At 59.7% G+C, this 56874-nt stretch carries 57 protein-coding genes and 1 pseudogene (2 of these 58 running past the window's edge); 33 read left to right on the top strand and 25 right to left on the bottom strand.

Features of this window, described 5'->3' with window-relative positions:
- The 3 genes from R3C19_22490 to R3C19_22480 all read right to left on the bottom strand — a co-directional run.
- Positions 1–667: the 5' portion of a GIY-YIG nuclease family protein gene (locus R3C19_22490; protein MEZ6063123.1), read on the bottom strand. Its footprint begins 194 nt before the window's first position; only the first 667 of its 861 coding nucleotides appear in the window; its start codon is at positions 665–667; its stop codon lies off the left edge, out of view.
- A gap of 116 nt (positions 668–783) precedes the next feature.
- Positions 784–1329: a PspA/IM30 family protein gene (locus tag R3C19_22485; GenBank protein MEZ6063122.1), complete on the bottom strand. Its 546-nt coding sequence runs from the start codon at positions 1327–1329 to the stop codon at positions 784–786.
- A gap of 26 nt (positions 1330–1355) precedes the next feature.
- Complete coding sequence (locus R3C19_22480; protein MEZ6063121.1) at positions 1356–1940, bottom strand: sigma-70 family RNA polymerase sigma factor; 585 nt, start codon at positions 1938–1940, stop codon at positions 1356–1358.
- Positions 1941–2270: 330 nt separating this feature from the next.
- Between R3C19_22480 and R3C19_22475 the strand changes: the two genes are divergently transcribed.
- From R3C19_22475 to R3C19_22440, 8 genes are all read left to right on the top strand, one after another.
- The gene (locus tag R3C19_22475; GenBank protein ID MEZ6063120.1) at positions 2271–2987 is read left to right on the top strand and encodes an acylneuraminate cytidylyltransferase family protein; all 717 of its coding nucleotides are present in this window, start codon (positions 2271–2273) and stop codon (positions 2985–2987) included.
- Positions 2988–3083: 96 nt separating this feature from the next.
- A complete protein-coding gene (locus tag R3C19_22470) occupies positions 3084–3944 on the top strand; it encodes an N-acetylneuraminate synthase family protein (GenBank protein MEZ6063119.1) in 861 nt (286 codons plus the stop codon).
- Positions 3916–4140: a hypothetical protein gene (locus tag R3C19_22465; protein MEZ6063118.1), complete on the top strand. Its 225-nt coding sequence runs from the start codon at positions 3916–3918 to the stop codon at positions 4138–4140. Before R3C19_22470 ends, R3C19_22465 begins: the two co-directional genes overlap by 29 nt.
- Positions 4137–5339 (top strand): UDP-N-acetylglucosamine 2-epimerase, encoded by a 1203-nt coding sequence (gene neuC / locus R3C19_22460; GenBank protein MEZ6063117.1) that lies wholly within the window; start codon positions 4137–4139, stop codon positions 5337–5339. The genes R3C19_22465 and neuC overlap by 4 nt, the downstream gene beginning before the upstream one ends.
- A gap of 216 nt (positions 5340–5555) precedes the next feature.
- The gene (locus tag R3C19_22455; GenBank protein ID MEZ6063116.1) at positions 5556–6227 is read left to right on the top strand and encodes an acetyltransferase; all 672 of its coding nucleotides are present in this window, start codon (positions 5556–5558) and stop codon (positions 6225–6227) included.
- On the top strand, positions 6224–7285 hold the full coding sequence (locus R3C19_22450) for a nucleotidyltransferase family protein (GenBank protein ID MEZ6063115.1): 1062 nt from the start codon (positions 6224–6226) through the stop codon (positions 7283–7285). The genes R3C19_22455 and R3C19_22450 overlap by 4 nt, the downstream gene beginning before the upstream one ends.
- Positions 7286–7659: 374 nt before the next feature.
- A complete protein-coding gene (locus R3C19_22445; GenBank protein MEZ6063114.1) occupies positions 7660–9315 on the top strand; it encodes a sulfatase in 1656 nt (551 codons plus the stop codon).
- Between the two features lie 5 nt (positions 9316–9320).
- Positions 9321–10835 carry a M48 family metalloprotease gene (locus R3C19_22440; protein ID MEZ6063113.1) on the top strand — a complete coding sequence of 505 codons (1515 nt, stop codon included), beginning with the start codon at positions 9321–9323 and terminating at the stop codon, positions 10833–10835.
- Positions 10836–10850: 15 nt separating this feature from the next.
- Here the strand turns inward: R3C19_22440 and R3C19_22435 are convergent, their stop codons facing one another.
- Positions 10851–11690: an amidohydrolase family protein gene (locus R3C19_22435; GenBank protein ID MEZ6063112.1), complete on the bottom strand. Its 840-nt coding sequence runs from the start codon at positions 11688–11690 to the stop codon at positions 10851–10853.
- 272 nt (positions 11691–11962) lie between these two features.
- On the opposite strand from R3C19_22435, the gene R3C19_22430 reads away from it, so the two are divergent.
- The 9 genes and pseudogenes from R3C19_22430 to acpS all read left to right on the top strand — a co-directional run bounded on the left by R3C19_22430 (position 11963) and on the right by acpS (position 19579).
- Positions 11963–12835 (top strand): hypothetical protein, encoded by an 873-nt coding sequence (locus tag R3C19_22430; protein MEZ6063111.1) that lies wholly within the window; start codon positions 11963–11965, stop codon positions 12833–12835.
- Positions 12778–13404: a hypothetical protein gene (locus tag R3C19_22425; protein MEZ6063110.1), complete on the top strand. Its 627-nt coding sequence runs from the start codon at positions 12778–12780 to the stop codon at positions 13402–13404. Before R3C19_22430 ends, R3C19_22425 begins: the two co-directional genes overlap by 58 nt.
- Positions 13405–13952: 548 nt before the next feature.
- Complete coding sequence (locus R3C19_22420) at positions 13953–14792, top strand: hypothetical protein (protein ID MEZ6063109.1); 840 nt, start codon at positions 13953–13955, stop codon at positions 14790–14792.
- Positions 14793–14848: 56 nt separating this feature from the next.
- On the top strand, positions 14849–15547 hold the full coding sequence (locus R3C19_22415) for a hypothetical protein (GenBank protein MEZ6063108.1): 699 nt from the start codon (positions 14849–14851) through the stop codon (positions 15545–15547).
- A gap of 467 nt (positions 15548–16014) precedes the next feature.
- Positions 16015–16854 (top strand): hypothetical protein, encoded by an 840-nt coding sequence (locus R3C19_22410; protein ID MEZ6063107.1) that lies wholly within the window; start codon positions 16015–16017, stop codon positions 16852–16854.
- Between the two features lie 55 nt (positions 16855–16909).
- Positions 16910–17536, top strand: a complete 627-nt coding sequence (locus tag R3C19_22405; GenBank protein ID MEZ6063106.1) for a hypothetical protein — start codon at positions 16910–16912, stop codon at positions 17534–17536.
- A gap of 216 nt (positions 17537–17752) precedes the next feature.
- Positions 17753–18916, top strand: a pseudogene (locus R3C19_22400) (hypothetical protein).
- A gap of 103 nt (positions 18917–19019) precedes the next feature.
- Entirely contained in the window at positions 19020–19202 is a 183-nt protein-coding gene (locus tag R3C19_22395) for a hypothetical protein (GenBank protein ID MEZ6063105.1), read from the top strand.
- Positions 19202–19579 (top strand): holo-ACP synthase, encoded by a 378-nt coding sequence (acpS, locus tag R3C19_22390; protein ID MEZ6063104.1) that lies wholly within the window; start codon positions 19202–19204, stop codon positions 19577–19579. Before R3C19_22395 ends, acpS begins: the two co-directional genes overlap by 1 nt.
- 58 nt (positions 19580–19637) lie before the next feature.
- On the opposite strand, the gene R3C19_22385 is transcribed toward acpS, so the two are convergent.
- Entirely contained in the window at positions 19638–20390 is a 753-nt protein-coding gene (locus R3C19_22385) for an NIPSNAP family protein (GenBank protein ID MEZ6063103.1), read from the bottom strand.
- Between the two features lie 518 nt (positions 20391–20908).
- On the opposite strand from R3C19_22385, the gene R3C19_22380 reads away from it, so the two are divergent.
- Complete coding sequence (locus R3C19_22380; GenBank protein MEZ6063102.1) at positions 20909–21385, top strand: hypothetical protein; 477 nt, start codon at positions 20909–20911, stop codon at positions 21383–21385.
- 340 nt (positions 21386–21725) lie between these two features.
- Here the strand turns inward: R3C19_22380 and R3C19_22375 are convergent, their stop codons facing one another.
- The 3 genes from R3C19_22375 to R3C19_22365 all read right to left on the bottom strand — a co-directional run bounded on the left by R3C19_22375 (position 21726) and on the right by R3C19_22365 (position 24003).
- Entirely contained in the window at positions 21726–22274 is a 549-nt protein-coding gene (locus tag R3C19_22375; GenBank protein ID MEZ6063101.1) for a peroxiredoxin, read from the bottom strand.
- 248 nt (positions 22275–22522) lie between these two features.
- Positions 22523–23134 carry a hypothetical protein gene (locus tag R3C19_22370; protein ID MEZ6063100.1) on the bottom strand — a complete coding sequence of 204 codons (612 nt, stop codon included), beginning with the start codon at positions 23132–23134 and terminating at the stop codon, positions 22523–22525.
- Positions 23135–23295: 161 nt separating this feature from the next.
- A complete protein-coding gene (locus R3C19_22365; protein ID MEZ6063099.1) occupies positions 23296–24003 on the bottom strand; it encodes a BON domain-containing protein in 708 nt (235 codons plus the stop codon).
- 535 nt (positions 24004–24538) lie between these two features.
- On the opposite strand from R3C19_22365, the gene R3C19_22360 reads away from it, so the two are divergent.
- Positions 24539–25456 (top strand): pseudouridine synthase, encoded by a 918-nt coding sequence (locus R3C19_22360; protein MEZ6063098.1) that lies wholly within the window; start codon positions 24539–24541, stop codon positions 25454–25456.
- Positions 25457–25505: 49 nt separating this feature from the next.
- On the opposite strand, the gene R3C19_22355 is transcribed toward R3C19_22360, so the two are convergent.
- Positions 25506–26195 carry a response regulator transcription factor gene (locus R3C19_22355; GenBank protein MEZ6063097.1) on the bottom strand — a complete coding sequence of 230 codons (690 nt, stop codon included), beginning with the start codon at positions 26193–26195 and terminating at the stop codon, positions 25506–25508.
- A 238-nt stretch (positions 26196–26433) separates the two neighbouring features.
- Complete coding sequence (locus tag R3C19_22350; protein MEZ6063096.1) at positions 26434–26745, bottom strand: hypothetical protein; 312 nt, start codon at positions 26743–26745, stop codon at positions 26434–26436.
- On the opposite strand from R3C19_22350, the gene R3C19_22345 reads away from it, so the two are divergent.
- The gene (locus R3C19_22345; protein ID MEZ6063095.1) at positions 26744–26869 is read left to right on the top strand and encodes a hypothetical protein; all 126 of its coding nucleotides are present in this window, start codon (positions 26744–26746) and stop codon (positions 26867–26869) included. The two genes, R3C19_22350 and R3C19_22345, sit on opposite strands and share 2 nt — an antisense overlap.
- Positions 26870–27016: 147 nt before the next feature.
- Complete coding sequence (locus R3C19_22340) at positions 27017–28384, top strand: Gfo/Idh/MocA family oxidoreductase (GenBank protein ID MEZ6063094.1); 1368 nt, start codon at positions 27017–27019, stop codon at positions 28382–28384.
- A gap of 23 nt (positions 28385–28407) precedes the next feature.
- On the opposite strand, the gene R3C19_22335 is transcribed toward R3C19_22340, so the two are convergent.
- The 4 genes from R3C19_22335 to R3C19_22320 form a co-directional block, all read right to left on the bottom strand.
- Positions 28408–29871, bottom strand: coding sequence for an alkaline phosphatase family protein (locus tag R3C19_22335; protein MEZ6063093.1), 1464 nt, complete (start codon positions 29869–29871; stop codon positions 28408–28410).
- 238 nt (positions 29872–30109) lie between these two features.
- Positions 30110–30736, bottom strand: coding sequence for an acyltransferase (locus R3C19_22330; GenBank protein ID MEZ6063092.1), 627 nt, complete (start codon positions 30734–30736; stop codon positions 30110–30112).
- Positions 30737–30805: 69 nt separating this feature from the next.
- Positions 30806–32326: a lipopolysaccharide biosynthesis protein gene (locus R3C19_22325; GenBank protein MEZ6063091.1), complete on the bottom strand. Its 1521-nt coding sequence runs from the start codon at positions 32324–32326 to the stop codon at positions 30806–30808.
- Between the two features lie 65 nt (positions 32327–32391).
- Complete coding sequence (locus R3C19_22320; protein MEZ6063090.1) at positions 32392–33423, bottom strand: glycosyltransferase family 2 protein; 1032 nt, start codon at positions 33421–33423, stop codon at positions 32392–32394.
- A 211-nt stretch (positions 33424–33634) separates the two neighbouring features.
- On the opposite strand from R3C19_22320, the gene R3C19_22315 reads away from it, so the two are divergent.
- Complete coding sequence (locus R3C19_22315; protein MEZ6063089.1) at positions 33635–35212, top strand: glycosyltransferase family 39 protein; 1578 nt, start codon at positions 33635–33637, stop codon at positions 35210–35212.
- A 145-nt stretch (positions 35213–35357) separates the two neighbouring features.
- On the opposite strand, the gene R3C19_22310 is transcribed toward R3C19_22315, so the two are convergent.
- The 6 genes from R3C19_22310 to R3C19_22285 all read right to left on the bottom strand — a co-directional run bounded on the left by R3C19_22310 (position 35358) and on the right by R3C19_22285 (position 42916).
- A complete protein-coding gene (locus R3C19_22310; protein MEZ6063088.1) occupies positions 35358–35948 on the bottom strand; it encodes a hypothetical protein in 591 nt (196 codons plus the stop codon).
- The gene (locus R3C19_22305) at positions 35948–36919 is read right to left on the bottom strand and encodes a hypothetical protein (protein ID MEZ6063087.1); all 972 of its coding nucleotides are present in this window, start codon (positions 36917–36919) and stop codon (positions 35948–35950) included. The genes R3C19_22310 and R3C19_22305 overlap by 1 nt, the downstream gene beginning before the upstream one ends.
- A gap of 125 nt (positions 36920–37044) precedes the next feature.
- Positions 37045–38412: an O-antigen ligase family protein gene (locus tag R3C19_22300; protein ID MEZ6063086.1), complete on the bottom strand. Its 1368-nt coding sequence runs from the start codon at positions 38410–38412 to the stop codon at positions 37045–37047.
- Complete coding sequence (locus R3C19_22295) at positions 38412–39638, bottom strand: TIGR03087 family PEP-CTERM/XrtA system glycosyltransferase (protein ID MEZ6063085.1); 1227 nt, start codon at positions 39636–39638, stop codon at positions 38412–38414. The genes R3C19_22300 and R3C19_22295 overlap by 1 nt, the downstream gene beginning before the upstream one ends.
- Before the next feature lie 113 nt (positions 39639–39751).
- Positions 39752–40675 carry a DUF3473 domain-containing protein gene (locus R3C19_22290; protein MEZ6063084.1) on the bottom strand — a complete coding sequence of 308 codons (924 nt, stop codon included), beginning with the start codon at positions 40673–40675 and terminating at the stop codon, positions 39752–39754.
- Between the two features lie 99 nt (positions 40676–40774).
- Complete coding sequence (locus R3C19_22285; protein ID MEZ6063083.1) at positions 40775–42916, bottom strand: AAA family ATPase; 2142 nt, start codon at positions 42914–42916, stop codon at positions 40775–40777.
- A gap of 775 nt (positions 42917–43691) precedes the next feature.
- Here R3C19_22285 and R3C19_22280 point away from each other — a divergent pair.
- Positions 43692–44399 (top strand): DUF6655 family protein, encoded by a 708-nt coding sequence (locus R3C19_22280; GenBank protein ID MEZ6063082.1) that lies wholly within the window; start codon positions 43692–43694, stop codon positions 44397–44399.
- A gap of 120 nt (positions 44400–44519) precedes the next feature.
- On the opposite strand, the gene R3C19_22275 is transcribed toward R3C19_22280, so the two are convergent.
- On the bottom strand, positions 44520–45278 hold the full coding sequence (locus R3C19_22275) for a TIM barrel protein (GenBank protein MEZ6063081.1): 759 nt from the start codon (positions 45276–45278) through the stop codon (positions 44520–44522).
- A 448-nt stretch (positions 45279–45726) separates the two neighbouring features.
- On the opposite strand from R3C19_22275, the gene R3C19_22270 reads away from it, so the two are divergent.
- The 9 genes from R3C19_22270 to R3C19_22230 all read left to right on the top strand — a co-directional run bounded on the left by R3C19_22270 (position 45727) and on the right by R3C19_22230 (position 51908).
- Positions 45727–46866, top strand: coding sequence for a class I tRNA ligase family protein (locus tag R3C19_22270; GenBank protein ID MEZ6063080.1), 1140 nt, complete (start codon positions 45727–45729; stop codon positions 46864–46866).
- Entirely contained in the window at positions 46832–47245 is a 414-nt protein-coding gene (locus R3C19_22265) for a class I tRNA ligase family protein (GenBank protein MEZ6063079.1), read from the top strand. The genes R3C19_22270 and R3C19_22265 overlap by 35 nt, the downstream gene beginning before the upstream one ends.
- Positions 47246–47282: 37 nt before the next feature.
- A complete protein-coding gene (locus tag R3C19_22260) occupies positions 47283–47933 on the top strand; it encodes a hypothetical protein (GenBank protein ID MEZ6063078.1) in 651 nt (216 codons plus the stop codon).
- 48 nt (positions 47934–47981) lie between these two features.
- Positions 47982–48089 (top strand): class I tRNA ligase family protein, encoded by a 108-nt coding sequence (locus R3C19_22255; protein MEZ6063077.1) that lies wholly within the window; start codon positions 47982–47984, stop codon positions 48087–48089.
- A gap of 18 nt (positions 48090–48107) precedes the next feature.
- A complete protein-coding gene (locus tag R3C19_22250; GenBank protein MEZ6063076.1) occupies positions 48108–48680 on the top strand; it encodes a class I tRNA ligase family protein in 573 nt (190 codons plus the stop codon).
- Between the two features lie 215 nt (positions 48681–48895).
- Positions 48896–49408, top strand: coding sequence for a hypothetical protein (locus tag R3C19_22245; GenBank protein ID MEZ6063075.1), 513 nt, complete (start codon positions 48896–48898; stop codon positions 49406–49408).
- A gap of 192 nt (positions 49409–49600) precedes the next feature.
- Positions 49601–49834: an asparagine synthase-related protein gene (locus R3C19_22240; GenBank protein MEZ6063074.1), complete on the top strand. Its 234-nt coding sequence runs from the start codon at positions 49601–49603 to the stop codon at positions 49832–49834.
- 380 nt (positions 49835–50214) lie between these two features.
- Complete coding sequence (locus R3C19_22235; protein ID MEZ6063073.1) at positions 50215–50388, top strand: hypothetical protein; 174 nt, start codon at positions 50215–50217, stop codon at positions 50386–50388.
- Positions 50379–51908, top strand: a complete 1530-nt coding sequence (locus tag R3C19_22230) for an asparagine synthase-related protein (GenBank protein ID MEZ6063072.1) — start codon at positions 50379–50381, stop codon at positions 51906–51908. The genes R3C19_22235 and R3C19_22230 overlap by 10 nt, the downstream gene beginning before the upstream one ends.
- A 123-nt stretch (positions 51909–52031) precedes the next feature.
- On the opposite strand, the gene R3C19_22225 is transcribed toward R3C19_22230, so the two are convergent.
- The 4 genes from R3C19_22225 to R3C19_22210 all read right to left on the bottom strand — a co-directional run bounded on the left by R3C19_22225 (position 52032) and on the right by R3C19_22210 (position 56195).
- Entirely contained in the window at positions 52032–53039 is a 1008-nt protein-coding gene (locus R3C19_22225; GenBank protein MEZ6063071.1) for a calcium/sodium antiporter, read from the bottom strand.
- A 122-nt stretch (positions 53040–53161) separates the two neighbouring features.
- Complete coding sequence (locus tag R3C19_22220) at positions 53162–54256, bottom strand: prenyltransferase/squalene oxidase repeat-containing protein (GenBank protein ID MEZ6063070.1); 1095 nt, start codon at positions 54254–54256, stop codon at positions 53162–53164.
- Between the two features lie 73 nt (positions 54257–54329).
- Positions 54330–54965, bottom strand: a complete 636-nt coding sequence (locus R3C19_22215; GenBank protein ID MEZ6063069.1) for a hypothetical protein — start codon at positions 54963–54965, stop codon at positions 54330–54332.
- 201 nt (positions 54966–55166) lie between these two features.
- The gene (locus tag R3C19_22210) at positions 55167–56195 is read right to left on the bottom strand and encodes a site-2 protease family protein (GenBank protein ID MEZ6063068.1); all 1029 of its coding nucleotides are present in this window, start codon (positions 56193–56195) and stop codon (positions 55167–55169) included.
- Positions 56196–56500: 305 nt separating this feature from the next.
- On the opposite strand from R3C19_22210, the gene frr reads away from it, so the two are divergent.
- Positions 56501–56874: the 5' portion of a ribosome recycling factor gene (gene frr, locus R3C19_22205; GenBank protein MEZ6063067.1), read on the top strand. The gene runs 187 nt beyond the window's last position; 374 of the gene's 561 nt are visible here — the first part of the coding sequence; its start codon is at positions 56501–56503; the stop codon falls past the right edge of the window.

The raw sequence follows: 56874 nt of genomic DNA, 5'->3' as shown, positions 1-56874 counted from the left end.
AAATGTTGTCCTTTCCGTATGCCGATCCCACGTAGCCCCTTCCATCGCTGATATCCAGAATGAAGTAGACGCCGAGCCATTGGGAAAGGGCAGCCTTCCAGGTGGTTGGCATTACCTGAAGATCGTTCCACGAGAGAACGAGCGATTTCCAATCCGGCATATGCTGGCAGAATAGAGACTCCTCAAGAATTGCGACGATGTCGAACGTGTTCCGCCCGGACCACCGACTCCATGAGATTTCCGGTGGGGGCCATCCGACGATCAGCTTGCCAATCCAATGTGAGAATGCTTCCATCCGTTCAAGATCAAACCAAAGTTGCTGTCCGGGATGGTCCGGGTGACCATATTTTTCAAGTTCGCAATGAGCCGGAATGCGCTTTCGGTCAGCGCGGCTCGTGTTCCTCGGCGGCTTTCCCATTCGATAGATTCCGACAAAAACACCACGTCCCGGTTGATCTCCGATCAGTGAGACAACATGCGTCGCTCTTCGCATCTGCCTTTCAGTACGTGGCGATTGCGTTTGCTGGTATGCATTGAATACCGCGTGCCGTTCTTCGACCAGCCACGGTAACACCCGGCGCAATTCCGGTTCCTTTGGGCGATGTCGCAACACCAAACTGGTTTCGGGATCAACCGCCGCCTCTTTCAACAAATGATTCATGTCCATTTCATCGCCTTTGCTTTTCTAACAGCTCGTGCTACCGATCTGTCTAGTGATTGTCGAAACGCTGCGGACGAAACGTGAATCTCGGTAAGGTAGGCCGTCTTCTTGGGAAAACTGTGCTATCCGCCGAGTTCTTTGCGCAGCGCTTCCAGTTCGGCTTCGACTTCGCTGGATTTTTCGCGAAGAGCCAGAGCGGCGGAGTGGACTGCGGTTTCCGATTCCAGACGGACGGGTTCCTCTTCGCCTGTGAGTTCCGTGAGCCGGCGGAGTGCTTCGGCGTGGCGGGCTTCGAGGGCCTTTTGAATTCTCAGCATGTGCTGGCGGGTTGACTCGGCCGCATCGAGTTCCGGTCTCAGGCCGTCGACCAGGTCCTCGACTTCCACTTTGCGAGTCAGCGCGTCTCTCGCACCGGATTCGTCGCTGGCGGCGAGCGCCGTGCGGGCCTTTTCGTGCCACGACGTTACCTGTGCCGAATGCTCGTCGATTTCACGACGCAGGCGATCGCGGTTCGCGGCGGCTGTTCGAGCCGTGCGGCGGGCTCCCGCCAGTCCTTCCTCCATTTCGTCGATGACTTCACGCAGCGTGGCCACGGGATCGCTGGATTCCGACAGAATCTGAGTCAGGCTGCATGTGATGATATCGGTCAGACGGCTGAAATGAGGCATGGTCGGGCTTCTCGCGGAGGCAGGAGTCAATTCAGTTCGGGAACGGTTTCTTCGGCGAATCCGCGGCAGGTGAGCTGGTATCGCAGCTTTTCCTTCGCGAGCCGAAGTCGGCTTTTGGCTGTGGGCAGCGACGTTTCCATGGCGTCTGCCACTTCGGACAGCGTCAGCGAATCGAAATGGTGCAGCATGAACGTCTGCCGCTGTTCGTCGGGCAATTCGTCCAGCAACTGTTGCACAACGGCCGCAAGTTCTTCCTGGGCCGCTCGGTTCATCGGCGAAACGACATCGGCCGGCAGAAGGTTGAGTAATTCTTCCGGATCTTCGCCACTTCGCGAAGAAAGTCTGACGCGGTGAACCAGCGCGTCCCGTTTCGCCCGGCGAACACTGTCGATCAGAAGGTTGCGGGCAATTCGAAACAACCAGCCGCGAAACCGTCCGGTCGGCAGATAGTCCCACGCGTTCCGGTACAGCCGCAGCAGTGTGTCCTGAATCAGATCCTCCGCCTGCTGCGCGTCCCTGGTGTTTCGCAGGAAGAAACCGTACAGCGGCCGCTGCCACGCTTCGACAATTTCATCGAAGGCGCGAGTATCGCCTTCCTGAAGACGAATCATTCGCAAGTCGTCATCAGTGTACTCAGTCGTCATAAAAGAGCGTTTCGGCAGCGGGGCATTTGTCTGGTGGACAACAGATTGACAGAACAAAGCTTCCGTGGAAAGCAGGAATTCCGGGAGCCGACAAACGGAACCCGAAGGCGATCAGGCGAGAACTGTCCAGAGCCGGCGTCGCGTCGGAATCGGTCGGACCAAGGCTGACGAGCCGCCTCCTGAGGGTCAAATCGGTTGATCTTGCCGGAGCCGGCGGGTTCGGTTAAGAACCCCGTAACGGAAAGGACTCCCTGCCGTTTCGCGCTTGCGTTGCCGGCAGATCGACGGAACATGAAGATGTCAAACACGTTAGGATTTGTGTTTGCGCGTGGCGGCTCCAAAGGGGTGCCCGGCAAGAACCTGCGGTTGCTGGGCGGAAAGCCTCTGATTGGCCATGCGATCGATGCCGCGCTGGCGTCCGCTTCCCTGCAGCGTGTCGTGGTTTCCACGGACTGCCCGAAAATTGCCGCAGCAGCCCGATCCTTTGGAGCGGAAGTCCCGTTTCTCAGACCCGCCGAACTGGCTGACGACCAGGCTCCGGAACGCCTTGCATGGCGGCACGCGATCGAAGAAATAGAACGGCTCGACGGGCGCCGAATTGATGTGTTCGTCAGTATTCCGGCCACCTGCCCGCTGCGACTTCCGGACGACATCGATCGCTGTGTCAACGAATTGCTGACCACCGACGCGGACATTGTTCTGACCGCGACGGAATCCGGCAGCAACCCGTTTTTCAACATGATCACGATCGCCGACGACGGTGCGGCAAATCTGGCGATGCGGCCTGCCGGAACAGTCACGCGCCGTCAGGACGCTCCCACAATGTACGATCTGACGGCCGTGTGTTACGCCGCAAGGCGAGATTCGATCTTTCAGCACGATTCGATCTTTGACAGCCGCGCGAGAGCGATCCTGGTTCCAGGGAGCCGTGCCGTCGATATCGACACGGAGTTTGATCTGGAACTGGCGGAGTTCCTGCTGAACCGCAGGCGAAGTTTGCTTCGAGCGGCTTAACGGAAGATTTTCGATGACCCTCCGAGGCCGTCGAAGCGTTGCAGCAACGGCTTGGAACTATCACCGTTCATTTCGTCGACCATGGAAGGTCACACGATGACTTCACAACCTGAATTCGAAATCGCCGGCCGGCGAATCGGCGACGGTTGTCCATGCTTCGTCATCGCCGAAGCGGGAGTCAACCACAACGGCAGTCTCGACCGCGCCTTGCAACTCGTCGACTGCGCGGCCGACGCCGGTGCCGATGCCGTGAAGTTCCAGACATTCAAAGCATCCGCCATCGCAACCGAACATGCGGCGCAGGCGAGTTACCAGCAGCGAAACACCGGTGGAGGACGGACTCAGTTGCAGATGCTGTCGGCTCTGGAACTATCGCGCGACGACCATCACCGCCTGATCGAACGCTGCCGGCAGCGCGGTGTGCTGTTTCTGTCCACGCCCTTTGATGAAGCCAGCGCCGAAATGCTGGACCAGCTAAATGTCGCCGTTTTCAAGATCCCGTCCGGCGAAGTGACCAACCTGCCGTTTCTGAAGCTGGTGGCCGGATTTGGTCGGCCGATGATCGTCTCCACCGGCATGTGTCGTCTGGGTGAAGTCGAGGACGCCGTGGACACGATCCGTGGCGTCGGCAACGAAGCCTTCGCCCTGCTCCACTGCGTCAGCGACTACCCGGCCAATCCCGCCGACGTCAACCTGCGAGCCATGCAGACTCTGCGAGCGGCATTCGGAAAACCGGTCGGGTATTCAGATCACACACTGGGAATCGAAGTCGGACTCGCGGCCGCGGCGCGGAGCGTGCGTCCTGGAAAAGCACTTCACTCTGGATCGTTCCCTTCCCGGCCCCGACCACAAAGCGTCACTGGAACCGGACGAACTGCAGCGTCTGGTCGAAGGTGTTCGCATCGTCGAATCAGCGCTGGGGTCGGGAATGAAGCGACCCGCTCCGTGCGAACGTGACACGGCTGCCGCAGCGAGAAAAAGCCTGGTAACGACGTCGCCGATTTCCGCCGGAACAGTCCTGCGGGAGGACCTGATTGCCTGCAAACGGCCGGGAACCGGGCTGCCTCCGTCGATGAAGCCGCACCTGTTGCATCGCCGCGCTGTCGCCGACCTGCCCGCCGGTCATCTGCTGACGCTGGAGGACATCGCATGAGAACTATTGCCGCCGTCACTGTAGCTCGATCGGACTGGGGCATTTACCGTCCGGTGTTGAACCACATTCAGCAGGACCCTGATCTGCAGCTGAACGTGATCGCCGCGGGAGCGCACCTGTGCGCGGATCACGGAACGACCCTGGACGAAATCACGGCTGACGGTTTCGACATCGTCGACAACATCGACATGCTCCTGCTGGCGGATACTCCCGCCGCGGTGGCGAAGTCGATGGGTCTGGGGACGATCGGGTTTGCCCAGGCGTTTCACCGATGCCGGCCGGACATCCTGCTGGTGCTGGGTGATCGCTTCGAAATGCACGCGGCGGCGCTGGCGGCCGTGCCGTTTCAGATTCCGATCGCTCATATTCACGGCGGCGAAGTGACTCACGGTGCCATTGACGACGCCTTCCGACATGCGATCACCAAGTACAGTCATCTGCATTTTCCATCGACCAGCGAACACGCCCGTCGCATCGAACAGCTCGGCGAAGAACCGTGGCGGATCACAATCAGCGGTGCTCCCGCGCTGGATAACCTGCGAATGATGCCGCTGCTGGATCGAGCCGAACTGGAGCGTCGCGTCGGCCTGTCGCTGCAGCAACCGCCACTGATGCTGACGTTTCATCCGGTGACGCTGCAGTTCGAGCAAACCGAACAACAGATTGGCGAAGTGCTGGCGGGACTTGAGGTGTTTGCCGGCCCGATCGTGATTTCACGGCCAAATGCCGATCCCGGCAATGCCGTCATTGTGCAGATGCTGGAAGATTTTTGCCGCCGCCGTCCGGAAACCGTGCTGTTTCAGAATCTGGGGACGCAGGCGTACTTCAGCCTGATGAACGAGTCTCTGGCGATGGTCGGCAATTCTTCCAGTGGCATCATCGAAGCGGCGTCGTTCGGCCTGCCGGTGGTCAACATCGGCCTGCGTCAGGCGGGGCGTCCGCGTTCCGCCAACATCATCGACGTCGACTGCAACGCGGACGCCATTCGCCGCGCGATTCGACAGGCCACGACATCAGAATTTCGCCGGCGCTGCCAGAGTCTGCCGAACATCTACGGAGACGGGACCGCGTCTGAGAAGATCGTCGGTCGATTAAAAGCGGAGCCGCTGAATGAGCGGCTGATGCTGAAGCAGTTCCGTGACCTGCCGGCAGACCTGAATTCGCAGCGCGAATCGCAGCGTCGCCGAGTCGCCGCGTAACGCGCATCATTCTCTCGAAGACGAAGCCTGCGACCACGAATCAGCATGGAGGATCCCCGAAAGAACCCAGTGAAGCACAGCGATAGAAATTCGCGACGACAACCAGTTCCGGACAGTGCGGTCTTCGGACATGGATCATGATGACCACCTGGCCGCTGCATTCCATTCTTAGCCCGAGGCCCAGCCTCCTTCTCGATAATAGTGTTTGACAATTCCATGCGAAAACTCGTTCTTTTTGGTGCGGGCGGACACGCTCGCGTGGTGATCGACGCAATTCAGGCCGGCAACCAGGCTCAGTGCTGGGCCGTTCTGGACAGCGACCCCGGTCTCTGGAACACAGAACTGTTTGGTGTACCCGTTCGCGGCGGCGACGATTGCCTGTGTGACATGATCGATGAAGGAGTCGACGCCTTCGTAATTGCCGTCGGAGGCCCGCTGCAGCGCGCATTGCGCCGGCGCCTGTTTGAGAACGCCGAAAGCCATCTGCTGCAGCCATTTACCGTGGTCCATCCTTCGGCACAGGTTTCGCCTCATGCAACCGTCGAAGAAGGTGCGCAACTGCACGTTGGCAGCATCGTCAACGCTTCAGCGCAGGTTCGCACGAATGCCATCGTCAACACGGCAGCAATCGTCGAACACGACTGCGTGGTCGAACCGCACGCTCACGTGGCTCCGCGAGCCGTGCTGGCCGGCGGAGTTCACATCGGCATGGGGGCGCACATCGGTGCCGGAGCCGTCATCAGGGAAAACATCTCCGTGGGCGCTCGAGCCATTGTCGGCGCGGGAGCCGTGGTCATTCGGGACGTCCCGCCCGATGCCGTCGTTGCGGGAGTTCCCGCCAGACCGATAGTTCGAGCCCGATCCCTCACAGAAAGTGCGGCGGCATGACACCGGACGTCAGGCAGCTTTGCGTCACGAAGGAAGTGACCATCCGGAAAGTGATGGAATGCATTGACCGTGGCGGTCACGGCATCGCGCTGTTGCTGGATGACAACGATCGCTTCGTTCGCACGATCACCGACGGCGACGTTCGGCGCGCGATCCTGAACGGAACGAACCTGGACACGGCAGTCGAGGACGTCGAAAGTCTTGCCTTCCGAAAATGCGTCACGGCCCCCGTCAACACGCCGCGCGACGTTCAGATTGAACTGATGGTGAATGCCGACATCCGGCATCTGCCGCTGCTGAACCGCGACGGAACCGTGGCTGAACTGGCATTCAGCGAAGAATTCATCGCTCCCCGAGTCTCCATGCAGGCGGTCATCATGGCCGGCGGATTCGGAACCCGATTGAAGCCGCTGACGGACGACACTCCCAAACCAATGCTGCCGATCGGCGGAAAACCGCTGATGGAACGCACCATCGAAGGTCTGCAAAGGGCCGGCATTCATCGTATCAACGTCACAACGCACTACCTGCCGGAGAAAATCACCCGATACTTCGGCAGCGGTGATCGTTTCGGTGTTGAACTGAACTACTTCAGCGAAGAACAGCCGCTGGGAACTGCCGGCGCATTGCGGATGATGGACGACACCGACGAACCGATGCTGGTTATGAACGGTGACATCCTGACAAAAGTGGATTTTCGGTCATTGCTGAAATTCCATCAGGAACACAACGCAGCGCTGACGGTTGCCGTGCGACAATATGACGTCCAGGTGCCGTACGGAGTCGTCGAGGCGAGCGGCGGCTATGTCCGCGCGCTGAAAGAGAAGCCGCGCTTCGATTTTCTCGTGAATGCCGGAATCTATCTGCTGGAACCGGCCGCTCGACGGCTGATACCCGAATCCGGCCGCTACGACATGACCGACCTGATCGACGCCCTGCTGAAGAACGGCGATGTTGTCGTCGGATATCCGATCATGGAATACTGGCTGGACATCGGCCGGCCCGATGACTTCCAGCAGGCCCAGAAGGACGTGACCGAACGACGCTGGGCTGCCTAACGATCTGCCAGGCGTGAATTGATGAATGCCGATGCGCGGTCGCCGCACGTGACGACGCGGCCCGCGCTGCGACGCGCGTGCTCGAGCCAGGCAGCCGACGGGTAGCACGTCTTCGCACAAGGCGTGTCGCGCAGCGATCGGAACTTGCTGAGGGACGGCCATTGCGGAATCCGACCGAGGATGCAGGCTGGACGCTTCAAGACGCTTTCCGACGACTGCGCCGCACAACTTCTTCGAAGATGTGGGACCCGGGGCGATCGAACGGAAGTTGCCACCAGGTTGACGCGAGATGTCGTCAGCGGGGAAGATGCGGCAGCTCCGGTCGTCGTCAGATGACCGTTTTCGAAGACGACTTACCAGTCAGGGATCCGCTCATGAAATGCCGCTTTGTTTTCCCGTTGCTTTGCCTGGCCATTGCAGTCACTGCGAATGCCGCCGAACCCGCTGGTCCCGCCGTTGTCAGTTCAGCCGCCACCAGCTCCGCCGCAACCGACCAGTCGCGAACCGCGCGGCCGAACATCGTCTTCATCTTTTCCGACGACCACGCTCCTCACGCCATCGGGGCATACGAAGGCTGGCTGAAGGATGTGAACCCGACGCCGAACATCGACAGGCTGGCGTCGCAGGGCATGCTGTTTCGCAACAGCTTTTGCACCAACAGCATTTGTGGACCCAGTCGAGCCGTCATTCAGACCGGCAAACACAGCCATCTGAACGGTTTCCGCGACAACGGAAACAAATTTAACGGAGACCAGCAGACGTTTCCCAAGCTGTTGCAGAAGGCAGGTTATGCAACAGCGATGATTGGCAAGTGGCATTTGGGAACGGATCCCCAGGGCTTCGATTATTGGAAGGTGCTGCCCGGTCAGGGTGACTACTACAACCCGGCGTTTTTGGGACCGGACGGGCGCGAAGTCATCGAAGGGTATTGCACGGATATTGTTACCGATCTGGCGATTGACTGGCTGAAGCAAAACAGCCGCGGAGACAAGCCGTTCATGCTGATGTGCCAGCACAAGGCTCCTCATCGCACCTGGATGCCGCCGCTGCGACACCTGACGCTGTATGACGACATCGACATTCCGGAACCTCCGACTCTGTTCGACAAGTGGACGGATAATGCCAGCCCGGCTCGGTTTCAGGAAATGGAAATCGACCGGCATATGAACCTGGTGTCCGATTGTTTCGGGCCGGACCTTTCCGTCGACGCGGTCGCTCAGCGGGCGACTGACAAATCCGGTCAGCGCAATCTGGCCAAACTGACGCCAACGCAGCGAGCCGACTGGGACGCCGCATTCGAGCCAAAAAACAACGAATTGCGGAAGCTGAAACTGACCGGAAACGAACTGGTTCGGTGGAAGTACCACCGCTATATCCGCAACTATCTTCGGTGCGTTCGAGGCGTCGACGACAGCGTCGGGCAAATCATGGCATTCCTGGAAGAAAACGGTCTGAGCGACAACACGGTCGTCATCTATTGTTCTGACCAGGGTTTCTACCTGGGCGATCACGGCTGGTACGACAAACGCTGGATGTACGAAGAGTCACTGAAGATGCCACTGATCGTGAAGTGGCCGGGAGTGACCGATCCCGGCAGCGTGAACACGGATCTGGTTCAGAATCTGGATTACGCGGAAACGTTTCTCAACATGGCGAACGCGGAAATTCCGTCCGACATGCAGGGCCGGTCACTGGTTCCGCTGTTGAAGGGGCAGACTCCCCAGGACTGGCGGGAGGCGATCTATTATCACTACTTTGAATACCCCAGCGTCCACATGGTCGCGCGGCACAATGGCATTCGCACGAACCGTTACAAACTGATGCACTTTTATCAGTTTGATGAATGGGAGTTCTATGATCTGGAAAAGGATCCGGACGAGGTTTCCAATGAATACGCCAATCCGGACTACCAGGACGTGATTCAGTCGCTGAGAAATGACCTGGAAGTGCTGCGGGAGAAATACAAAGACGACACGGACATGAGCGAGATGCCTGAGGAGTGGCAGAAGAAATACCGTCCCGGCGCGTAGACTCAATGAGCATTCACTTCACTTGTCCGGACTGTGGAAAACGTATCCGCGTCGGCGACAACAGTGCGGGAAAACGCGGAACGTGTCCCGGTTGCGGCGGCAGGGTTCAGGTTCCAAATACGCCCGGGTCTCCTTCGCCGGGACAGCAGCAGCGTGTCGCGCAGCCGAGTGAGCGATCTGTCGCCGCCACAAAGCGCCGGACAGCGCAGCCGGTCTCCGACGATCCGGCAGCAGCGGATCTGCCTGCACCGTCGCGACGGAGCCAGCGGCTTCCGAAGAAGCCAGCGCTGTCCGCAAAATCCTGGCTGGAGTCTTCCGCAGATCGCAAGGCCCGGCTGGAAGAACAAGTGCTGGGTGCCTTCACCGGGAAGATCAAACCTGTCCGGCGAACAATGCTTTATCGTATCGGAGTCATCGGTGTAGCGATATTCGTCGTCGTGCTGCCAGTGCTTTACGTCGCCCTGATCGGCCTGGCGGGCTGGGGAGTCTTCTGGCACGCCACCGAGAACACTCACATAGCATCCATGGGGTATGGACGCGGACGAATTCTGGCTGTGATGGCGTATGTGGCCCCGATCATTGCCGGTTCGATTACCGTCCTGTTTATGCTGAAGCCGCTGCTGGCGCGATCCGTCCGCGACGAACGCCGCACCTCACTGAACCGGGCCGGACAACCGTTGCTGTTCGAATTCGTCGATAAGGTCTGCGACGCCGTGCATGCTCCCAGGCCATCCGTCATTCGGGTGACGTTCGACGTCAATGCTTCAGCCGGCTTCGGCAATGGACTGAAGGGTCTGTTCGGTTCGGATCTGACGTTGTCAATCGGCCTGCCGCTGCTCGCCGGTATGAACCTGCAGCAGGTTGCAGGCATTCTGGCGCACGAGTTCGGGCACTTCAGTCAGGGAGCCGCCATGCGCGTGTCGTGGGTGGTGAGATCCATCAACTTCTGGTTCGCGCGAGTTGTCTATACGCGCGACCAGTGGGACCAGTGGCTGGTTGAAATGAGTGAAGAGGTTGACATTCGTATCGGCTGGATATTCTATGTTGCCCGCATGGCGGTGTTCTTCAGTCGCGGTGTGTTGTGGTGCTTCATGATGCTCAGCCACGCACTCACCTGCTGGCTGATGCGGCAGATGGAATACGACGCTGATCGTCACGAAGTGCGCCTTGTCGGCAGTAAGACGTTTGAATCAACGTGCTTGCGGCTCAACTGGCTGAACTACGGACTTGGCCAATTCTTCAGGCACAAGCGGTTCGCGCCCGCTGCACAGTCCGCGTCGCCCAATCCGATCCGCGAGTTTCTGGCGTACTGCGACACACTGAATGAAATGGATGAAAAACGCGTGCGACGACGAATGGAGAAAGCAAAGACCGGATTGCTGGATACGCACCCGTCGGACGCAGACCGGATTGCGAGCGCAGCACGGGAGGACGCGGACGGCATTTTTTCGGGCGATTTGCCTGCCGAGGCGCTGATTCGGAATTTCGACAAGCTGTCCCTGGCACTGATGCGCGTCTGACTTCGGCCGGTGCGTTCAGACTTCCAAGCCATAAAATTCCGTCGCCGTGCCGCCGAAGATTCGGTCGCGTTCGGAGTCAGAAAGGTCGCCTGACAGTTCCTCCAGCGCGCCGTGGACCTGTTCATACGTGGCCGCCAGTTCGCACACCGGCCAGTCGCTGCCGAACATACAGCGGTCCGGACCAAACGCTTCCAGTGCGGCGTCGACGTACGGTCGCAGGTCAGCCGGTCGCCAGTTCGTCCAGTCTGCTTCGGTGACCATACCGCTCAGCTTGCAGAAGATGTTGGGGAACTTCGACGCTGCCTTCAGGTCGTCGATCCATCCGGCCGTGATGCCGGCTTTGATCTTTGGCTTCGCCAGGTGATCGATCACCATCGGCAGTTCGGGCAGTTCCCGACCCAGCGTTTCAGCGTGTTTCAGGTGCTTCGCGTAGAACAACAGGTCGAACGGCACCCTGTGCTGCTGCAGCACCTTCAGTCCCTGAATGACATCGGGCCGCACAATAAAATCGTCATCGGGTTCGTCCTGAGTGACATGCCGAATGCCGACGAACTTCGGGTGGCCTGAAAACTCGGCAAGCTGATCTGCACATTCGTCGGAGGCCAGATCGACCCAACCGACGATGCCGGCGACGAAGTCGTTTTCGTCTGCCAGGCTCAGGGCCCAGCGAGTTTCGTCAAGGTCATGCTGAGTCTGCACGAAGACAGATTTCTGCACGCCGGTCGCGGCCAGATGCGGTTTCAGATCTCCCGGCAGATAGTCGCGGCAGATCGCCTGGTGGTCGTCGGTTCGCAGCCAGCCGTAATTGAACGGAAGACTCAGGTTCCAGAAGTGCTGATGAGCATCGATGCGCATGGCGTCGTCCTGATGGCTATCGCCGGTTGCTGCGTGTGCATTGTCCGAATCGGGGCGAAGTGCGGCCGGAGATTCCCGGCCGATCACCGTTCCGATTCCAGCGGTTGCAGCGATCGCGGTGTCTTTCGCGGTCAGAGAATACCGGGACGTTGCGTTTTGGCAACGTGCCGAGCGATTTCGTGAGCCAGACTTGCGGACGTGTTGCTGCTCCGTTGTCAGGACCCGGTTTCTGTCCCGAACGTGGTCGCTGGTTCAAGATAAGGTCTGCCGCCATGAAATCTGCTGCCGTGGATTCGGACCCCCTTTCGTTTCGCTGGTGGGCGTACGCATCGCTGATCGCGGTCGGACTGGCCGCGTTCTGGCCGTCGGTCTGGTTTGACTTCGTCAACTGGGACGACCCGGCTTACGTCTGGCACAACAACCTGATCAAAAGCTGGTCGCTGTCGAATCTGAAAGGTGTCGCCACTGAAACGGTCACGCGAAATTACGCACCCCTGACGATCTTCACGCTGCTGATTGATCACACGCTGTGGGGCATGAATCCCTGCGGCTACCACGCCACGAACGTGCTGCTGCACCTGCTGAACGGAATTCTGGTGCTGCTGCTGGTGCGTCAATTGACCGGCAGCCGGTTCGCTGCCTGGACAACGGCGGCGCTGTTTCTGGTGCATCCGGTGCAGATCGAAACCGTTGCCTGGATTTCGTCTCGCAAGGGCCTGCTGTCGGCGACGTTCATGCTGGCCGCATTGATCGTCAGACTGCGCTCGGAACCACAGCCGAAGCACGACGCGTGGTTCATCTTCTGGCTGGCCGCGGCGCTGTTGTCGAAGGCTCTGGCGGTCGTCGTTCCGGCAATTGTGCTCTGCTACGACGTGTTCGTCCGCCGGCAGCGGTTTTCCGATTCGCTGGTCCGGCAGTTTGTGCCGGGGCTAATGGCCGTGCTGTTGCTGTTGCAGACGATGTCGTCGCAGCACAGCGTGATGGGCGGAGTCCGCAGCCACCTGGATCTGAACCTGCTGCAGATTCTGGCCGTCGACGAGGTCATCCTGTGGAAATACGGCGATGCTGGCGTGGCCGGCGGATTTGTGTGCTGTACGACCCGCCGACCCGCGGAATTCTGCCGCAGGTTGTGCTGGCGGGACTGAGCTGGGCGGCGGTTGGGTTCGGAATCTGGCGGTTCCGGAAACAGTCGCCCCTGCTGCTGTTTGCGGCTTTGACGTTTGCGTTTCTGCTGCTGCCGGTGCTGAACTTCTTCAAAATCACGACGCTGATGAATGACCGCTATTTGTACCTGCCGTGCATCGCAGTCTTCGCCGTCGTGGCCTCAGCACTGCAGCGGCTGCTGAGCGTGAACGTTCATCCGGTCAGCGAACTCGTACGACCCTTCGTCAGCGGACTGAAGTGGTCGACCGCTCTGGCAGCGACCGCCGCGTATCTGGTCATGACCAGCCAGCATCTTCCGGTCTGGCAGAATTCTCAGTCACTGTGGAACCACACGATGCAGCACGTTCCGCAGCTTCCGGTGGTTCGCATGCAGTTGGCGCTGACTCACTACGACAACGGCCAGCAGCGCGAAGCGATCCGAATTCTGCAGCAGGCGCTGGTCGAATGTCAGCCGGACGACCTTGACCGCGAACGAATGCAGTCAGCGGTCAGCGAATGGTCGGCGGAACTCGATGCTCGCACGGTCGCGAATCAGTTGCGAACGTTCTGAACCAACGTTCCCTCGTTCCAGGCCCGACCCTGGAACGCCATGCCTTGAAGGCTCTGCCTTCCGGGATGCGTCGGTGCCTGAAACGCGTGCTGAGGCTGACCGTGATGGCGGACTGACGTCGCGCCGCTCGCCAACTGGGTTGCCGCCTGCGCGGGAATGACAACCCCGCGGGCTCCGTGGCTCCGCGTGAACATGCTGGGTTTGGGTCTGCGCGGGAATGACGGAGCGCGCATGCTGGCAGCGGGCCTCATTCCACGTTGGGGGCACCGCAATCATGTTCCCACATTCATGACTCTGCTGCCGCCATGCTGTCCGTGATCTGGCAGGAAGCTGGCCTTGACAATCTTTGCTTCCCCTGTAGAGTGACTCCATGACTCCATGACTCCATGACTCCATGACTCCATGACTCCATGACTCCATGACTCCATGACTCCATGAATCCATGACTCGGATTCGTGGAGGCGCGGCTTTGACTGGACGTATCCCGCGTGGGACAGCCCGCGCATGAGCAGTCATGGAGTCGGTCACCGATTCAGGGAGGCCCGGCCATGGTTCACTGGCCACGTGCGGCAATTGCGTTCCTCTGGTTGTTCTCGCCCGCTGTCGCGCAGATCGATTTCACTTGGGATCCACCGGACCCTGCGATGGGCGATCTGGTAACGTACACGGCAGTCGCTGGACCGAACACCCCACCCGTCGAGTCGTGGTCCTGGCGATACCGGTACATCGGCGGCCCGTGTCAGGATCCTTGGCACGCAGGATATTGGGCATTCGCGAATTCGTGGCTCTCTCCGGAGCCACGTCCCGGAACTTGGGAGGTTGAACTGACGGCTACGTTTCAATCTCCGGGGCAGGATCCGGTCAGCGGAATGATCATTCCGCCACCGCCTCCACAGAAAATCTCCAAGAATGTCATCGTCGCGCCCCCAACCAAGATAGTTATCATTGCGGGGCCGGGGCAGTGGGCCAGTGGTGTTAATGGTGAAGTAATCTTTCGGTTCCGGGTCGAGACAGACAATCGACCCTGCGGACCATTTCTCGATGCGGCGGGATTGGCGCAAGAGAAGTTGACGAATCGAGTGCAGCTTTCGCCTCCGTTTCAGGATCCCACACCACCAGATTTCGGTTGGTACCCGTCGCCGACACCGGTCTGGACGTTTCGTCTTTTAGGCAACGAGATCATCGATCGGCATTGGAATGCAGGAACATGGGAACAGTGGAACCAGATTCCTTTGGGAGACATTTTCGTGTCCGCAACTCAAGAGCTCCGAATCGTTTACACGGACCCGTGTGGCAACGAGCAGGAGATCGCTCTCGGTTCGGTGGCACACAGCCGAAAAAAAGTCACTGTGCATGAATGGGAAGCGATCGCCACTCTGCTTCCGTAGGGTGAGGTGGCAGGCCCATGTTCAGGAACAACTAACAATCTCACTGGAGTAATACCATGAAAAAAATCTGTGCAGTTGTGACGGCATTTGGCGCGCTGCTGATGTCGACTGTGATTATCGGCCGGGCCGAACCACAGGAATCCCGGAGCAGTGGGAAAGAGCCGATTGCGCAGGCCGAACATGATCGGGAAGCTCAGGCGGCAACTCGGGAACTCCTCGATCGCATCGTTTCGAGGGCTCGAACGTGGAACGTCAGGCAGGAGGAGGAATTCACGAAGAAGGGGTTTGTGAAACGCGCCAACGGGAACTGGGGGCCTCCACTGCCGCCGGGGATGCGTTTACTAGAGGCGCAAGGCGCATTTGCGATCGCGGCTGGTGCCAAGCCTGGTCCGGGACACCGCGGCAATCAGCTCACCTATCTCGATACGGTCAGGCTTCGTCCGACAACCGTTGCCGACGCACTGACTTCGTCCAAAGCTCCCACGGAACGTCTGCGGTACTTTCACGAGCTGATTGAGCATCCTGACTTCCAGCTTGATGGCTGGAATCTGCATGTCCGCGAACTCTCTTCCGTCGACGGTGTGGATCGCGTGACGATCTATGCCATCCCGTTGGTCTCAAGTGATATGCTTGGCTTGATCACTGTGATGGGTGCCTTTGAAGAGACGTATGAACTTCGTGACGGAGAGCTGAAACTGGTTAAGACGGCTCCCGTTGGCAACGCGCCCGTGATGGGGATGATTGGTGGAATTTGATCTGAGCACTGTCACCTCGTTCCACGGCTCCGGCCGTGGAACGCCATGCGTTGAAGGCTCTGCCTTCCGCGATGCGTCGGTGCCTGAAACGCGTGCTGCGCTCGGCCGTGATGGCGGACTGACGTCGCGCCGCTCGCCATCGCGGGTTGCCACCGCCGTTTGCCTGTGGCGACATCTCGTTCCAGGGCTGCAGCCCCGGACCGAGATGCGGCGACGGGCACCGCAATCATGTTCCCACATTCATGACCCTGCTGCCGCCATGCTGTCCGTGATCTGGCAGGAAGCTGGCCTTGACAATCTTTGCTTCCCCTGTAGAGTGACTCCAGTACTCCCGGTACTCAATTACTCCATGACTCCATGACTCCATGACTCGGATTCGTGGAGGCGAAGCTGACTGGACGTATCCGCGTGGGACAGCCCGCGCCAGGCAGTCATGCAGTCGGTCACCGATTCAGGGAGGCCCGGCCATGGTTCACTGGCCACGTGCCGCAGTCGCGTTCTTCTGGTTGTTCTCGCCCGCTGCCGCGCAGATCAACGACTTCACTTGGGATCCCCCCGACCCTGTCATGGGCGAGCTGGTAACATACACAGCGGTCACACAGGGTAACACGCAGCCGGTGCAGTCGTATTCCTGGGAATACCGATACACTTCAGGGCCGTGTCAGGATCCGTGGCATACGGGGTATTGGGCAAACGGCGCGGAATGGCTGAGCCCCGAACCACGTCCGGGCACATGGGAAGTGAAGCTGACGGTCACGTATCAATCACCCGGTCAGGATCCCGTGTCGGGCATGATGCTCCCACCACCACCACCAAGCGTAATCATCAAACCACTCACCGTGGCCCCGGCAACGAAGATCGTGGTTGTCGCGGGACACGACGAGAAAGCACCGGTAACGGGCCAAGTGATATTTCGCTTCAGAGTCGAGTCGGCTACAAGGCCGTGCGGGCCGTTTCTTGGAAGCGTTGCTATGGCGCAGGAGAAGATGACGAACGTGACATTTGTCAATCCACCGTTCGGAGCGAATCCGGACGATAGCGATTGGGCGCCGACCGGTGGATCCACACCTGAATTCGGATTCCCGGGAGGTGGTAATGAGATAGTCGATATTCAAGACCAATCCGGGTTTGAGACGATTTGGCCGGCGATAGTATTCCGATATATGCGGGCTGAGCAGCACTTGAGGCTTAAGTACACGGATCCTTGTGGACAGATCCAGCACATTGTACTTGGCACAGTTATCCATGTTCGTGTAAAAGAGAATGCCACAGAATGGAGAGCATTTGGCACCGTTGTTGTTCCGTGATACCCAGTATGCGCCGCTCACAAAGAACCCATACCAATAATTTGGAGTTGGATTGATGGTCACATTTCAGAGTGCGTTTTTGGCCTTCGCAGCGTCAGTATTCGTCATGAGTGCCCCGGCCGCAGTGAACGCGGGCCCTCCGAGCCGGCTGGACCCGCCGCGAACGCAGGAGGATGTCGAGCGAGAAGAAGCAACTCGAATCGAGAAGGGCTATGTGAAATATCGCAATGGAAACTGGGGCCCTCCGTTGCCGCCAGGGCTCCGACTCTTAGAGGCGCAAGGCGCATTCGCCATCCCTGCCGGTCCGAAGCCGGGGCCGGGGCATCGTGGGAACATCGTGCGCTTCGTAGAAACGATTGAGGTGCGTCCCAATGGAGCCGAAGCCTTGCTGAAGTCCTCCAGGCCTCCTGCTGCACGGCTGGACTACTTTCATGAGTTGCTCGAACATCCTGCCTACCAGCTTGATGGCTGGGACCTGGTCGTACGTCGTGTGGATTCCGTTGATGCCAAAGTACGGCTGATCATCTACAGCACGCCACTGGTGACATGTGAGAGACGTGGGCCCATCGTCTTCGTACTGGGCTGGCATGAGGAGACCTATGAGCTTAGAGACGGCAAGCTTATTTTGGTAAAGACCGCTGCAGTGGGCGATCGCCCGATCATGGGTATCGTGGGTCTCTGACCATTAATTGGTTTGCTCTCGTTCCGGGGTCAGGGCTCCGCGTCTGGAACCGGCTCGCTTGAACCTCTGCCATTCGGATGCGTCGGGCACTGAAACGCGCGGGGCGTTCGGCCGTGATGGCGGACTGACGTCGCGCCGCTCGCCGGTGCGGCTTGACCTCAGAAACGGGGCGGAGCCTCCTGGCGGTGCGGTCCAGGGGTGGAGCCCGGAACCGAGATGCGGCGACGGGCCATGAGCTTTCGAAGCGCTTATTTGCTACCCGTGCGCTCCGTCATTCCCGCGCAGGCGGGAATGACGCAGTGCGTGGGGCAGACGCAAGACACCACCGCCGTTTCGTCAGATGTCGAATTTCCACCGCTGGAGATTCCCCGTCGGATGACGGCGCAGATTGCGAACACTATTCTTCGCGCTGCAACGCTGTGCCCCCGCCCGTTCATCGCTCAACATACTGAAATTCTCATGACCGACATCCACACGCTCACTTGCAAACTGCAGCGCAAGAACGAATCGAAAATCATTCTGTACGTCGGCGACGGACTGGGCGGGCTGCCGCTGGAACCCGGTGGGAAGACCGAACTGGAGACGGCAAGCACGCCGAACCTGGACGCTCTGGCGAGGCGCGGGGTGACCGGGATGAGTATTCCCGTCCTGCCGGGGATTGCTCCGGGAAGCGGGCCGGGGCATCTGGGACTGTTCGGTTATGATCCGTTGCAGTACGACATTGGTCGCGGTGTGCTGGAAGCGTTGGGGATCGACTTTGAACTCGGTCCGAACGACGTCGCGATTCGCGGCAACTACTGCACGGTCGACGACGCTGGAAACATTACGGATCGTCGAGCAGGTCGCATCGCCAGTGACATCGGTGCAACGCTGTGCGAGAAGCTCGACAGGATCGAAATTCCCGGCGTCGAAGTTTTCGTTCGACCTGTTAAGGAATACCGGCTGGTGATCGTGTTCCGTGCGGCGGGACTCGGCGGCAACGTGGCCGATACCGACCCGCAGCGCACGGGAGTTCCGCCGCTGGCACCGCAGGCGGAAGACGACGCTTCCAAACGTACCGCCGAAATCTGCGCGGAGTTTCTGAAGCAGGCCGCTGTTGTGCTGAAAGATGACGCTCCGGCGAACCTGCTGACCATGCGCGGCATTGCGAAAATGCCGCCGATTCCGACCTTCGAGGAAGTCTATGGCACGAAAGCCGCCGCGATCGCCGTGTATCCGATGTACCGCGGCCTGGCTCGACTGGTGGGCATGGACATTCTGAACGCCGGAGCGACTCTGGATGACCAGATGAAGTGCCTGGAACAGAACTGGAACAAGTACGACTTCTTCTTCATTCACTTCAAGTACACAGACAGCACGGGCGAAGACGGCAACTTCGACGCGAAGGTGAAACGAACGGAAGAGCTTGATTCGGCCATTCCGAAGATGACCGCTGCGGCCGGACGTGCTGATCGTGACCGGCGACCACAGCACTCCGTCGAAGATGAAGTCTCACAGCGGCCATGCGGTGCCGACGCTGCTGGTTTCGGAAATCTGCCGCTTCGATGGCTCGCAATCCTTTGGCGAATCGGCGTGCCGGGTCGGTGAACTCGGTCAGTTCGAAGCGAAGTATCTGATGCTGCACGCGCTGGCTCACGCCGGTCGGCTGGAAAAGTACGGCGCGTGATGATTATCGGACTGGGCACAGATATCGTCGAGATCGAGCGCGTGCGCGACATGATCGAGCGCCACGGCGACAGTTTCCTGCAGCGCTGTTTCACTCCCGACGAAATCGCCTATGCGGACAAGCACCGCGACGCTGCTGTCCGATTCGCCGGAAGATGGGCCGCCAAGGAGGCGGTGGTCAAGGTGCTCGGCACGGGGTTCGTGAAGGGAATCACGTTCCACGACATTGAAGTGCTGCCGCTGGGCACCGGACAGCCGCGAATCGCGCTGTCCGGCGGCGCTCAGCAGATGGCAGAATCCATGGGAATTACGCAGGTACTGATCACGATCAGTCACGCGAAGCTGTACGCCACCGCCACTGCGATCGGCTTCGCGTGAGACGATCCGCGGACTTCGCTCCGAAGACCTGCTGTTGCGTGATTGCCGACTTTGGCGATCACTTCATCGGCGAGTAATCGGTGGGTTCCAGAAACACCGACTGCACGCCTCCTTCAATCAGGATCCGGCCGTTTTCTTCCGACGCCTTGCGGGCTGCCTGCCATTCCGGATCTTCGCCGAACGCCTTGAAGCCGGCATTGCGAGATTCTTCGTCCCTGTGAGCCAGCAGATAGATCAGCTTGTTGTCTCTGCCGTCTTCCTCCTCAACTGGCGTCCAGTAAGCAACGTTTGTCAGTCCGTGCTTTTCGAACAGCTTGACGGTGTGATCGCGAAACCGGCTGTTCAGCGTATCGAGCTTGCCTTCGTTGGTGGTGTAGGTGCGAAGTTCGAACAATCGCGCCGGCGGTTCAGTCACCGACTTGATTTCCGGTGAATAGTCCGTGACGTGCAGCAGTACGGAATCCACTTTGCCCACCAGCCGTCCGTCCTTTGTCGATTCCGCGTAGACGGCTTTCCATTCCGGATCATTGCCGAACGCCTTCCACGACTCACTGCGCGCGTCCTCATCGGGAAACGCCAGCACGTAGATCAGCAGGTTGTCCTTGTTATCCTTCGGCACCCAGTAGCCGATGTTCGTCATTCCGTGTTTTTCGAACAACTTGACGGTGTGGTCACGAAACCGCGCCTGAAGTGCGTCCAGTTTTCCGGGATTCGCGTGGTAGGTGCGAAGCTCAAAAAGGCGCGTGTCTTCAGCGGACACAGACGTCGTCAGCATTGTCAGCACAGCGATCAGACAGAAAAGTGATTTCACGATTGGCTCCTGGAAAACATGTTTGAAAGGTCGACAGACAGCAGAACCGGGTCGGCCGGGACGGCGCAGCGAAGTCTTACCGCGTGCGGGCGTCCCCGACAACCCGCCGCCCGAAAACCGGTTTGGTTGATGTCACCCGCGGACGCTGCGTTGCCGGTTCTCAGGCGGTGCAGCGTTCGTCGCGGAGCGTGCGCCAGGTATGGCGAACGAGTCCGGCGCGTGGCGGTTCGGCGCGGGCTCTCGAAGGCAGGGCCTTCCAGGCAGTGCGTTCCAGGGCCGGAGCCCTGAAACGAGAGAAAGCTCGCGGGAAAGAGAAAGCGCGCGGGAACGCGATGAAGGCTGGCGAGCTGACGGCGGCGGCTCCGTTCGCCGGAAGGCTGCAAGTTTCCGTGAACTGCTTTATGCTACGCCGACCGGCGGATCAATATCGGGAACGGCGACGCATGGCGTCAGGGCTTGTTTATTCGCCGCGTATTCAGAAACGGCAGCGGGAAAGTGCGGCAGAGGAAGGGACAGAAATGGCGGAAAGTGGTGCGGGAGCGGACGCCAGGGGCGTTGATTCAAAAAAGGAGAAGGCCCGCGAACTCTGGGAACGGCTTGGAAACAGTCGTCCGGGGCCGGATAACAAGGATCTGCTTTATCTGGCCCGCTTTGTTCCGCTGTTGTCGAACGCTGCCGCCAAGACGCTGTTGTCCCGGAAACTAAGCCTCGACGAACTGAAGGAGATGATCCAGTATGTTCCGAAGGCTCAGGACGCTGCGATGAAGCTTGCCCTGAAATTTCCGCCGGAAGATCTGAGTGAAAACGACCTGCGATTCATCGTCACTCACACGAAGTCCGCCGACGCCGCGAAGGTTCTGCTGAAGCGGCATCCCAACGAAGCCGCTCTGGCGTTTGTCGAACGCACGGTCGAAGGAATGCAGGAAACCGTCGACCGAATTCGCGCGAAGGAACTGACTCGCGATGTCCTGAAGGAAATCGACCGAGCACTCTAGGCGTTCGGCAGATGAGATTTAACGGTGTCGAGCGGCGATTGCTCCACCCTCCCGTTTGAACGGGAGGGTCGTCGAACTCAGGCCGTTCAGGCGTTCGATCGCGGGGAGGGCTGCACACAGGAAGCTCCCGTTGCTCGGACGCCCTCCCCTCGTTTGATTGCCTGAACGGCGATCAAACTTCGACCCTCCCGTTGGCACGGGAGGGTAAATCTCACCCGCCGCTCGCCGTAGGAGCGCGGAGTGAATTCCGTTATCTCCGCGCGCGCTGTGCATGAAAAAAGGGCCGGCATCCTTTCGATGTACGGCCCCTGTTTCTTCGAAGGACTGCACGTTGCGGAGGTCAGTTCAGAGTTTCCTGGCCTGGCTTCCAGTTGCACGGGCACAATTTGTCCGTTTGCAGGGCATCCAGAACTCGCAGGACTTCATCGACGTTCCGGCCGACGCCAAGGTCGTGAACCGCCATCCACCGCAGAACTCCCTGCGGATCGATCAGAAACACGCCGCGGTAGGCAATCCCCTTGTCGATGTCCAGAACATCGTACACCTTCGACAGCTCATGATTCACGTCGCCGATCATGGGGTATTTCAGCTTCCCCAGATCTTCATGCGAATCGCACCAGCCCTTGTGTGAAAACACGCTGTCGGTGCTTGCGGTCAGAACGACAGTCTCACGGTCTTCGAATTCTCCCAGCGCCTTGTTGAAGGCGACGATTTCTGTGGGGCAGACGAACGTGAAATCCAGCGGATAGAAGAACAGGCAAACCCACTTGCCTTTGTAATCAGAGAGTTTCACGTCCTTGAACTGAGCGTCGCCGCCATCGCTTGTACGGTCATAGATTCGAAGGTTCAGGTCCAGTCCGGGAGCTGGCTGGCCGATCTTGAGACTCATCTGGATACCTCGGTTCTACGTCGTTATTTGCGATTGAGACTTTGCCGAAAGTGAGGACGGGCGACGGCTATCGTGTCGGAATTCCGTTCCGCAGCCGGTCGCCCCCATCCGTTTCGGGAGTATAGAAGCGGCGTGATGCAGTTCAAGCGAAGCCAGGAACGTTCCGGAGTTCGACAATCGGGCCGTCGTCGTGCTCGGTGAACGACGGAATCAACGGCGTGTGTCGACAGGTTGCGGCGATCTGTCGGTCACGTTTCCTGCGGCTTCGAGTCGGCGATCCTGTACAGATACAGAGCCAGATAAGTTCGGTGGGGCGCGAACAGAGTGGCGGTGCGTTCGGTACTGCGGCGTTTGTCGGTGAGTCGCTGCAGAGTCTTCCAGACCGTCACGTCCGTTTGCGGCCAGACATCTTTGTCGGCGAAGTAAAACATCGAAATCATGTCGGCTGTCCACTGCCCGACTCCGCGGATCGACTTGAGCTGTCGGGACCGCTCGTCGTGCCGGAGCCTGCGGAGCGTGCCCGTATCGAGCAGTCCCTCATTTTTCGCCGCGACGATGGCCTTCATCGCCCTGGCTTTCGAGTTCGAGAGTCCGCAGCCGCGCAGGATCTCCGTATCCGTGGCGGCGATGTGGTCGCTGAGACTGCTGTCGCCGGCGGTTTCCACAACGCGACCCCAGATTGTCGACGCGGCTTTGGTCGACAGTTGCTGTCCGGCCACAATTCGGCACAGCATTTCGCACAGCGGAACGTCGTTTCGCGGAGTCAGTCTGACGGGTCCACAGGCTTCGATCGCTTCCGCAAGTCGCGTTGAGACGCCGCGGGAGATTTCAATGAATCGCGTGTGAATCTGCCTGGACATTCATTCGCACATGTTGTGATGCTGGCGGAATCCGTTGCGGGGCACCGACGCAGTCGTGTCGCATCGAGACATGGCGGCAGCGTCTGCCGAGGCATTGCGGCTGCGGAAACCTAAAGGTCGGGCACGTCGCACCGGCAGTCGACGCTGTTTGAATCGCGCCGTTATTCAGTGGGGACCAGAATCTGGTTTTCCACACGCCGGACGCCGGGTTGCAATCTGACCAGGTTCGCTGCCAGCCGGCGAGCGGAAGCGTCCCGGGCAGTTCCCGACAGCACAACGACTCCGTCCGCCGAAAACGCGACTTCGACGGCTGCCAGTTCCGGGCGGCCGGACGAATACCGAGTCAGCGAGATTTCGCGGTCGGCTGCCAGAGCGATTGCTTCCTGCGGAACCGGACGGGGAAAGCCAATCCGCAGAGACACCGGCACACGGCGGGGATTCGCGGCCTGCTGGGGCTGTGCGCCGCCGGTCGGGACTCCCGTGGAAGTGATGGACCGGAACTGGCGGTTGGTATTCGTGTTCGTCGTGGCGGTTCTCGCTCCGCCGACGAATGCGGCCGCATTTGAGGCACCGACGAAGGCCGCGGCAGCGTTGTCACCAGCCAGACCCTGTCCTCCGGCGGCACCTCCGCCAGCGCCTTGTGTCGTCGCGCCGCCAAGACCGCCGGTCGTTCCGGCTCCGCCACCAGTGAGTCCGCCGCCAGCGGTGCCGCCCGCAGTTCCTCCGGTTAGCCCGCCACCGGTCGTGCCGCCCGTGGTTCCTCCCGTCGTTCCGCCGGGTTGCTGTCCCTGCTGAGCGAAACCGGAAGCCGCGATAGCCATGACCGCGACGAACAGACTGAACCGAAGGACGAGGGGCAGCTTATTCATGGGTGAATTCCTTTTCGATGCGGGGACTCCAGCCCCACTCGAACTCTATCGCGACGAAGGTGAACGTCAGCTTAGTGTATCCGAACGATCTTCACGGCCGCATGGACATTCCGCAGAATCGCCTGGGGAATCGGCCCACGCGGCATTCGCCGGACATTCGGCCCGGTTGTGCTTTGCGGTTATTCGGGATGTTCACCGTGTGCAGCGGGCAGCAGTCACGCGGGCCATACCGATCCCGGAAGCAGCCGACAGGTTTCGTTGGCAAGCCAGCATTTTCATTTTACACGGCAAATCCGAAAGTGAAACGGCGACCGTCGCGGTACAATGGCCGGTTTTCAGTGATCCCTTCTGTTGCAGCCATCCCATCATGTCACGCAAGAGTCCGCCGGGTCCGGCCGGTCGCAAGCCCCTCCGTCCGCCAGGTCGCCGGCATTCATCCTCGTCGCGCGACGATTCCGCAGAGTCCGCGCCGGTGGAATCCGTCGACGCGCGACGCGGACCGCGCTCCGGACCAGCGGCGGCTGATCGATCGAACATGCGCCTGCAGAAGTTTCTGGCGACGTCCGGAGTCGATTCACGCCGCAACTGCGAAGCCTATATTCGTGATGGTCGAGTGACCGTCGATGGCCGCATCGTGACCGATCCGGCGACGATGATTGACGCCGAAGCGCACGATGTCCGGTTTGACGGAGAAAAGCTTCGAAGGCCGCGATTGCGCTACTACCTGCTGAACAAGCCGCGGGGCGTGTTGTGTACAAATCGAGATCCCGACGGCAGACCGCGCGCCGTCGATCTGGTGCCTGCACACGACCAGCGGTTGTTTACGGTCGGTCGACTGGATGAGAACACACAGGGGTTGCTGCTGATCACCAACGACGGCGACCTTGCAGAGCGGCTGGCCCATCCGCGTTATCAGGTTGTCCGGCGATATCGCGTGCAGGTCGTCGGGCTGCCGACCCCGGAAACTCTGGCGGAGCTTCGCAGGGGAATGCATTTTTCTGAAGGTTACTTTCGTTTCGGCAGCGTGAGACCTCTGAAGAAAAAGGGCCGCAGCACAGTTCTGGAACTGGAGCTTCGCGAGGGAAAAAATCGGGAAATCCGCCGCCTGCTGGCTCGCGTCGGACATAAGGTAATCAGTCTGGAACGAATTGCGTTTGGTCCGCTTCGCATCGGCCACATCAGTTCCGGCAAGTGTCGGGAACTTCGACCGCAGGAGATCCGGGAACTGCATCGATTCGCCGATGACCTTGTGTCCGGCCGACCGGAACGCTCGCCGTCGCGCCGTTCGACCGCCGCGCGGCCGGCGAAACGATCACCCCAAAAGCGGACTTCCTCCGGCACACCTTCCCGCGTCGCTCGGCGATCGACCGGATCTGCGGTGGGATCCGGCGGTTCCGCAAAGACGACCGGGCGCAAGTCGCGGGGTGATCGCGGGAAGACCGGCCGACGGTAGGAATGCCCGGCGACAAACCGCGCGCCGGGACTGACCACGCGGCCCTTCTTTACCGTCCCTGCAGGACCCACAGGACCGCGTGCTGCGTCAATTCCGTACTGTTCGAAAGGTTCAGCTTGGTTTTGATCTTCTCGCGGTGAGTCTCAACCGTCTTCGGGCTGAGATGCAGATTTCGGGCGATGTGGCGAGTTGATATTCCGTGGCCGATTTGTTCGAACACCTGAAGTTCGCGGTCGGAAAGAGCCTCCACCGAAGACTTCTCGGCCTTCTGATCGCCGATCTGCAGGTGCAGCATCCGTTCCGTCATTGCGGCGCTGAGATAAACCTGGCCGCCGACAATGCGTCTTACGGCTGCGGTCAGCTGACCGGCGGCTTCCCCCTTGCGAATATATCCCTTCGCTCCCGCGCGCAGCGCTCGTTCGGCAAACAGGGATTCGTCGTGCATTGAACAAATCAGCACGCGGACATCCGGATCAATGCTGATCAGTTCACGGACCAGCTCGATCCCGTTACCGCCCTCGAAGGAAATGTCCGACACCACAACGTCCGGCCTGGTTTCGCGAAACTGCTGAAGAGCCTGATTCAGCCCGTCGGCTTCCGCGCACACACAGAAGTCCGGTTCATTGTCGAACAGGACTCGCAGACCGTTGCGCACGATCGGGTGGTCATCCACAATCAGGACACGTGCCTCGCCCACCATTCGGCGCGCCGGTTCATCGCTGGTAATCACTGCAGGCATGGTCGTCTGTCCCGATGGAGTCTGGTTGACGAGTTCGCCCGCTGGTCGGCCCGGCGACAAGGATCGCCGACAGCAGCAGTGATTTCATCGGGATTTTTTCCCACGCACTCGTCAGAAACTTTCGGAACCGGGACCGCGCCGTTCTGCGCGGTACGCTGAAAGACGAATGCCTGAACCCTCATGTGGCTTGTGGAGTGACGAACCACGATGATCGGGAGCACGAACGCCGCGACGATCGCTAATTCTGATCGGGACTCGGCTCGTCAGGCGTTTCGACGTCGTCGCCCTGGTTGTCGGAACCCGAGGCGTTGACGTCCAGGCCGGGAAGCGTGATTTCGACAGGTGCGTCGTCAGGTTTGGGCACGTCACCGGCGGCTGATCCGGGAGCATCCGCGGGAGTTCCCAGGTCGGATGCCGCGGAATCGCCTGGCGTCGAATCCGCGGCCGGTAAGTTCTTCGACGGTGCGGTGCCGGAATCGCTGCAGCCGCATGACCACAGCACGGCTGTCGCGGCGAGTGTCAATCTGAAAAATCGTGTCTCGAATCGCATGAACATCTCCGTTACAGAGCGTGACTTTGCCCTTCCGCCGGACACGCCGCCACAAAGCCGGATGCGGGAACTTTACGCCGTTGTCGGCGACGGTTCTATGGTGGCTTTTCTGTTTCCCTTCTGACTGCGGCCGACGTCAGCGCGGCTGGCACTGTTCGATGCGTTGCATGAAAGCGACGGCTGCGGCTTGTGCGAGTTGAACATCGCGGGCTGACTCGCTGTACTACGAACCTGCTTGTGACTCTGTACTTTGAATCGACAGGACGATGCCATGACTCGAACTCGACGCGACTTTCTCAGGACCACCACCGCCGCCGGCGCGGGACTCGCCTTACCTCTGTTCATCCCTGGTCGTGCGCGGGGGATGCAGGCGGCAAACGACAGGAAGACGGTTGCGTCGATCGGCGTTGGCGGCAGTCGCGGCCGCTACAACCGTGGCGGGGATATCGCCAGGCAGGCGTCACGGCTGGGCAAGACGATTGCCGTCTGCGATGTGGACTCCAACCACAATCAGGAATTCAACGCCGCGCTCGGCGGCGATCTGAACATGTACATCGACTACCGTGAGATGCTGGCGAATGAGAAGCCGGACGTTGTCACGATTGGCACTCCCGACCACTGGCACGTGCCCATTGCCATCGCGGCACTGAGAGCGGGAGCTGACGTGTATTGCGAAAAGCCGCTGACTCTGACCATCGACGAAGGCAAGCAGATCTGCAAAGTCGTGAAGGAAACAGGCCGCGTGTTTCAGGTGGGAACCCAGCAGCGATCCGAAAACGAACGCAAGTTCCTGCAGGCGGTCGCGATGGTTCAGGAAGGCTACATCGGCGACAACGTCACGGCCCATGTCGCGATCGGTGGAGTCGACAAAGGCGGACCGTTTGAAGCCACCGAGGCGCCGGCCGGTCTGGACTGGGACATGTGGCTCGGCCCGGCTCCCGAAGCACTTTACATGGTGGAACGCCGCAAGATGTTCCGCTGGTTCTTTGAATACTCCGGCGGCAAGATGACTGACTGGGGTGCGCATCACATCGACATCGCTCAGTGGGCGCTGGGTGTCAGCCACACCGGCCCGACGAAAGTCAGCGGTGCCGGAAAATTTACTCCGGCCGTTCCCGAAAACTTTGACTTCGTGAAGTGGTTCGCCGGCGAGCTGAAGCTTCCCAACGCGTTCAACGTGGCTACTGAATTCCACCTGACGCTGGACTACGCCAATGGCACAAAGATGACCGTTCACGACAACTACCGTGCCGAAGACGGCAGCACGGAATTCGGAAATGGCATCCTGTTCGAAGGCAGCAAGGGCCGGATCTTCGTCAATCGAGGCAAGCTGACCGGAAAACCCGTGGAAGATCTGACTGACGCCGACCAGCAGAAATTGAATGACAAGATCGTCGAAATCTACGGCGGCGAACCGACCGGTCACATGCAGAACTTCTTCAACTGCATCGAATCTCGCAAGGACCCCGTGTCCGATGTCTACACGCATCATCGCACGATGACGTCGTGCCACTTGTGCAACATCACGCTGATGCTGGGACGAGACCTGAACTGGGATCCGGATAAGGAAGAGTTCATCGGCGACGAACAGGCCAACGCCCTGATGACTCGCCCCAGCCGGCCAGGTTACTCGGCCTGACGCTGGCTTAATGCTCCGGCGTGTCAGTGAGCGACAGCCGCGTTGGCGTTCTGTCGCCGCTGACCAGCCGTCAGTTTTGGATGTCGCAGCAGAGGCAGCAGGCTTTGCCCGCTGCGCGTGTGCCCGCTGGCGGAATCTCTGCTGTCGTATTCAACGCCGAAGAATTCCGTCACCGTCGGAAAGACGTCCAGGATCGAAACCCTGTCGCTGTGGACGCGGTGATTGCCGGTGCGAAACCACAGCACACCGTCCGGGTGATGGCAACCGCTCTTCGTCGCGTCGATCTTATACATCAGGTCAAAAAACGGGACGGTGGTTCCGGCGTGAGTGTCGGTGATGACTTCATCGCCGGAGACCTTCCGGGATATCTGGCAGCCAAAATAGATACCGCCGTCGTCGGAAGGACTGACTTCGAAGGCCTCCGTTCCGTCCATCGTCAAGGCACGAAGTCGGTTCACCGCGGCGTCGCGTTCGGACGGCTGCACTCTCAGCATGTATTGATGAGTCATCACGGGGTCAGCGGAATCGAACTGCACACCGAGCGAAGTCAGCAGCTTGCCGACGTCATGCGGGCGATAGAAATGCTGACCGCCCGTGGCTTCATGACGCAGGAACGGCTGCTGACTGAGCGCCGTTGACAGAATCAGCATCACTCCGTCACGTTCCAGCTTCATCAGGTCTCCCAGCAGGACGTCCATTCGCTGATAGCCGTACAAAATGGCTTTACCGTACTGGTCCAGTTCCTGCTGCGAAGGCTGGTTGACGAATGCAGCGGGGTCCATGTGCCGCCAGTAACTGTGCTGAAAATGTGCTGTGCTGTTCAGGAACAGCGTTGAAAAGTCGGGGCGGTACTTTCGAAACAAATGCAGGAACAGGTCCGCAACAAGCATGTCCAGGACGACCGCTCGCTTCCACTGGCTTCCCCGGTCCGTGGTGCGTTCCTGCAGCAGGCGTTTTGCAATCCAGGCAACCGTTTTGGGTCTCAGTCCGTGACGGGCCATGAACTGCAGGAATCGCTTTGCTCCCGTCTTTTTGCGGCTGGTGTTGCTGTATTCCTGAACGTTCTCGGCCACAAAATCCTGGAAGACCTGCAGTTCCGTCGGCCACGCTTTGGACGCCGTACACCAGGGATCGGACAAGAAGAAAGAGCCTTCCTGCTGCAGCCTTCGGACATTCATGCTGCCTCCGTTGCCTACGGACTTTCCGGCCCGTGCCAGGACGGACCAGATGTCGTCATGAGCCGCGCGCTGTCCGTCAGTCAGATGAAAGATTCCGTGCTGATCGATACTCAGGCCGGAGTGCATGGAGAACCACTGGATCCACGGTTCCAGGAAATGGGGATCGTCCGTGTCCGCGCTGCTGACGAACACATCGGAACGCGAATGGAACGCCCGGAAGTTTGGCAGCAGCCCGTCCGCCATCCATTTGTTCAAAAGACCGGGGCAGAGTTCGTTGAACTCCAGCAGCAGGATTCTCGACGGCTTCATCTTGTTGTCTCCCGGAATGTCACGGCGAAGTCGATGAAGATGTGGCCGGAACCGGCCAGCCGCTTCGCCTGAGCGATACAGTTGTTCTAACACCTGCCACGACAGCACGCCGGTGGAGAATTCTGAACGGCGACAGTTCCCGCTGGACGGCAGCGTGTCGGCATGGTTTGCACCACGAGGAACGATGCTGGTTGAATGTGGCGAATCGGCAACGTCAGCACCGTGTTCATCCGGACGTTCAGCCGGTGGGTCGTGCCGCGGGGAACTCAACCGTCGTCGCGTCATCGCGGCGGTCACGGATGACTTTCGCGGGAACTCCCACGGCAATCGAATAGTCCGGGATCGGCGACACAACCACGGCTCCCGCACCGATCACGCAGTGCCGGCCGACACTGGCGGCAATCGTCGCCCGTTCACCAATCCAGGTATCGCGGCCGATGGTGACATGCAGGAACACCCCGGTCTGCTCGCGAATGGGAATATCCAGGCGATCCGTTCGATGCTGTTGGCATCCGTTCATGACCGAAACGTGTGATGCAATCAGCACGTCATCTTCGATCGTGACGTTTCCAATCGAGCAGTAGTTGCCAATATAGGCGGTACGGCCCACTGAAGCGCCGGCGTGAGACAGGATCGTCCCGAAGCCGATCCACGCATCGGTGTCACACTTCTGCAGAACATTCCGGTAGAAGGCGTGTCGCAGGTAGACGCCCGTGGTCCCGGGCAGCAGGCTGAACAGTTGCGACCAACCCGCCAGGGCTCTGTCCCTGCCGACACAGGCGGCCTGAAGGCGGAACAGCAGCATCGCCGGCGAAACGGCAAGTCCGCTTAGAATCCTGAGCGTCTGTTTAATGAGCGCTTTCATCGATGCTGCTTTCAAACGCCGGTAACGCTGTCACCGGTGGCAAAACGCATTACGGAATTCCCGGATGTCTCACGCAGCGCCCACCGGCTGCCCGGCGTGAACGTCACAGGTTTCGCGAGACTCCGCAGACTGTCGGCCGGAAGCCTGCTGATTCGTTCTGCGCGAGCGCCACCATGTCATTCCGTCACGGCCGAACAGAAGGATTCCCCAGGCAGCGCAGACGGCCACGGAAACAACAATCTGTGCCGCCGCGTTCATCCACGGAAAACAGCCATAGCGCACGCCCACATAGCTACCGCAGAGTCCCAGTGACGCGGCCAGCGAAGACTTCCACGGATAGGACAGTTTCATTTCCGTGCGGCAGCACGCCAGAGTTGTGAACGAGAACGCCGCATACGTCAGAACACCGGCCCACGCAGCTCCCCAGACACCGATCATGGGTATCAGCATTACATTCGCGACGACATTGACTACGACGCCGGCGATCGAACCGGGAACCATCAGCTTGGTATTCTTCCGCAGCATCGACGGAACCTGAAACATGAAGCTCAGGCCGAAGACGAAGAACCCCAGCAGAATCACGGAAACCAGATCTGCCGCTTCGCCATAAGCATCCGGCGTCAGCAGCGGCAGAACCGGATGCATTGTCAGCGACGCTCCCAGCAGCAGAATTCCCAGGCCGGAAGTGAACCAGCCGAAGATGCGACTGAACGTCTGCTTCGAATCCGGCATCCGTTCGATGTCGTAGATCGCAACATTCCAGATGGAAAGAAACGGCAACAGGCACAGCGTATTGACGGCAAATCCGATCTTATGGGCCAGCGAATAAATGCCGACCTCGCTGAGTGTCTCCCAGATGCGAAGGAAGTACCGATCGGCTTCGTGCATGAGCATGCTGGTCAGAGCGGTAACGACCAGCGGCGCCGCGAAGCGGAACATCTGATGACCAAGCTGTGTGTCGAAAACATAGCTGCCCCGCGTTCGGACAAAAATCGCCAACAGCACCGACGTGTGGACGAAGGTAGCCGCCATGTTGCCGATCAACAGTCCTTCGACGCCCATCTTTCGTCCGACCATCAGCCACACATTCAGCGCGATGTTGAACGTCAGCCGGGCCAGCGAGATCGCGACAAACAGGCCGGACCATTTGCGAACCCGCAGGTAGCCTTCCACGATCATCCCCAGCACCGTGAACCACAGCGTGACGATGGTCAGCGTATAGAACCATGCTCCGCTGGAAATCTCCGGTCCCAGTGTCACATCGGCCAGCCAGTGCCGCGCTGTCCACAACGCGACTGAGATCAGCGAACAGACGCCGGCGACCATCGACATCCCGGTCCACCAGACTCGATCGTGATGCTGTTCGTCGTCCTGGTCAAAATGGTGGCGAGTAATCGCGCTGACCATTCCGCCGGCCAGAAAGGTCGACAGGATGGCGGCCGTCAGATCCAGGATCGCGGTCACTCCGTAGTCCGCGGTTGTCAGCACGTGAGTATAAAACGGCAGCAGCAGCACCGACGCCATGCGCGTCAGGATCTGGCCGATCATGTAGATCGACGAATGTTTCAGCAGATCTCTCAGCGGTTTCATGACGAGGGCAGGTTTCCGTGAATGAAGGCTGGCCCGAATTGTTCAACAGTCACAGGAACCTGACCCTATCGCGTCATGGCCCGGGCTGGCGCGCCGCGGCGGCTGCAGTCACGAAACCGGGAATCCGCGGAACCGAATCCGGTGGCCTGCAGTTGTTTCATCTGCAGATAGGCAAGTCGTTTCATTTCCCGGCGGGCTCGCGTGACGGTATCCAGCACCAGGCCACAGGTCAGACTGGCAAACGCCAGCAGCATGCATCCCGTCGCCAGAATCGCCGTCGGAAATCTGGGGACCAGGCCGGTTTCGAAATAGGTCACAAACAGCGGAATGGCAAGTCCGATTGAGACCATCGCCAGCACGGCCCAGATCGCGGAAAAGAAGGCCAGAGGTCGTTCCTCTTTGGCGAGCACAATGATCGTCTTCAGAATTCGCAGACCGTCGCGATAGGTGTTCAGCTTGCTGACGCTTCCTTCCGGGCGGTCCTTGTACGCGGTTTCCACTTCGGCGACCGGCAGTCGCAGTTCCAGAGCGTGGACAGTCAGTTCGGTTTCGGTTTCAAAGCCGCGGGACAATGCCGGAAATGATTTCACAAAGCGGCGGGAGAACACGCGGAAGCCCGACAGGATGTCATCGAACTCACGGCCGAAGCAGAAGCCGACCAGAGTGGTCAGCATCCAGTTGCCGAAGCGATGGCCCGTGCGGTACGCCTTCTCGATTTCCGTCACGCGTTTGCCGTTGACCATGTCCAGCCGCTGTTCGATGAGCGCACGGACCATTCCGGGAGCTGCCGCGGCTTCATACGTATCATCACCGTCAACCATGACATAGACGTCGGCTTCGATGTCGGAAAACATGCGGCGGACGACATTTCCTTTTCCCTTCCGCGGCTCCGACCGGACAATCGCTCCCGCTGCGGCGGCCACAGCTGCCGTATCGTCCGTTGAGTTGTTGTCGTAAACGAACACGGTTGCCGACGGAAGCGCCTGCCGAAAGTCCGTCACGACCTGCGCGATGGCCGCGGCTTCGTTGTGACAGGGAATCAAGACGGCAATATCCAAAAGATCCATTGGCTGCAGAGCGTCAGTTTCGGCGATCACCAGAGTCGCTCCCGATTCGTGCCGCAGTGGGCGTTGTTGCGAAGTAGGCTGTTCCGAAGGCTTCGTTTCAGAAACATAGGAAGCGAACTTGCCTCGGGGCAGTCATTCCCTGGATTCCAGTAAGGTTCCCATGTCAGACAACGTTGAATTGAGCGGTTGTGATGAACGGCTGCCACGCCACAACACTGCGACCTGTGCGCCCCGGAGCACTATGTCATACCTGCTGTGGCTGCTGCCGGTGGGATTGTGGGGGATACTCCGGTTCTTGCTTTTCGAAGGAATTCAGGGCGCTGATGACCTGGAACATCTTCGGTTCGCCTGGGAACTGGACAGAATCCCGGCCACTCACTGGGAATTGCGGCTGCCCTATAATCTGCTTCTGGCCGGAAGCCTGAGACTGCTGGGCTTCAGCGAGTTTTCGGCGGCCGTCCCGGGACTGATTGGATCGTTCATGCTGATGCTGTTCTGCGGGCTGACCGTCCGTCACGTCACGCAGAACGACCGGCTGGCCGTCGTGGCAATGTTGCTGATGGCAGTCCTTCCCGGTGATGTTCTGGATTGCACAACAGGCGGATCGACGCGAATTCTGGGGACCGGACTGCTGGCGGCCGCCGTGTGGAGCGTCGTAACCCGGCCCGGCATGACAGGGGTCGCGATTGCGGGAGTTCTGATGGGACTGGCCGTCGACTGCCACCTGACGCTGCTGTTCTTTGTGGTTGTATTCTTTGGTGTGCTCGGTGTCATGGTGCCCTGCCTTCGCAGCCGGATTGTGAAAGCGTGGGTTCTGGGAGGTACCGTGTTCCTGCTGCTCGACCCGCTGCCGTGGTGGATCGTGAAGGGCGACCCGTTGTACCGGCTGCACGTGATCGAAAAAACGCATCTGCAGCAACTGCAGAATGACACCAACGAACGCCGTGTGTACTCCGCTGACGGAAGTTTTGACACGACTTTCATCACGCAACCGGTTCGCGATGTCATATTCTCGAAACAGTATGCGGTTCTACCGCTGATGATGCTGTTGACCGGATTCCTGAGTTATCGCCGAATGCCGGAAGTCCTGCGGGGAGTGTTGGTGGCGGCATCGGTCTATTGGCTGTATATGGCGTTTGGGACACACACACCGAGCGGTTACAAGCCGTTTCCCGGAACCGTCAGTTATTGGCAACCGCTGGCGATACCGCTCGCGCTGGTCATCGGTGCCGCGCTGCCGTCGCTGCACAACCGGCGGATGAGAAACGCTCTGGCAACCGTCACCGTCGGGCTGTGTCTGCTGCTGATGTGTCTGGGTGGACCGTGGGGACAAAATGTGGAGGTTTCCCGGCAGTTTCTGTCCTGGGCGAAGGAACATCCGGATTCTATCTTTGTCGCCGACGACCGCACCGCTCGGGAGATCCGCACGCTGAACGCATTTCAGACACCGGCCAACCTGAGACTCGTGCCTGGCTCTCTTCGGTCAGAACGCTGGAGCGTACCGTGTCTGACTCGTGCCGACATCGAATCCGCACCGGTCTTCGCGATGATCAATGTTCTGAACAACCCCGAATCGACCGTTGCCGGACACTTCATCCCGGACAACGCGGCATCCTGCAAATGGCTGTCGGAGCATTCGAAAACATGTGTCCATCAGACAACCGCAGCGTGGCGACCAATTACCTACCTGCTGCCGGAATCCCTGCGGCCGGCACGGCTGATCCGTCGACCGGTGGCTGAGATCCGTGAATGTGTGCCGGACAGGCCCGAGTACACAACGACGGGTGTTGCTGCCCCGGATGTCGTTACCCCGAAATAATCGGCAGACGTCTCACGGGGCGTCATGCCAATGCGACACGGTTGGAACAGAACAGTACCCACCCGACAACTGATGTGACCGAGCCGCTTGCGCCGAAGCGGCCACGATTCGAGCTGCCGAACACAAGTCTCAGACGTCGCCGTGTCTATTCGACGACTCGGAACACATGGATCACCGGAGTCGGTTCCCACTCGTCGAGGCTTGTCTTGCCGGCGTCCACTTCGACCATGTACAGCAGATTGTTCTGCCGGTCATAGGTCAGGCCGCCGATATCCCGTCCGCAGTCTTTGAACATGAAGCGGTCGATGCCCCCACCGGGAGTCCGGCTGTCCCAGCGATACCAGGGATCGATCTCCGTCGCCGTCCCGCGTCGATTGGCGGCGCCGATGAGTTCCGCCGGCGTGTAGAACAGCATCTGCACTTCATACGATGAACCGTGATAGCCTTTGTCCGGATAGCAGTCTGTCGGTCGCGGATTGCCATAGTAGACTTCGCCGTGAGCCTTGCGGCCTGCGATGACGATGGTTTGCTTTCCACTCAGACTCAGCCAGGCGGCTCCCGTCCAGCGATCAGACGGATGATGCCCTGCCAGCGGTCGCTGCAGGGAGTACCACAGCAAAGGGATCGCATCCAGACTACTGCCGGGTTCGCGGCCGGGTTCTGGCAATTCATAGGCATACAATGCTGGACCCTGGCTGGAGTATTTCAGCCCGGTGCTGATCTGAAGTCCGGACATCAGGTTTCGGCCGCCGAACCACTGCCGGGCTTGTGCATCGGGAATTTCTGCGATATAGCCCGCGTTCTTGTAGGAATGCCACTGCGGGTCACCGGAATCGATCGGTCCCAGATGCCACGGGCCATCGATGTTGACAGCATTGACGTCCAGCGAAGACACGGCGTGTGAGGAAAATCGTGGCCGGCCACGTTGTAGTATTTGAAGAGTGTCCAGTGCAGCCGTCCGTCGACGACCTGCATTCCGCCGATCTGAAACGGTTCCGAAGAGTCTCCTGTGATGGCTTTCTGAAGTCCCGCCGTGATGTCACCGAACGGCTGCAGGATTTCGGCGACGGTAATTTCATCAAGGCTGCTGGTGATTCGCGGCCGGGGAATACTGATTTCCGCGACGAGCTGGTCGCGCATAAAACCGACCAGGTAAAGAGAACCGGGGAATCCGTCGTCTGGCCCGTTTTGATCGCCGTCACTGCGGTAGGTCACTCCCCAGCCGCCGTGTCCGAACTGAGACATCATTTTCTGAACATGTGGTGGCCGGAACGCACCGACGTATTCAAAATTGCCAGGGGTGATCATCTGCGGATGCAGCGAAGAATCCTGGCGAATCGGTTCTGGGAATGGCCGGGACTCCTTCGAATCAGCGTCTGCCGGGACGGCCGTTTCACCTGGGATGTCGATCGCAGCGGAATCCTGATTCCGTTGGCGCTCCGCCAGCAAAGCATCGACGCGGGCCTGGACCTGAGGATTCAGAAGCTCACTGACGTCCGTTCCGCTCAGTGGCGTGGTCGTCGGATCCTTACCTGCGGAATTCACAGGCCGTGAGACGCTCTGCGCCGCGGCACCGATTTCGCCGGCGACCTGAAGAACATAACGTGCTCCCAGGACGACACCGGCCAGCAGCAGAGCCAAAGTGAAATACTTTCGTGCCACGGATGCCGGTTTGTAGCCAACGGCGATTTCAGGGTTGTGACTCATGTGGACTTCCTAAGCCTGGCCCGCCGACCTGTGTTCTTCGGAAATTCTTTCCTCGCGATTTGGCGGGCCGCCAATTGTGCATTCCGGCGATTCGAAATTGCCCGTCATGGAGTCCGGTGACTTTCTCAATTCATGATCGCCACGGGTTCCAGTGCTTCGGCGTCCTGCCATTCAATTGCACCCGGCGCGGCATCGCACGAGTCGCGCCAGTCGGACCAACTGTCATCGTCTGTGGCGTCGGACTCGTTCGTGCTTCGTTCGGCGTCGAGTCGCGAGTAAAGCACCAGAGTGCCCGATCCCAGCAGTGCGACGTAGTAGGGCACTTCCAGTGCTTCCAGGCTGACGAATTGAGCGGCGACACCGAAGCCAATCAGGGAGGCGATTGTCATACGGCATGAGTCGCCGAACCATGGAGGATCATCGGGCTGCAGCCTCTTCAGCAGGAACCAGCAGCGGACAATGCACACAAGGTAGAATCCGGCGAACATTGTGATGCCCGGGATACCCAGTTCCGTCGCGGTCTGTACCCACAGGCTGTGAGCTTCCTTGCCTTTGAACCAACCGAATGTATGGGCCAGCAGCGGCCAGTGGTCCGGGCCGCAACCCATGACCGGATCGCGCATCAGAACCGTGTAACAGTCTTTCCAAAGGTCAAGTCGGCTTTGCGCGGATGCTTCATGGCGGCCGTTCTTCTTTTCGAACGTTTCGAAAAAGCGATCGCGAACTCCCGGGCCGGCAAGAATCAGGGCAGCGACGATTCCCACCGCGAACAGTGCATAGTGTTTCGTTGTCTTCTTTATCAGGAAGAAGGAGAGGCCGATCCCGATTGCCGTTGCCAGCATCGCTCCGCGTGAAAACGAAAACAAGATCGCGTGCAGAATGAAGGCCATACAGGCACCGATCACGGCCTGCTGCCACAGCTTCGTCGTGTTCAGGAACAGAAAGAATGCCACGCCCAGAGCCGCGACGAATCCGATCGATGCTGAGTTGTTATCGACTCCGCCAAAACCGATTTCCCACAGGTAATTGAAGCCGCTGAGGTAGTACAGATTCATTTCGAAGCAGACGTACCCTTCACACAGCACAATCACCCACGCCAGTTTTTTCAGGTCGTCAATCGAGCGAACGGAAGTAATGCCGACCAGAAACGGCAGCAGGATCTTTGCCATCTGTTCAACGTAGTACCACGCATGACTCTGGCTGTCGGCATAGATCGCTCCGAAGACCGACCACATCCAGAAACCGATGAACAGCAGGACGATCGGTTTCGCCCGACCCAGATTCCAGTTTCCGAATCCCCGCAGTCCCCAACTGAAAAGCATGGCCATGGCCACGATCAGACTGAAGCGTCCGCCCTGAATGGAGTGAGCCCACATGAATTCCGGGCGCAGCAGCGCCAGAGCCACATACGCCAGGAATCCGTAGAAGGGCGACACGATACTGCCGCCGACTCCCAGGAAGGTGATCAGCCAGGTAAAGATGAGGCCCTTCATCAGATGGTCTCCAGTCCGTGCGGGATCGAACTGCGGCTGCCGTCGAACAGTTCCGTCAGCGCGTGCAGGCTGTTTTCCCAGCGATGATTCAGTTGCACCCAGGCGTCGGCCGCGATTCCCAGATCAGCGGCCAGCGTCCGGTCTTCGAACACGCGGCTGACTTCCGAAACCCAATCGTCCGACGTGTCCGCTCGCAGCAGGTGAAGTCCCGGTTCGGCTCCCAGACCTTTCAATGGCGCCGGGGAACAGACAACCGGGCGACCGCAGGCCATCGCTTCCAGCACCTTGTTTTGAACACCGCGAGCAATCCGCAGGGGCACGACGACGCAGTTCGCCTGGTGCAGCCACGGGCGAACGTCGTCCACGGCTCCGGTCACATGAATTCCCGGCAGGCGGCTCAATTCGCGAACCTCGGAAGACGGAGACTTGCCGACGATGTTGAAGCGGGCATCGGGAAACCGCTGACGAATCGCAGGCCAGACGTCCTTTGCGAACCACCTCACGGCATCGACGTTCGGCAGATAGTTCATCACGCCGACAAACACGCAGCTATGCGGTTCCGCGGCAGTTCCCGGCGCCGCGGCGAAGTATTCGATGTCGACTCCGTTGCCGACCGCCTGCACGGGAGCATTCGGGCAGAAGTCCGAGAACAGTTGCCGTTCGGCTTCACTGACGACCAGTAATCGGTCTGCCTGGCCGGCAAGACGCGTTTCCAGACTTCGCAGCCGCCGACCTTCCGTGCGATAAATCAGCGACCGGGGAAATGAAGCGGAAGCGGCATAGTCGAGCCACTTCTGGCTGTCGACGTCGATCAGATCCACCCAGACGTGACCTTTGATGCGCGCCACCGGCGGAAGCGCGTAGCCGGCGACTCCCGAGGAAGAGCTGATCGCCGCGTCGTATGCCGTGTGCCTGGTCCAGTCGTCGATGACCAGCCGCAGTTGGGCATTCGAAAAAAGTCCTTCCGTGACCGTTCGGCCCTTTAACAGCGACACGGCTCCGCGAACGTATCGCAGGACTCCGGAATGCGGAATGATGGCAAGTTGTCGGGTAACACCCTGCAGCGCGCGACGCGTTTCCGAAGTTACCGGTTCGTCGGCAAGGCACGCCAGATCGACGTCGGCACCGGATGCCAGGAATTTCAGGATGTTCCATGTGCGAATCCGGTCGCCTCGGTCGGGCGGCCACGGAACGCGATGCGTGATGTACAGGATTCGAGGCTTCATGGTGTTGTTGATCCGGATTCAATCGCCTTCCGGCAGGCCGTCGTGTGTCTTGTGGCCGCGAAACGAATCAGGCGGCGGAGGAATCAGGATCTCCACCGCCGGAAGCGCGGCGGCTATGCGTTTGCTGTGTTTGGTTTGCCGGGAGCGACGGGCAATTCCATCGAATCCAGCACGCGCGACATTGTTGTCAGTGAAAACTCTCTCAACAGGTGACGGACCTTGGACGCGGTGGTCCGCAGGTTCTGGTAATGCCGAAACCGGGATTTCAGTGACGCGGCAACACGGGGCTGATCCGGGTCGAATTCCCAGGGATGAATGTAGACGTTCAGAGGCTGATTCAGTCGACGAACGCGCCGCAGCAGTTGACGAGTCACAGGCCATGGCAGCAGCCTCAGATACCCGCCTCCGCCAACGGGAATCCGCGCGCGACCGACCGGGCAGGTCATGCCGGGGAACTCGCGAATCGGTCCGGAAGGCGTTTCAATGATGTGCGGTGCCGCCGGGGCGTTCGGAATGCCGTAGCGGTCATGCCTGACCGGATAGATGCTGGAATCCGTATCAAACCCTTCTTCGACCAGCACCTGCAGCGCCCACAGCGACTTTTCCGTGATCGAAAAGCTGGGGGAGCGATATTGCGTGACGGGTTCGCCGGTGATTTCTTCCAGCTTATTGCGAGCGTCGATCAGGTCGCGGCGAAACCGGATCGGGCCGAGATCGTAGACAAGCTGATGCCACATGCTGTGGCAGCCGATTTCATGCCCGGCGCTGCGAATTTCCCGGACCAGAGCCGGGAATCGTTCAGCGACCCAGCCCAGCACAAAGAACGTTCCGTGCGTTCCGGTTTCGGCGGCGATTTCCAGAACCCGGTGCGTGTTGCGTTCGACGCGGCATTCGTACTGGTCCCAGTCTTCCGGCCGAATGTCGGACGCGAAGGACGAGACGTGAAAGAAATCTTCCACGTCGACGGTGAATGTCCCGTCCCGTGTGAGTTTGGCGATCCGGCTGGTGATGTCATGGAGGTAACAGCCATCACGCAAATCGAACAGGCGGAGTGGGTGGCATACAGGAACGTTTCTGTACGACGGGACTCCGCGTCGCCGGCAAATGACGGGATCGGAGTCCCGTCGGCCTGCGGGTCAGGAATGCACCAGGTGACCGGAACGCTGAATCTCCTGCCGATATCCGTACGTCTGACGCTGGAAGTCCGAATCCGCTCCGACCATCACAGCTCCCAGCAGCGGTACCTGCAGGCTTCGCAGCGAATCGCGGCTTTGCATGACATACGGAATGCGGCTGTAGTCCTTGCGAGTCGACATCAGCACGATGTCAGCGTTCTGCGACAGCATCGAAGGTTCCGCGACGAACAGCAGCGGTGACGTATCGATGATGACAAAGTCAAACTCGGCCTTCAGTGCGTCGATCAGTGACCGGCCGCCGTCGAAAGACAGCTTCTGAAGCGTCAGTGCGTCGACGCGCCCGGCCGCAACGAACGTCAGTCCGTTGGCCTGAGTCGCCTGGCAGACGTCCGCCAGAGCCACTTCGCCTCGCAGATATTCGGAAATCCCCGGACCTTCGCGTCCATCCATCATCAGGTGAGCCGACGGGCGGCGGAAGTCGCAGTCCACCAGCACGACTCGCTTGCCCGTGCGAGCCAGACTTGCGGCAAGCTGGCAGGACACTGTCGTTTTGCCTTCGTTGGCCGACGCGCTGGTGATTAAGACGGATGCCGGCCGGCTGGGATCGATGTGACGCGTCAGGTAGGTTCGAACCACGTCCATCGATTCGATGACCGCCCGGTTCCATTCGTCGTAATCGACTTTGCCGGCGAAGATGCCCAGCCCCAGCAGACCGCCCTTGTCGGGTGACGGAATCGTGCCGATCAGCCGCAGGCCGATCTGATTCGTGACGTCCGACGTCTGGCCGACGCGATGCGAAAACCATTCAAACAGAGTGAAGCCGGCGATGATGGAAAACAGCACGGATGCTCCACCCAGCCCGGACAACTGCATCTTGGATTTGACATTGCGCTTTTCGGGGATGTTGGCCGCCTGAATCACTTCGACTCGCTGCGGACGATTCAGTTCGAAACGCTGCTTCTGCATGTCGTCCGCAAGCTGATCACGAAGCTTCTTCAGGTGTTCCACCTGGCTGCGTTCGCGTTCCAGTTCCGCCAGGCGAATCCCCTTCTGGTGCAGTTCCTCGCTTCGTGCATTGAACTCCGCTTCCAGCTTTTCCTTTTGCTTGGTCAGCCATTCGTACTGGGACATGGCGATGCCCGGAGTGCCGTCGTCCTTCGGGGAGGCACCGGTCAGCATCGCGAGCAGTTGCGATTCCTGATCCTTCAGCGCCAGCAGGTCGGGATGATTCGGATTTCTGGTCTGCGACTGAAACCGCTTGATTTCGCGCTGTACCATCAACAGTTGCTGCTGCAGTCCGGCCGACGGCCCCAGCGGACTTGCGGAAGGAGCGGCGGACGGCAGCGGACCGAACCCGATACCCGGCAGCGTGGAATTCATTTCGGCCGATGTCAGGCCGCGTTCCTGAAGAAACTGGCGCGCGGTTTCCTCCGCACGAATCTTCGCGTTGATTTCGCCCAGATCCTTCTGCAGGTCGCGCAGTCGTTCGTTTTCCAGATCCTGAATCTGCAGCGCGGCCCGGGAATCCGTTGTTCCCAGATCTCTGGCCAGTGCGTCGATTCGAGCGTCGTTTTGCTTGACCTTCAGATCGATGTCGTTGAAGTTCTGCTCCAGCTCCTTCAGCCGGTTGATGCGTTCCTTGCGTTCGTTGTAGACGACTTCATCCAGGTAGGCGTCTTTGACGGCATCGACGACCAGGGCCAGATCGTCCGGGTATTCGCCGGCCAGAGAGATGCGGACAAATTCCGGACTGAGGTCCTCGGCGACATCCAGCTTGTCCTCCAGCCATTCCACGGGAAACCGGACATCGCGCAGCGTTTTGGTTTCAGCAACTCCCTCGGCCCGCAGCGCGGCCGTCAGCACGGGGCGGCTTTTCAGAAAATTGATCTGAGAATCGCGGTACGTCAGAAACTCGGAAGACCGGTCGTTGGGCGTATCGGTGTAAACGATCTGCTCGAACTGATGGATCTTCAGCAGCGCGACAGACTCGTACTTGGCAGGCACCAGTTCCCAGATCGCGGCCGCAACCAGCAGAGCCGCCGGAATCGCCAGCGCCAGCGTCGGTATCCAGCGTCGACGAAATGCGTCCAGCAGTCCCCAGACCGTAATCTGCCGACCCTGGCCGGGTACGGAGGCTCCCATCGGATTCCCCGGCCGACTGCTGACTGGTGAAGCGCTGTGTGATGGTCCCGGATTCGTGTTCGAATGCATAGCTGCCCGGTTTCTGTCACGGATGTTCGAGTGTGCCGATTTTTCGAATGGCGCGAATTGGCGCAACGGAGGCGCAGTCCTGAAGTCAACCTAGTTCAGAAACAGGCCCCAGGTCGCGGAAATACAACGTCTGCTGCTGGTTTCCCGCGCCGATTTGCGCGTTCGGGCTGGTTGCCGTCCGATCGGGACGGCCGGGTGACCCGCCAGTCGCAGCATGCTGAAAAACGTGCCTGGAACTCCGGGGCACCGGTCTGGTCCGGTGTCGCAGACGGTCAGTTACGCTTCACAGCAACGTGTCACGGCAAACTTACACGCCGTCGCATTCCCGGACAGGCGACGATCCGTCGCGATGCCCATTTGTGACGTTTCCCCGGTCAGAATTGTTGAGCGTTGTCAGCATGTTGTCGTTTGGCAACAGCGCCGTGAGCGAGACTGCTGACCCCTGATCCGGGCGTGTCAGACGTGCGATTCTGATGTACAGCCTGGTGCAGGACTTCCCCCGTGAACAGAGTCCGGCAGCGGCAGATTCTGCCGAAATTGCTCACCGGCCATCGGCAGGAATGACCGGATCAGGCTGCGCGACCGACGGAACCCGAGTTGCCGCAGGATCACGATCTTGAGACGCGTACTTGCTCGACTCTATTTTCCGCCGACATTGACGCGTCGATGCGGACTTCTCCGCCAAACCTCTTTACGGGCTTTCGTGATGCAACGAATCGGATTCGCCTCCCTGGCGGCTGCAGTTCTGCTGGTTGGGATTGTCGGGTGTACGTCTTCGAAGACTTCGAACACCGCGCGAACAGCCAAGGAACAGATGCTGTTGTCGAACGCCATCGACCAGTCGCTGAACAAAGTCGACTTCACGCCGATGTACGGCCAGAACGTCTTTCTGGAAGACAAGTACCTGGAGTGTGTCGACAAAGCCTATGTTGTCGGTTCCGTTCGCCATCGAGTGATGCGTGCCGGCGGCCGACTGACCACGAATGCCGAAGAGGCAGATGTCGTGATGGAACTCCGCAGCGGAGGCGTCGGCACTGATACCGCCGAGTCGTTTCTCGGAACGCCCGAAATTGCTCTGCCGGGAATGCTGACAATACCGGAAATTCGCCTGGCGGAACGAAAAACGCAGTTCGGGTATTCCAAGATCGGACTGGTGATCTTCGATGCCAAGTCCCGGCGAGTGCTGGGCGACGGCGGTGTGGCGATGGCTCAGGCCGACGACAACAACTGGTTCGTCTTCGGCGTCGGTCCGATTCAGAACGGAACTCTGAAAAGCGACGTCAACCGGGCTCGCATGACACCACCCGGTTCATTCCGCCGCCAGATTCCGACGACCGTCGCGTTCGGAACTCGCGACAGCGTACCGGACGCGTCCGATATTCAGTTTGCCAGCGAACAGAAGCCGATCGAGTAACCGTCGCCGTGCGGCAGTCCGCGCCGGTGGCAGGCCAGCGCGGCCGTCGATTGATGCAGACGAACTCTTGCTGCCGCTGAGATCGATCTGCGTGCGACCACGCCAATCGCGGCCAGCGCCTCAGCCGGCGCGGGTCTTCACTTCCTTCTTGCGGCTGGCGATTTCCAGCCGCGAGGCGATATGTGACAGCAGGTGCTGACTGCCGTTGATGGCCCGGCACCTTGGGCTGGCTCGCAGATAGCCGCCGGACGTCAGGCAGCGACGCCAGCAGTCAGGCAGATGATTCCACGGCGACTGACCTCGCAGCATCAGCAGGCTGCGGATGCGCAGAGATTCCAGACTGTCAATCCAGTCCAGCGGCGCCAGATGCTCCGGCCGATAGACTTCACGGCGATGGCCGAACACGGAATTCATCGGCACCAGCATTGTGACTCGAAGTCGCAGAGCGTCGTCCAGACAGTCGTTCAGTCCGTCACGCACAATTCGTTCGGCATGTCGACGGGTGTGCAGATTGCGGCTCCCCGCCACCACGATCACGGATCTCGCGCGAAACTCGGCCGCGAGTTCGATGGCGCGACGAGTATCGTCCACGGCCTGTTTGTATCCCCGCCCCAGAGTTCCCGTGAATCCTCCCGCAAACCCGATGCTGGAAACCTCCAGCCCGCTGTCGGCAAGCACATGCTGAAGTGGTGCGGGACCGATTCTCAGAATCTGCTGTCGCCGAATGCTGACCATCGCGATACCGCGACGCGTCAGTTCGGAAACCTCCCCAACCAGTTCCGCAAGGGTCGTTGCATTCAGCGCCTCCGACACGCGTATGTCGGACGCTGAGTGATTTCGGGAATTGACAAACGGCAACGGCTCAAGCAGGACGTCCATGTGTTTCAGTCACCCGATATAAGATGGGACGCACAACGAATGTTCATCGAACGGAACGTGGCGAAACGGATGCTGCAGATCAGCCCACCGCGTCACAGTTCTACTTCAATTCGCCGATTCCGCCAACCAATCCCCGATATCAAAAAACGCCCTTCCTGGATCTTGATGCACTTCCTGATCGAAGCACCAGTTCTGGTAGCTCGCGCGCGGATCGTTGACCGGTTGAAAGACTGAACAGCAACGCATCAGTCAGCCGGACGGTCTTTTGAAGAGCCTGCGTTCACCTCGTCAGCCATTCGCGGCGCTTGCAGCAGCGCGACCAGATTCCTCCGGCGCGCCGTTCCCAAACCGTGACCCGCGTGCTCGCTGCCAAACGCACTGATTGGCATCGTTCAATGCCTCGAATAGACTCCGGGTCTTTCGCAAGTCATTACGTTGGATTCACCCGATGCCTCGATACGACGCTGCCCGCGCAAAGACGATTGAAGCCCGCTGGCAGAAATTCTGGGACGAACACAACACGTTCAAGGCCGGTGATCCCGCCAACGGCAAAGACAAACTGTACGTGCTGGACATGTTCCCGTACCCATCCGGCAGCGGTCTGCACGTCGGCCACCCGGAAGGCTACACGGCGACTGACATTGTCTGCCGCTACGCTCGGATGAATGGAAAAAACGTCCTGCACCCGATGGGCTGGGACGCCTTCGGTCTTCCCGCCGAAGAACATGCCGTCAAGACGGGAACGCACCCGCGCGAAACGACCGAACAGAACATCGACACGTTCCGCCGCCAGTTGAAGATGCTGGGATTCAGCTACGACTGGTCTCGCGAAATCGCCACGACGGATCCGGACTACTACCGCTGGACTCAGTGGATCTTCCTGGAACTGTTCGACACGTGGTACGACCCCGAATTCACCTGGACCGGTCCCGACGGCAAGTCCCGCACCGGCATGGGCCGCCGCATTGAAGAACTGACGATTCCCGACACCATTCTCGCTATTGGGCCGGACGCCGTTCGCCGTTATCAGGACGCTCATCGGCTGGCGTACATCAGCGAAGCTCCGGTCAACTGGTGTCCGGCACTCGGCACGGTGCTGGCGAACGAAGAAATCATCGACGGCAAGAGCGAACGCGGCGGCCATCCGGTCGAACGAGTTCCCCTGAAGCAGTGGATGCTGAAGATCACGTCGTACGCCGACCGCCTGGCAAACGAACTGGACGATCTGGACTGGCCCGAAAGCATCAAGCTGCTGCAACGCAACTGGATCGGCCGGAGCACGGGTGCGGAAGTCGATTTCTTTATCGGGAGCGATCGGGAGGGCGAGGCTCCCGCCGAGCCGCATGCGCATTCGAATGCCAACACCGGCAGTGGCTCAGCAGGAGCTTCGCCCTCCCAGACGGAATTCGAAGCCTGGAAACGCCACCGCGCGCACACCGGGTTCCCGGAAAAACCGGACGACGACGTCCTGCGCGTGTACACAACGCGGCCCGACACGCTGTACGGCGCAACATATATGGTGATCGCTCCCGGAACATCCGCTGGTCGACCAGTTGATCACGCCCGCTCAGGCGCAGGAAGTCAGTGAGTACTGCCGCAAAGCCGCGACCAAAAGCGACCTCGACCGCACGGAACTGGCAAAGGAAAAAACGGGCGTCTTCCCGGGCTCGTACGCGATCAACCCGGTCAACGGCGAACAAATCCCGATCTGGATCGCCGACTACGTCCTGATCAGCTACGGCACCGGAGCCATCATGGCCGTCCCGGCACATGATGATCGCGACATGGAGTTTGCGAAGAAGTTCGGCCTGAAGATCCGCAGCGTCGTGTGCCCGATACCGGTGGTTGCGGAGAACTTCCTGGAAACGGAGATAGCACAAGCTGATCCGAACGCGATCGAATCGACGCGGAAATCCAACAACATGCGCGGACGGATCCCGAGCCCATTGATCAGCTTCGAAAACTGAAAGCAACTCGACGAGATCGTCGCGTCAGGTATGCTTGATGATTCCCCGACATTTACGCAAACACCCGACAGCATTCGGAAACTCTGCCTTCACGGGCAAAGGCACCGCCATCAATTCCGGCGACTACAACGGCCTGACCACTGAAGATTTCAAATCTCAAATCACAAATTCACTCCACGAAGCCGGTCTCGCCAAAGCCGCCGTCAACTACAAGCTCCGCGACTGGCTGTTCAGCCGGCAGCGGTACTGGGGCGAGCCGTTTCCGATCTGGCATGAACTCGACGATGACGGCAATCCGACCGGGCTGATGCGAGCCGAACCGGTCGAATCGCTGCCCGTGCCTCATCCGCACATGGACGACTTCCAACCCACCGGCACGCCCGAACCGATGCTGGCGAAGGCTCCGGCGGACTGGCTGTTCCAGACCGCCGACGATGGCACAAAGCTGAAGCGAGAAACCAACAGCATGCCTCAGTGGGCCGGAAGCTGCTGGTACTTTCGCTTCTGCGATCCGAAGAACAACGAAGAATTCATCAATCCGGACGTCGAAAAATACTGGATGCCGGTGGACCTCTACATCGGCGGAGCGGAACACGCGGTGCTGCATCTGCTGTACGCTCGCTTCTGGCACAAGGTCCTGTTCGACCGAGGCCATCAGCACACCCAGACAATTCCACAAACTCGTTAATCGGGGAATGATTCTGGGCGAAGCCGACGAACACAGTAAAGCCGAAAAATGTCCAAGTCTCGAGGCAACGTCATCAACCCCGACGACGTCGTTCGCGACTACGGAGCCGACTCGCTGCGGTGTACGAAATGTTTATGGGACCGCTGGAACGGGTGAAACCGTGGAGCATGAAAGGTGTCGAAGGCGTTTACCGGTTTCTCGGCCGAGTCCTGGCGGATGATGATCGACGACCGAGCCGAAGACGTCACGCTGTTGTCATCCGTCAATGATGCCGAACCGACCGACGAACAGCGCCGCATTCTGCACAAGACGATCAAGGCGGTCACCGACGACATCGACAAGCTGAGTTTCAACACAGCCATCAGCCGCATGATGGAATTCACCAATTTCATGTCTCACGAAGACAGCCGGCCGAAGTCCGTACTGGAACCGTTCCTGCTGCTGCTCAGCCCGTTCGCTCCGCATCTGGCCGAAGAGCTGCTGGCACGCGCCGACCACGACAACACGCTGGCTTACGAATCGTGGCCGCAGTACGACGCTGCTCTGCTGGTCGAAGACACCGTGGAAATTCCCGTTCAGATCAAAGGCAAACTGAAGGCGAAAATCCACGTCCCCAACGGCCTGGACGCCGCCGCTCTGCAGGCCGCTGCCGAAGCCGACGCCAACGTTCAGAAACAACTCGAAGGCAGGACCATCGTGAAAGTCATCGCCGTGCCTGGCCGGATGGTGAACTTCGTCGTGCGGTAAACGAAACACGGGTACCACATCTTCCCGTTCAGGCAAGTTGTCGCGCACGGCGGGAAACGCTGGGACACGGTGCTGGAAACGGTGACGCACGTGCGGTAAGTTCGCCGGTGCCGGCTTTCAACGGCTTCGCCGCACAGCCTGCTGGACGCAGGATGTGGTACCCTCGAAAGCGGCATTCTCCATTCCCCGATTCTCCATTCCCCATCGTTCCCCCCATGTGCGGCATCGCCGGCATCTTTGAATACGGCGATCACGCCACGGCCATGCCGGACGAAAGCGTCGGCTTGAAGATGGTCGAGGCCATCGCTCACCGCGGCCCGGATGACGGTGGTTTGCTGATCGCGCCGGGCACGCTGCTGGGGCATCGTCGGCTGTCGATCATCGATCTCAGCGACGCCGGCCATCAGCCGATGAGCGATTCCGACCAGCGCTGCTGGATCGTCTTCAACGGCGAGATCTACAACTTCCGCGAACTGCGACGAGAACTGGAAGCGGCGGGTCAGCAGTTCCAATCGCACACCGATACAGAAGTCATCCTGAAAGGCTACCGGCAGTGGGGACGCGAAGTAGCGGCGCGGCTGAACGGAATGTTTGCGTTCGCGATCTGGGACCGCGATCAGGATTCGCTGTGGCTGGTTCGTGATTCGATCGGCATCAAACCGCTGTTCTACCTGGACGACGGCGCTCATCCGTTTCGGTTCGGAAATCAAAGCGATCCTGGCCGATGACAGCGTCGAACGCCGCCCGGATTGGCGAGCACTCGATCGCTTTCTGACGTTCGGCTACACGCCCGCGCCCGTGGACCGGATTCGACGGCATTCGCCAGTTGCTGCCGGGGCAGTCGCTGCTGGTGAAGCGAGGATCAAAGCCGGAACTCACGCGCTGGCATTCGCTGCCGTACCCTGAACAACGGCCGCTCGATGACGGAAGAGGAAGCGACGGAGCGACTCGACACGTCGATCAACTCATCGGTGAAACGCCAGATGGTCAGCGACGTTCCGCTGGGAGCGTTCCTGAGCGGCGGGCTGGATTCGTCGGCCGTCGTGCGAGGCATGAAGCACAGCGGAGCCACTTCCGTCGACACGTTCACGATCGGTTTCGAAGAAGCCAGCTTCGACAATCGACGTACGCCAAACAGGTCGCCGGAATTTTGAAACGCGGCATCATTCACAGACCATTCGGCCCGACGCGGCGTCGCTGCTGGAAACAATTGTCTCTCACGCTGAAGAACCGTTCGCCGACAATTCCGCGATTCCCGTTTACCTGCTGTGCGAGTTCGCTCGGCGGCACGTCACGGTGGCTCTGTCGGGCGATGGAGCGGACGAATTGCTGGGCGGTTACGACACGTATCAGCGTCCGAGCTGGCTCCGAAGTATCGTCGGCTGCCGGGTCTTCTGCGACGAGGCTTGATCGCTCCGCTGGTGAAGCGTCTGCCGGCGTCTCAGAAGAAGTACGGGCTGCCGTCGCTGCTGAGACGGTTCGTGGCCGGCGCGAACGGGCGTTTCCGTTCGATCATTGCAGTTGGCGTCGCATCGTGTCGGCGGAACTGCGGCCGTCACTGTACACGTCGGAATTTCAGAGGCTGGCCGATTCCGATCCGCTGAACGACTACGCCTCGACGCTGCTGGATGCTCCGTCGTGGCTGACTCCGCTGGAACAGCAGCTTCACATGGACACGTCATTTCACTGCCGAATGACATGCTGGTGAAGGTCGATCGCATGAGTATGGCTCACGGCCTGGAAGTGCGAGTTCCGCTGCTGGACAACGACGTCGTGCAAACGTGCCTGTCCATTCCGCCGCAATTCAAACGCAACGGAAAACGCGGCAAGCTGGTTCTGAAGAATTCACTTCGCAAGGACCTTCCCTGCCAAATTATCGACCGTCGCAAGGCCGGATTTCTGATTCCGCTGGAACAGTGGATCAGCAGTGACTGGCAGCCGCTGCTGCGGGAAACTCTGACCGAAGACTTCGCACATCAAACGGGAATGCTGAATTGGCCGACGATTCAACGGATGCTGGAGCAACAATCGTCCGGAAAAGCCGACCACGCCTACGCACTGTTCGCGGCTGGTGCTGGGCGTCTGGTGGCGGCTGTGGATCACTCAGGAACGTCCGCTGAAACTGACGCGGCGCGACTTCGCGCTGCAACACGTGCAGCGGCTGTAGCTCCATCGCGCCGAGAGGCGACGACTCACGTTTACCGCGAGATTCGTCTGCTATCCTCCGCGCCGTTCTGCATCGAACCTCTGAACGCCTCGATCGAAGGAAAGCCGCGAAATGACCGCTCCCGTTGCTGTGATACTGGCCGCCGGCAGAGCACTCGCATGAAGTCCGAACTGCCGAAGGTTTTGCATCCGGTCTGCGGTCGGTTGATGATCGAATTCGTGCTGGATGCGGCTCGCGACGCCGGTGTCGGCAAGCTGATCGTTGTTGTCGGACACAAGGCGGACACCGTGCGGGACGCGTTGAAACATCACGGCGACGTCGTCTTCGCCGAGCAGAAGGAGCAGAACGGCACCGGTCATGCTGTGATGATGTGTGAACAGGAACTCGATGGCCACGACGGTTCCACGCTGATTCTTGCCGGAGACACGCCGCTGCTGCGGGGTTCGTCGCTGAAAGCGCTGCTGGATCATCAGCAGCGGGAAAACGCGTCGTGTGTGATCGGCACCGCGGATACGGCCAACAACGAAGGACTTGGCCGAGTCGTCCGGGATTCCGCCGGCCGTTTCGTGTGCATTCGCGAACAGAAAGACGCGTCCGAGGAAGAGCGCCGCATCACCGAAATCAACACCGGCTGTTACGCCTTCAGCACGCCGCGACTGCTGAGTTCACTGCGACAACTGAAGCCGAACAACGTTCAGGCCGAGTACTATCTGACCGACTGTCCGCGAATTCTGATGGACGAAGGAGACAACGTGGCGGCAAGCTGCAGTCTGACAATCGAAGAAGCCATCGGCGTGAATACTCGCGTACAGCTGGCGGAAGTTCGTGCTCACATCCAGCGCGAAATCCTGAACGACCTGATGACCAGCGGCGTCACGATCGTCGATCCGCTGCAGACCAGCATCGACTTTGGCGTCAAGATCGGACCGGACACCGTCGTCAAACCGGGCTGCGTCATCGAAGGCCAGGTCACGATTGGAGCGAATTGCACGATCGGCCCGCACGCTCACATCGTTGGCCCGAAGTCGATTGGCGACGGCAGCGTCATCACGCGCACGTGAACTCGTTTCAGAGCCTTCCAGGCGGTGCGTTCCGAGGCTGGAGCCTCGGAACGAGGGCGCGGAGGCTGGAACCTCGGAACGAGAAAGAGGGCCGCTCGACGCCGGCCGGATGACTGGTTCACGTCAGCCGCCGGTTCCCCAGGTGGCCTGAAAGACCAGCACGGAAACGTAGACAACGTATCCGCACAGCAGAACTGCGCCGTTTGAGCGGGAAATCTGCCGGCCGGTGACAAAGATCGGGACACACAGAATCGCGGCGACCACCATCACCGGAAGATCAAACCGCAGTGCTTCCGACGAAACGGCCAGGCCCTTCGGGGCGACGACAGCCGTCAGCCCCAGCACGCTCATGATGTTGAACAGATTGCTGCCCACCGCGTTGCCCACTGCGATATCACGTTCGTTCCGCACCGCTGCCATGACGGATGTGGCGGCTTCCGGCAGCGAGGTTCCGGCGGCGATCACCGTCAGGCCGATCACCAGCTCGCTGACACCCAGCCAGCGAGCGACTTCGACGGCACCTTCAACCATCCAGTTCGATCCGAGCACCAGCAGCGCCGCGCCGGCAGCCACGAGTCCCAGATAGCCCGCCATTCTCAGCAGTCTGTGTCGCAGACTTTCGGTCGACGAAGCGGGCGTCTCATCGCTGTATTCGACGGAATATTCCTTTCGGACCGCAGCGGATTCCCTGCGACCGGCAATCACACACCAGACGGTATACAGAATGATTCCGGCAAACAGCCCCGCGCCTTCGAATCGGCTGATCTGCTGATCCTGCGCGAACAGCAGCAGCAGGATGGAAACTCCGACCATGATCGGAACATCGAACACAATCAGTTTCTGATGGACCACAAGCGGCACGATCAGAGCGCTGAGTCCCAGGATCAGCAGAGTATTGAAGATGTTACTGCCGATGACATTTCCGACAGCCAGGTCCGGCTGACCGGCCAGCGCGGAGGAAACCGACACCGCCAGTTCCGGAGCACTGGTGCCGAAAGCCACAATTGTCAGGCCGATCACCAGCGGCGAAATCTTCATCGCCGCAGCCAGCCGCACCGCTCCGCGAACAAGCAATTCGGATCCCGCGACAAGACCGAGGAACCCGCCCAGCAGCAACGCAAACGTCGTCATGGAATCTGCATTCGCGGTGAGCTGAACTTCATGGAAACGCGGCGTGTCGTTCGAGCGGAAGGAAATCGGAAACCGGAAATGGACAGCGGCTGCGACGAGAACGCATCGATTGCTATAGCCGATCACCGCTGGTAAATCGGCAGATATCCCTTTTCAAGTTGCAGGATGATGCAGTTGATTGCCGTCGTGTAAACCGGTCCAATCTGCTGGTCCGACCAGCCGCCGTTGGCCTGAGTTCGCTTCAGGATTTCTTCCGTGATCTCCCTGCGATACTGCCTCCACCGGTCACCGCCCTGGCGGTAAATGACCTGAGCGTAGTAGAAATGCATGTAGTGCCAGTGACCGTTGCGGGCGCTGACCGACTTGTCCGGCCAGATATTCTCCTCGCAGTAGGCCCGCATTTTTCGGCTGAGTTCCGTGTCGTATTCACCGGCGTTGAACAGCGCTGCCAGCGCCGCGGCGGTGATGGGAGGACGCTCGCCGCCGCCTCGAATACTGTACTGCACTCCGCCGCTGGATGTTGTGCAGTCGTCGATGTACTTGATCGCGCGGTCGATGATTTCCTTCGAAACAGGGATGCCCGCATTTCGGCAGGCTCGCAGGCCCTGCACCTGAGTAATACACGTCGACCCTTCGTCGAAATCGCTGCCTTCCTTCGCCGAAACGTAGCCCCAGCCGCCGCGACTTGTCTGAGCGTCTGCGCAGAACTGCACGGCTTTCACCAGCACCTCGCGAATTTCCTCCCGCCTCTGAAGATCCTCTTCTTCGCCGAACACCTGGCTGAGAAACACCATCGAAAATCCGTGGCCATAGGTGTAGTGTCCGTCTTCGCGGTAGCCGATCAGACCGTTCGGGCGGCTCATTGCCAGCAGGTAATCCACGGCGTCGCTGATGGGGCGGGAGTATCTGCCGGTGGTCGTGGTGGAACCTTCGGCAAGCATCGCCGTGCCGGCCAGAGCCGTCATGGCGACTCGATACTGTCCCTGGTTGGCTTCCCAGTACCCCTGTCGCTTCTGCTGCGACGCCAGATAGTCCAGCGCTTTTTGAACGGCCGCGTCGGTCTCCTCATCGTCGGCGGCGGTTGCCGCGGGCGCGGCGAACGTGGCTGCTGCGCTGAACAATGACAGTCCAAAGCAGGCTCCGCACAGCAATGCCGGCAGAACGATGTGATGCACGTGCCGTGTCGTCGCCGCGGTGAGCCGTCGTGAATGTACCATGGTTGCCTGCCTGATTCGGGAAATGAATTCCATTCGATGCAGGATACGGCCAGTGCCGCTGCGTCGACAACGTCTATTCCGCGCGGGCGGATTCAAGGAATTGCTGGAATGGTTCCTCGATCTCAGCGACCGCGTCGACGGGTCCTGTCAGCTTGATGAAATACGGCTCCGGTTCCATCGGTACAATCACACCGATCATACGAAATCCGTCGGCTGGCTCCCGTCCGAACCCGGCGGAGAACCGTCCCTTCAGATCGATCAGTGACGCTTCCGCGCCGGCGACCTTGACGGTTTCCGAACGTTCCGGTTCGGAAGCTTCCACCTGTCCTCGCCAGCGATCCAGGTTTTCCGAAATCGATCCTCCGGAACGCGACAGGGTCAGCGTCAGATCCTGACTGATTTCGGGCATCGTGAACCGAGCGGCGATGATACCTCGCTGCATCGCACTGAGTTCCACTTCCTTCCATCCGGCCGGAATCTCGAACCTCATTCCGGCGTATGTGCTTCGCTGCGAACCGCCGGGCGATGTCTGGGGGGAGTCATCAGCGGCAATGTCACCCGGAACGGTGTTCGGCGCTTTCTCCGAATCGACAGCGGCGCTGCGAATTGGTGCCGCATCGCCGGTCGGTGGCTGTTCGCCGCAGCCGGTGAGCAACACCAGAGCAGCCATCATCGGGAGGGGAAACGCAGCAGATTTCGAGCAAAACATGACAGACGTCTTTCGGCTTTCTTGTGGCGACTTTCGAAACGGGTGCCGGATGCAATTGCTTCCGGGTTGGTGCGATTCGGCCGTGCGGCGCGGCTACTTTGCTGCCGGCTACGGTCGATTGGCTCATTGCGGGACTTGAAGACTTGCCGCACTCATCCCGGTCTGAATTGTTGACCGACGGCGAATGGCCCGGGCCGTTCATCAATGATGCTGGCCGCGGCTGCGGTACCGATCACCAGCCTTTTTCAGCAGTCGCAGTTCGGCCGCGTTCAGAGCATGGCGACCGTGGTCGTGCAGCTTTTGAAGAATCTCGTCAACGCGTTTTTCTTCCTGCTGCTGCCGTTCAAATTCCCGGCGTTCGCGTTCTTCTTCGTGCCGGACGTATCTTCGAGCGGCCTGGCTGGCTTTTGCGATTTCGTCAACGCCTTCACGGTCGAACGACTCGTCATCGTCCAGCGCGGCGTCCTGGTATTCGTATTCCTCAGAAAAGTCATAGCCTTCAAATGTGTCTCCGTAGCCCGTTACTTCCTGCCACCGCACCATTTCGTGCAGATGAAGTACCAGCACAAATGCTGACAGCGCGACAACGCTGCTGACGTCAAACACAAACGCAGACAGAAGTCCGAAAAGACTCAGCACGAGTCCCAGACGAACCATCACGTCGCGCACTTCGACATCGGCGAAGCGTTCTCGCAGAAATGCCCGCAGCAGCAGGCCTCCGTCAAACGGCAGCAGCGGGAGCAGGTTCACCAGCAGCAGAATCCAGTTCGCGAAGAATGCCATTCGGCAGGCCGTCATTCCCACGGATTCCCCCGATATCAGGGGAAACCCGCGAACTGGGACCAGCAGTGAATCCAGAACACCGTCGGCGTTCAGCGGGAAATAGCAGCATCCGAGAATGACCAGATTGGCGAACGGTCCGGCAAGGATCGTCTGCACGCGTACGCGAAAGTCCCCGACCAGCGAGTATTCCTGGAGACCGCCGAGCGGCCAGAGCAGAATTGTGTCAGGACCGCCGCCCCAGCCCCGCGCGACCAGCAGATGGGCCATCTCGTGAGCAACCACGCTGCCAATCAGAATCGCTCCGGCCAGCAGCCCCAGAGGCACATTACCGAGCCGCCACATGATGGCAAGAACCACGACCGGCAGCAAGAAACTGACTCGCACGCGGGTCGGCCCGAACTGACCCAGCGGGAAGGAAAACGTGAGGATGGTATTGGTCGCGTACATACTGCTGGATTGTAGCTGTGTTCAAGCGGCAACAGAAACGCTGGTTCGTTGATTTTTTGCAACACACGAACTTTGTCCGCCGGACTCAAAATGAGAAGCCCGCACGCGTCGAAAACTCACCGCATTTTTTCACAACCGGCAGCCTGATCGACGACGCGGCAGCACCCCCGCGTTGCCAGGCGTTTGACGGCAACATCCGGCTTATTACGATGCACGCCACCCGTGAACGGAACTTCCATCGACACGTTCGCGATTCTGATCCAGGCCGCGTCCGTCGGCCCCGCTGAAGCTGAAGGTGTATCGCAATGGACAGGGATGAAATCCTGCTGGACGCTGAAGAACGCATGGAAAAAGCAGTGGACCACCTGGTGTCGTCGCTGCAGGGAATTCGCACCGGACGGGCCAATCCCGGCTTGGTCGATTCCATCCGGGTTGATTACTACGGATCGCAAACGCCGCTGAAGCAGATTGCGAACGTCAGCGTTCCCGAACCGCAGCAGATCATGATTCGTCCGTTTGACACGTCATGCCTCGGGGAAATCGCCAAGGCCATTCAGAACAGCGATCTTGGCCTGGCGCCGAACAACGATGGCCGCGTCATCCGTCTGAATATCCCGCCGCTGTCCACCGACCGGCGAAAGCAGCTGACGGCTCGCGTGAAGGAACTGTCCGAGGAAGC

The sequence above is a fragment of the Planctomycetaceae bacterium genome (assembly GCA_041398785.1).
Classification (GTDB): domain Bacteria; phylum Planctomycetota; class Planctomycetia; order Planctomycetales; family Planctomycetaceae; genus JAWKUA01.
Note: the sequence above shows the minus strand (reverse complement) of the source record. Positions and strands in the feature narration are given on the sequence as shown.

Coding starts and splice junctions, on each gene's coding strand:
- R3C19_22485 (MEZ6063122.1), bottom strand. CDS start 1,329: ATGCCTCATTTCAGCCGTCTGACCGATATCATCACATGCAGCCTGACT.
- R3C19_22480 (MEZ6063121.1), bottom strand. CDS start 1,940: ATGATTCGTCTTCAGGAAGGCGATACTCGCGCCTTCGATGAAATTGTC.
- R3C19_22475 (MEZ6063120.1), top strand. CDS start 2,271: ATGTCAAACACGTTAGGATTTGTGTTTGCGCGTGGCGGCTCCAAAGGG.
- R3C19_22470 (MEZ6063119.1), top strand. CDS start 3,084: ATGACTTCACAACCTGAATTCGAAATCGCCGGCCGGCGAATCGGCGAC.
- R3C19_22465 (MEZ6063118.1), top strand. CDS start 3,916: ATGAAGCGACCCGCTCCGTGCGAACGTGACACGGCTGCCGCAGCGAGA.
- neuC (MEZ6063117.1), top strand. CDS start 4,137: ATGAGAACTATTGCCGCCGTCACTGTAGCTCGATCGGACTGGGGCATT.
- R3C19_22455 (MEZ6063116.1), top strand. CDS start 5,556: ATGCGAAAACTCGTTCTTTTTGGTGCGGGCGGACACGCTCGCGTGGTG.
- R3C19_22450 (MEZ6063115.1), top strand. CDS start 6,224: ATGACACCGGACGTCAGGCAGCTTTGCGTCACGAAGGAAGTGACCATC.
- R3C19_22445 (MEZ6063114.1), top strand. CDS start 7,660: ATGAAATGCCGCTTTGTTTTCCCGTTGCTTTGCCTGGCCATTGCAGTC.
- R3C19_22440 (MEZ6063113.1), top strand. CDS start 9,321: ATGAGCATTCACTTCACTTGTCCGGACTGTGGAAAACGTATCCGCGTC.
- R3C19_22435 (MEZ6063112.1), bottom strand. CDS start 11,690: ATGCGCATCGATGCTCATCAGCACTTCTGGAACCTGAGTCTTCCGTTC.
- R3C19_22430 (MEZ6063111.1), top strand. CDS start 11,963: ATGAAATCTGCTGCCGTGGATTCGGACCCCCTTTCGTTTCGCTGGTGG.
- R3C19_22420 (MEZ6063109.1), top strand. CDS start 13,953: ATGGTTCACTGGCCACGTGCGGCAATTGCGTTCCTCTGGTTGTTCTCG.
- R3C19_22415 (MEZ6063108.1), top strand. CDS start 14,849: ATGAAAAAAATCTGTGCAGTTGTGACGGCATTTGGCGCGCTGCTGATG.
- R3C19_22410 (MEZ6063107.1), top strand. CDS start 16,015: ATGGTTCACTGGCCACGTGCCGCAGTCGCGTTCTTCTGGTTGTTCTCG.
- R3C19_22405 (MEZ6063106.1), top strand. CDS start 16,910: ATGGTCACATTTCAGAGTGCGTTTTTGGCCTTCGCAGCGTCAGTATTC.
- R3C19_22395 (MEZ6063105.1), top strand. CDS start 19,020: ATGAAGTCTCACAGCGGCCATGCGGTGCCGACGCTGCTGGTTTCGGAA.
- acpS (MEZ6063104.1), top strand. CDS start 19,202: ATGATTATCGGACTGGGCACAGATATCGTCGAGATCGAGCGCGTGCGC.
- R3C19_22380 (MEZ6063102.1), top strand. CDS start 20,909: ATGGCGGAAAGTGGTGCGGGAGCGGACGCCAGGGGCGTTGATTCAAAA.
- R3C19_22375 (MEZ6063101.1), bottom strand. CDS start 22,274: ATGAGTCTCAAGATCGGCCAGCCAGCTCCCGGACTGGACCTGAACCTT.
- R3C19_22370 (MEZ6063100.1), bottom strand. CDS start 23,134: ATGTCCAGGCAGATTCACACGCGATTCATTGAAATCTCCCGCGGCGTC.
- R3C19_22365 (MEZ6063099.1), bottom strand. CDS start 24,003: ATGAATAAGCTGCCCCTCGTCCTTCGGTTCAGTCTGTTCGTCGCGGTC.
- R3C19_22360 (MEZ6063098.1), top strand. CDS start 24,539: ATGCGCCTGCAGAAGTTTCTGGCGACGTCCGGAGTCGATTCACGCCGC.
- R3C19_22355 (MEZ6063097.1), bottom strand. CDS start 26,195: ATGCCTGCAGTGATTACCAGCGATGAACCGGCGCGCCGAATGGTGGGC.
- R3C19_22345 (MEZ6063095.1), top strand. CDS start 26,744: ATGAACATCTCCGTTACAGAGCGTGACTTTGCCCTTCCGCCGGACACG.
- R3C19_22350 (MEZ6063096.1), bottom strand. CDS start 26,745: ATGCGATTCGAGACACGATTTTTCAGATTGACACTCGCCGCGACAGCC.
- R3C19_22340 (MEZ6063094.1), top strand. CDS start 27,017: ATGACTCGAACTCGACGCGACTTTCTCAGGACCACCACCGCCGCCGGC.
- R3C19_22335 (MEZ6063093.1), bottom strand. CDS start 29,871: ATGAAGCCGTCGAGAATCCTGCTGCTGGAGTTCAACGAACTCTGCCCC.
- R3C19_22330 (MEZ6063092.1), bottom strand. CDS start 30,736: ATGAAAGCGCTCATTAAACAGACGCTCAGGATTCTAAGCGGACTTGCC.
- R3C19_22325 (MEZ6063091.1), bottom strand. CDS start 32,326: ATGAAACCGCTGAGAGATCTGCTGAAACATTCGTCGATCTACATGATC.
- R3C19_22315 (MEZ6063089.1), top strand. CDS start 33,635: ATGTCATACCTGCTGTGGCTGCTGCCGGTGGGATTGTGGGGGATACTC.
- R3C19_22310 (MEZ6063088.1), bottom strand. CDS start 35,948: ATGTCCGGACTTCAGATCAGCACCGGGCTGAAATACTCCAGCCAGGGT.
- R3C19_22305 (MEZ6063087.1), bottom strand. CDS start 36,919: ATGAGTCACAACCCTGAAATCGCCGTTGGCTACAAACCGGCATCCGTG.
- R3C19_22300 (MEZ6063086.1), bottom strand. CDS start 38,412: ATGAAGGGCCTCATCTTTACCTGGCTGATCACCTTCCTGGGAGTCGGC.
- R3C19_22295 (MEZ6063085.1), bottom strand. CDS start 39,638: ATGAAGCCTCGAATCCTGTACATCACGCATCGCGTTCCGTGGCCGCCC.
- R3C19_22285 (MEZ6063083.1), bottom strand. CDS start 42,916: ATGGGAGCCTCCGTACCCGGCCAGGGTCGGCAGATTACGGTCTGGGGA.
- R3C19_22280 (MEZ6063082.1), top strand. CDS start 43,692: ATGCAACGAATCGGATTCGCCTCCCTGGCGGCTGCAGTTCTGCTGGTT.
- R3C19_22275 (MEZ6063081.1), bottom strand. CDS start 45,278: ATGGACGTCCTGCTTGAGCCGTTGCCGTTTGTCAATTCCCGAAATCAC.
- R3C19_22270 (MEZ6063080.1), top strand. CDS start 45,727: ATGCCTCGATACGACGCTGCCCGCGCAAAGACGATTGAAGCCCGCTGG.
- R3C19_22260 (MEZ6063078.1), top strand. CDS start 47,283: ATGATTCCCCGACATTTACGCAAACACCCGACAGCATTCGGAAACTCT.
- R3C19_22255 (MEZ6063077.1), top strand. CDS start 47,982: ATGTCCAAGTCTCGAGGCAACGTCATCAACCCCGACGACGTCGTTCGC.
- R3C19_22245 (MEZ6063075.1), top strand. CDS start 48,896: ATGTGCGGCATCGCCGGCATCTTTGAATACGGCGATCACGCCACGGCC.
- R3C19_22240 (MEZ6063074.1), top strand. CDS start 49,601: ATGACGGAAGAGGAAGCGACGGAGCGACTCGACACGTCGATCAACTCA.
- R3C19_22230 (MEZ6063072.1), top strand. CDS start 50,379: ATGCTGGTGAAGGTCGATCGCATGAGTATGGCTCACGGCCTGGAAGTG.
- R3C19_22225 (MEZ6063071.1), bottom strand. CDS start 53,039: ATGACGACGTTTGCGTTGCTGCTGGGCGGGTTCCTCGGTCTTGTCGCG.
- R3C19_22220 (MEZ6063070.1), bottom strand. CDS start 54,256: ATGGTACATTCACGACGGCTCACCGCGGCGACGACACGGCACGTGCAT.
- R3C19_22215 (MEZ6063069.1), bottom strand. CDS start 54,965: ATGTTTTGCTCGAAATCTGCTGCGTTTCCCCTCCCGATGATGGCTGCT.
- R3C19_22210 (MEZ6063068.1), bottom strand. CDS start 56,195: ATGTACGCGACCAATACCATCCTCACGTTTTCCTTCCCGCTGGGTCAG.